The sequence below is a fragment of the Kineococcus sp. AC630 genome (assembly GCF_979255925.1).
Map to the genome: position 1 here is coordinate 286,163 of NZ_CEEDMJ010000001.1, position 56,689 is coordinate 342,851.

At 73.1% G+C, this 56,689-nt stretch carries 58 protein-coding genes (2 of these 58 cut by a window edge); 22 read left to right on the forward strand and 36 right to left on the reverse strand.

Features of this window, described 5'->3' with window-relative positions; all coding sequences use genetic code 11:
• The 3 genes in view from AC0I8G_RS01350 to AC0I8G_RS01360 are tightly spaced (each overlapping or abutting the next) and all read right to left on the reverse strand, a layout consistent with a single transcriptional unit that may run on beyond the window.
• Positions 1-35 carry the 5' portion of a carbohydrate ABC transporter permease gene (locus AC0I8G_RS01350; RefSeq protein WP_471728357.1) on the reverse strand. Its footprint begins 802 nt before the window's first position, so 35 of the gene's 837 nt are visible here — the first part of the coding sequence; it begins with the start codon at positions 33-35; its stop codon lies beyond the left edge, outside the window.
• Positions 32-967 carry a carbohydrate ABC transporter permease gene (locus AC0I8G_RS01355; protein WP_471728358.1) on the reverse strand — a complete coding sequence of 312 codons (936 nt, stop codon included), beginning with the start codon at positions 965-967 and terminating at the stop codon, positions 32-34. The genes AC0I8G_RS01350 and AC0I8G_RS01355 overlap by 4 nt, the downstream gene beginning before the upstream one ends.
• Positions 964-2,298, reverse strand: a complete 1,335-nt coding sequence (locus tag AC0I8G_RS01360; RefSeq protein WP_471728359.1) for an ABC transporter substrate-binding protein — start codon at positions 2,296-2,298, stop codon at positions 964-966. Before AC0I8G_RS01360 ends, AC0I8G_RS01355 begins: the two co-directional genes overlap by 4 nt.
• A 183-nt stretch (positions 2,299-2,481) precedes the next feature.
• On the opposite strand from AC0I8G_RS01360, the gene AC0I8G_RS01365 reads away from it, so the two are divergent.
• The gene (locus AC0I8G_RS01365; protein ID WP_471728360.1) at positions 2,482-3,237 is read left to right on the forward strand and encodes a DeoR/GlpR family DNA-binding transcription regulator; all 756 of its coding nucleotides are present in this window, start codon (positions 2,482-2,484) and stop codon (positions 3,235-3,237) included.
• An 80-nt stretch (positions 3,238-3,317) separates the two neighbouring features.
• On the opposite strand, the gene rlmB is transcribed toward AC0I8G_RS01365, so the two are convergent.
• Both rlmB and cysS read right to left on the reverse strand, forming a co-directional pair.
• The gene (rlmB, locus tag AC0I8G_RS01370) at positions 3,318-4,283 is read right to left on the reverse strand and encodes a 23S rRNA (guanosine(2251)-2'-O)-methyltransferase RlmB (protein WP_380260905.1); all 966 of its coding nucleotides are present in this window, start codon (positions 4,281-4,283) and stop codon (positions 3,318-3,320) included.
• Positions 4,283-5,698, reverse strand: a complete 1,416-nt coding sequence (cysS, locus tag AC0I8G_RS01375; RefSeq protein ID WP_471728361.1) for a cysteine--tRNA ligase — start codon at positions 5,696-5,698, stop codon at positions 4,283-4,285. Before cysS ends, rlmB begins: the two co-directional genes overlap by 1 nt.
• A 57-nt stretch (positions 5,699-5,755) precedes the next feature.
• Between cysS and AC0I8G_RS01380 the strand changes: the two genes are divergently transcribed.
• The 3 genes from AC0I8G_RS01380 (at position 5,756) to AC0I8G_RS01390 (ending at position 8,806) form a co-directional block, all read left to right on the forward strand.
• Complete coding sequence (locus tag AC0I8G_RS01380) at positions 5,756-6,850, forward strand: S-(hydroxymethyl)mycothiol dehydrogenase (RefSeq protein WP_471728362.1); 1,095 nt, start codon at positions 5,756-5,758, stop codon at positions 6,848-6,850.
• A complete protein-coding gene (locus tag AC0I8G_RS01385; protein ID WP_471728363.1) occupies positions 6,847-7,473 on the forward strand; it encodes an MBL fold metallo-hydrolase in 627 nt (208 codons plus the stop codon). The genes AC0I8G_RS01380 and AC0I8G_RS01385 overlap by 4 nt, the downstream gene beginning before the upstream one ends.
• Positions 7,474-7,567: 94 nt before the next feature.
• A complete protein-coding gene (locus AC0I8G_RS01390) occupies positions 7,568-8,806 on the forward strand; it encodes an AI-2E family transporter (RefSeq protein ID WP_471728364.1) in 1,239 nt (412 codons plus the stop codon).
• On the opposite strand, the gene AC0I8G_RS01395 is transcribed toward AC0I8G_RS01390, so the two are convergent.
• The 8 genes from AC0I8G_RS01395 to AC0I8G_RS01430 form a co-directional block, all read right to left on the reverse strand.
• On the reverse strand, positions 8,803-9,471 hold the full coding sequence (locus AC0I8G_RS01395) for a TetR/AcrR family transcriptional regulator (RefSeq protein ID WP_471728365.1): 669 nt from the start codon (positions 9,469-9,471) through the stop codon (positions 8,803-8,805). The genes AC0I8G_RS01390 and AC0I8G_RS01395 overlap by 4 nt on opposite strands.
• On the reverse strand, positions 9,468-11,153 hold the full coding sequence (locus tag AC0I8G_RS01400; RefSeq protein WP_471728366.1) for an allophanate hydrolase: 1,686 nt from the start codon (positions 11,151-11,153) through the stop codon (positions 9,468-9,470). The genes AC0I8G_RS01395 and AC0I8G_RS01400 overlap by 4 nt, the downstream gene beginning before the upstream one ends.
• Entirely contained in the window at positions 11,150-14,758 is a 3,609-nt protein-coding gene (gene uca / locus AC0I8G_RS01405) for an urea carboxylase (RefSeq protein ID WP_471728367.1), read from the reverse strand. Before uca ends, AC0I8G_RS01400 begins: the two co-directional genes overlap by 4 nt.
• A complete protein-coding gene (locus AC0I8G_RS01410) occupies positions 14,755-15,414 on the reverse strand; it encodes an urea amidolyase associated protein UAAP2 (RefSeq protein ID WP_471728368.1) in 660 nt (219 codons plus the stop codon). Before AC0I8G_RS01410 ends, uca begins: the two co-directional genes overlap by 4 nt.
• Positions 15,411-16,238 (reverse strand): urea amidolyase associated protein UAAP1, encoded by an 828-nt coding sequence (locus tag AC0I8G_RS01415; protein WP_471728369.1) that lies wholly within the window; start codon positions 16,236-16,238, stop codon positions 15,411-15,413. The genes AC0I8G_RS01410 and AC0I8G_RS01415 overlap by 4 nt, the downstream gene beginning before the upstream one ends.
• Positions 16,235-17,827 (reverse strand): APC family permease, encoded by a 1,593-nt coding sequence (locus AC0I8G_RS01420; protein WP_471728370.1) that lies wholly within the window; start codon positions 17,825-17,827, stop codon positions 16,235-16,237. The genes AC0I8G_RS01415 and AC0I8G_RS01420 overlap by 4 nt, the downstream gene beginning before the upstream one ends.
• A gap of 196 nt (positions 17,828-18,023) precedes the next feature.
• Positions 18,024-18,674 carry a GntR family transcriptional regulator gene (locus AC0I8G_RS01425; RefSeq protein WP_471728371.1) on the reverse strand — a complete coding sequence of 217 codons (651 nt, stop codon included), beginning with the start codon at positions 18,672-18,674 and terminating at the stop codon, positions 18,024-18,026.
• Positions 18,671-19,663, reverse strand: coding sequence for an isopenicillin N synthase family dioxygenase (locus tag AC0I8G_RS01430; RefSeq protein ID WP_471728372.1), 993 nt, complete (start codon positions 19,661-19,663; stop codon positions 18,671-18,673). Before AC0I8G_RS01430 ends, AC0I8G_RS01425 begins: the two co-directional genes overlap by 4 nt.
• Before the next feature lie 113 nt (positions 19,664-19,776).
• Here AC0I8G_RS01430 and AC0I8G_RS01435 point away from each other — a divergent pair, with 113 nt between their 5' ends.
• A complete protein-coding gene (locus AC0I8G_RS01435; RefSeq protein ID WP_471728373.1) occupies positions 19,777-21,105 on the forward strand; it encodes an amidohydrolase family protein in 1,329 nt (442 codons plus the stop codon).
• A gap of 76 nt (positions 21,106-21,181) precedes the next feature.
• On the opposite strand, the gene ispF is transcribed toward AC0I8G_RS01435, so the two are convergent.
• From ispF to AC0I8G_RS01450, 3 genes are read right to left on the reverse strand one after another with little or no spacing between them, the layout of a single operon-like run.
• The gene (gene ispF, locus AC0I8G_RS01440; RefSeq protein WP_471728374.1) at positions 21,182-21,661 is read right to left on the reverse strand and encodes a 2-C-methyl-D-erythritol 2,4-cyclodiphosphate synthase; all 480 of its coding nucleotides are present in this window, start codon (positions 21,659-21,661) and stop codon (positions 21,182-21,184) included.
• Positions 21,658-22,338: a 2-C-methyl-D-erythritol 4-phosphate cytidylyltransferase gene (ispD, locus tag AC0I8G_RS01445; protein WP_471728444.1), complete on the reverse strand. Its 681-nt coding sequence runs from the start codon at positions 22,336-22,338 to the stop codon at positions 21,658-21,660. The genes ispF and ispD overlap by 4 nt, the downstream gene beginning before the upstream one ends.
• Positions 22,335-22,817: a CarD family transcriptional regulator gene (locus tag AC0I8G_RS01450; RefSeq protein WP_012084764.1), complete on the reverse strand. Its 483-nt coding sequence runs from the start codon at positions 22,815-22,817 to the stop codon at positions 22,335-22,337. The genes ispD and AC0I8G_RS01450 overlap by 4 nt, the downstream gene beginning before the upstream one ends.
• Before the next feature lie 310 nt (positions 22,818-23,127).
• Here AC0I8G_RS01450 and AC0I8G_RS01455 point away from each other — a divergent pair, with 310 nt between their 5' ends.
• Positions 23,128-23,781, forward strand: coding sequence for a hypothetical protein (locus tag AC0I8G_RS01455; protein ID WP_471728375.1), 654 nt, complete (start codon positions 23,128-23,130; stop codon positions 23,779-23,781).
• 61 nt (positions 23,782-23,842) lie between these two features.
• On the opposite strand, the gene AC0I8G_RS01460 is transcribed toward AC0I8G_RS01455, so the two are convergent.
• Complete coding sequence (locus tag AC0I8G_RS01460) at positions 23,843-24,523, reverse strand: response regulator transcription factor (RefSeq protein WP_328292776.1); 681 nt, start codon at positions 24,521-24,523, stop codon at positions 23,843-23,845.
• Entirely contained in the window at positions 24,520-25,830 is a 1,311-nt protein-coding gene (locus AC0I8G_RS01465; protein WP_471728376.1) for a sensor histidine kinase, read from the reverse strand. Before AC0I8G_RS01465 ends, AC0I8G_RS01460 begins: the two co-directional genes overlap by 4 nt.
• Positions 25,831-26,021: 191 nt before the next feature.
• On the opposite strand from AC0I8G_RS01465, the gene phoU reads away from it, so the two are divergent.
• A complete protein-coding gene (phoU, locus tag AC0I8G_RS01470) occupies positions 26,022-26,687 on the forward strand; it encodes a phosphate signaling complex protein PhoU (protein WP_380260871.1) in 666 nt (221 codons plus the stop codon).
• Positions 26,688-26,761: 74 nt separating this feature from the next.
• The gene (locus AC0I8G_RS01475) at positions 26,762-27,448 is read left to right on the forward strand and encodes a hypothetical protein (RefSeq protein WP_471728377.1); all 687 of its coding nucleotides are present in this window, start codon (positions 26,762-26,764) and stop codon (positions 27,446-27,448) included.
• Here AC0I8G_RS01475 and AC0I8G_RS01480 read toward each other — a convergent pair.
• The 3 genes from AC0I8G_RS01480 to mshA are packed head-to-tail and all read right to left on the reverse strand — an operon-like array spanning position 27,445 to position 30,704.
• Positions 27,445-28,629 carry a glycosyltransferase gene (locus AC0I8G_RS01480; protein WP_471728378.1) on the reverse strand — a complete coding sequence of 395 codons (1,185 nt, stop codon included), beginning with the start codon at positions 28,627-28,629 and terminating at the stop codon, positions 27,445-27,447. The genes AC0I8G_RS01475 and AC0I8G_RS01480 overlap by 4 nt on opposite strands.
• 8 nt (positions 28,630-28,637) lie before the next feature.
• Entirely contained in the window at positions 28,638-29,390 is a 753-nt protein-coding gene (locus AC0I8G_RS01485; protein WP_471728379.1) for a phosphoglyceromutase, read from the reverse strand.
• Between the two features lie 9 nt (positions 29,391-29,399).
• The gene (mshA, locus tag AC0I8G_RS01490; RefSeq protein ID WP_380161051.1) at positions 29,400-30,704 is read right to left on the reverse strand and encodes a D-inositol-3-phosphate glycosyltransferase; all 1,305 of its coding nucleotides are present in this window, start codon (positions 30,702-30,704) and stop codon (positions 29,400-29,402) included.
• A gap of 33 nt (positions 30,705-30,737) precedes the next feature.
• On the opposite strand from mshA, the gene AC0I8G_RS01495 reads away from it, so the two are divergent.
• Together AC0I8G_RS01495 and AC0I8G_RS01500 are read left to right on the forward strand one after the other, a co-directional pair.
• Entirely contained in the window at positions 30,738-31,589 is an 852-nt protein-coding gene (locus AC0I8G_RS01495; protein WP_471728380.1) for a class I SAM-dependent methyltransferase, read from the forward strand.
• Positions 31,590-31,611: 22 nt separating this feature from the next.
• On the forward strand, positions 31,612-32,715 hold the full coding sequence (locus AC0I8G_RS01500) for a LacI family DNA-binding transcriptional regulator (RefSeq protein WP_471728381.1): 1,104 nt from the start codon (positions 31,612-31,614) through the stop codon (positions 32,713-32,715).
• Here AC0I8G_RS01500 and dtd read toward each other — a convergent pair.
• The gene (gene dtd / locus AC0I8G_RS01505) at positions 32,678-33,103 is read right to left on the reverse strand and encodes a D-aminoacyl-tRNA deacylase (protein WP_380260862.1); all 426 of its coding nucleotides are present in this window, start codon (positions 33,101-33,103) and stop codon (positions 32,678-32,680) included. The genes AC0I8G_RS01500 and dtd overlap by 38 nt on opposite strands.
• A gap of 104 nt (positions 33,104-33,207) precedes the next feature.
• Between dtd and AC0I8G_RS01510 the strand changes: the two genes are divergently transcribed.
• Positions 33,208-33,537 (forward strand): hypothetical protein, encoded by a 330-nt coding sequence (locus AC0I8G_RS01510; protein WP_471728382.1) that lies wholly within the window; start codon positions 33,208-33,210, stop codon positions 33,535-33,537.
• A 3-nt stretch (positions 33,538-33,540) separates the two neighbouring features.
• Here AC0I8G_RS01510 and AC0I8G_RS01515 read toward each other — a convergent pair whose 3' ends face one another.
• Positions 33,541-33,882 (reverse strand): DUF2516 family protein, encoded by a 342-nt coding sequence (locus AC0I8G_RS01515; protein WP_471728383.1) that lies wholly within the window; start codon positions 33,880-33,882, stop codon positions 33,541-33,543.
• 19 nt (positions 33,883-33,901) lie between these two features.
• Positions 33,902-35,464: an FUSC family protein gene (locus tag AC0I8G_RS01520; protein ID WP_471728384.1), complete on the reverse strand. Its 1,563-nt coding sequence runs from the start codon at positions 35,462-35,464 to the stop codon at positions 33,902-33,904.
• Positions 35,465-35,520: 56 nt separating this feature from the next.
• Here AC0I8G_RS01520 and AC0I8G_RS01525 point away from each other — a divergent pair, with 56 nt between their 5' ends.
• The gene (locus AC0I8G_RS01525; RefSeq protein ID WP_471728385.1) at positions 35,521-36,033 is read left to right on the forward strand and encodes a MarR family winged helix-turn-helix transcriptional regulator; all 513 of its coding nucleotides are present in this window, start codon (positions 35,521-35,523) and stop codon (positions 36,031-36,033) included.
• Between the two features lie 27 nt (positions 36,034-36,060).
• On the opposite strand, the gene AC0I8G_RS01530 is transcribed toward AC0I8G_RS01525, so the two are convergent.
• The 5 genes from AC0I8G_RS01530 to AC0I8G_RS01550 all read right to left on the reverse strand — a co-directional run bounded on the left by AC0I8G_RS01530 (position 36,061) and on the right by AC0I8G_RS01550 (position 40,050).
• Positions 36,061-36,657, reverse strand: coding sequence for an RsiG family protein (locus tag AC0I8G_RS01530; protein ID WP_380260857.1), 597 nt, complete (start codon positions 36,655-36,657; stop codon positions 36,061-36,063).
• Positions 36,658-36,771: 114 nt separating this feature from the next.
• Entirely contained in the window at positions 36,772-37,854 is a 1,083-nt protein-coding gene (gene ygfZ, locus AC0I8G_RS01535; RefSeq protein ID WP_471728386.1) for a CAF17-like 4Fe-4S cluster assembly/insertion protein YgfZ, read from the reverse strand.
• Positions 37,855-37,864: 10 nt separating this feature from the next.
• Complete coding sequence (locus tag AC0I8G_RS01540) at positions 37,865-38,287, reverse strand: Fur family transcriptional regulator (RefSeq protein ID WP_471728387.1); 423 nt, start codon at positions 38,285-38,287, stop codon at positions 37,865-37,867.
• 27 nt (positions 38,288-38,314) lie between these two features.
• Entirely contained in the window at positions 38,315-38,857 is a 543-nt protein-coding gene (locus tag AC0I8G_RS01545; RefSeq protein WP_380260854.1) for a heme-binding beta-barrel domain-containing protein, read from the reverse strand.
• 401 nt (positions 38,858-39,258) lie between these two features.
• Positions 39,259-40,050, reverse strand: coding sequence for a hypothetical protein (locus AC0I8G_RS01550; RefSeq protein ID WP_471728388.1), 792 nt, complete (start codon positions 40,048-40,050; stop codon positions 39,259-39,261).
• A gap of 167 nt (positions 40,051-40,217) precedes the next feature.
• Here AC0I8G_RS01550 and AC0I8G_RS01555 point away from each other — a divergent pair, with 167 nt between their 5' ends.
• The 8 genes from AC0I8G_RS01555 (at position 40,218) to pstB (ending at position 49,375) form a co-directional block, all read left to right on the forward strand.
• Entirely contained in the window at positions 40,218-41,048 is an 831-nt protein-coding gene (locus AC0I8G_RS01555; protein ID WP_471728389.1) for a winged helix-turn-helix transcriptional regulator, read from the forward strand.
• A 5-nt stretch (positions 41,049-41,053) separates the two neighbouring features.
• On the forward strand, positions 41,054-41,971 hold the full coding sequence (gene mshD / locus AC0I8G_RS01560; protein WP_471728390.1) for a mycothiol synthase: 918 nt from the start codon (positions 41,054-41,056) through the stop codon (positions 41,969-41,971).
• Positions 41,972-42,056: 85 nt separating this feature from the next.
• A complete protein-coding gene (locus tag AC0I8G_RS01565) occupies positions 42,057-44,222 on the forward strand; it encodes an RNA degradosome polyphosphate kinase (protein WP_471728391.1) in 2,166 nt (721 codons plus the stop codon).
• Positions 44,219-45,190: an NUDIX hydrolase gene (locus tag AC0I8G_RS01570; RefSeq protein ID WP_471728392.1), complete on the forward strand. Its 972-nt coding sequence runs from the start codon at positions 44,219-44,221 to the stop codon at positions 45,188-45,190. Before AC0I8G_RS01565 ends, AC0I8G_RS01570 begins: the two co-directional genes overlap by 4 nt.
• 265 nt (positions 45,191-45,455) lie before the next feature.
• On the forward strand, positions 45,456-46,577 hold the full coding sequence (gene pstS / locus AC0I8G_RS01575) for a phosphate ABC transporter substrate-binding protein PstS (protein ID WP_471728393.1): 1,122 nt from the start codon (positions 45,456-45,458) through the stop codon (positions 46,575-46,577).
• 115 nt (positions 46,578-46,692) lie between these two features.
• Complete coding sequence (gene pstC, locus AC0I8G_RS01580; protein ID WP_380260847.1) at positions 46,693-47,679, forward strand: phosphate ABC transporter permease subunit PstC; 987 nt, start codon at positions 46,693-46,695, stop codon at positions 47,677-47,679.
• Positions 47,676-48,587: a phosphate ABC transporter permease PstA gene (gene pstA / locus AC0I8G_RS01585; RefSeq protein WP_471728394.1), complete on the forward strand. Its 912-nt coding sequence runs from the start codon at positions 47,676-47,678 to the stop codon at positions 48,585-48,587. Before pstC ends, pstA begins: the two co-directional genes overlap by 4 nt.
• Positions 48,588-48,598: 11 nt before the next feature.
• Positions 48,599-49,375, forward strand: a complete 777-nt coding sequence (pstB, locus tag AC0I8G_RS01590; RefSeq protein WP_380260846.1) for a phosphate ABC transporter ATP-binding protein PstB — start codon at positions 48,599-48,601, stop codon at positions 49,373-49,375.
• Between the two features lie 76 nt (positions 49,376-49,451).
• Here pstB and AC0I8G_RS01595 read toward each other — a convergent pair whose 3' ends face one another.
• The 7 genes from AC0I8G_RS01595 to AC0I8G_RS01625 all read right to left on the reverse strand — a co-directional run bounded on the left by AC0I8G_RS01595 (position 49,452) and on the right by AC0I8G_RS01625 (position 55,268).
• Positions 49,452-50,444 carry an inorganic phosphate transporter gene (locus tag AC0I8G_RS01595; protein WP_471728395.1) on the reverse strand — a complete coding sequence of 331 codons (993 nt, stop codon included), beginning with the start codon at positions 50,442-50,444 and terminating at the stop codon, positions 49,452-49,454.
• Positions 50,445-50,448: 4 nt separating this feature from the next.
• A complete protein-coding gene (locus AC0I8G_RS01600) occupies positions 50,449-51,069 on the reverse strand; it encodes a DUF47 domain-containing protein (RefSeq protein ID WP_328292804.1) in 621 nt (206 codons plus the stop codon).
• Positions 51,070-51,174: 105 nt separating this feature from the next.
• Entirely contained in the window at positions 51,175-51,402 is a 228-nt protein-coding gene (locus AC0I8G_RS01605; RefSeq protein WP_380260844.1) for a hypothetical protein, read from the reverse strand.
• Between the two features lie 53 nt (positions 51,403-51,455).
• Positions 51,456-53,105, reverse strand: a complete 1,650-nt coding sequence (locus tag AC0I8G_RS01610) for a metallophosphoesterase family protein (protein ID WP_471728396.1) — start codon at positions 53,103-53,105, stop codon at positions 51,456-51,458.
• Between the two features lie 238 nt (positions 53,106-53,343).
• A complete protein-coding gene (locus tag AC0I8G_RS01615; protein ID WP_471728397.1) occupies positions 53,344-54,582 on the reverse strand; it encodes a type II toxin-antitoxin system HipA family toxin in 1,239 nt (412 codons plus the stop codon).
• Positions 54,579-54,827 (reverse strand): helix-turn-helix domain-containing protein, encoded by a 249-nt coding sequence (locus AC0I8G_RS01620; protein WP_328292808.1) that lies wholly within the window; start codon positions 54,825-54,827, stop codon positions 54,579-54,581. Before AC0I8G_RS01620 ends, AC0I8G_RS01615 begins: the two co-directional genes overlap by 4 nt.
• A 63-nt stretch (positions 54,828-54,890) precedes the next feature.
• The gene (locus tag AC0I8G_RS01625) at positions 54,891-55,268 is read right to left on the reverse strand and encodes a winged helix-turn-helix transcriptional regulator (RefSeq protein WP_471728398.1); all 378 of its coding nucleotides are present in this window, start codon (positions 55,266-55,268) and stop codon (positions 54,891-54,893) included.
• Positions 55,269-55,362: 94 nt separating this feature from the next.
• Here AC0I8G_RS01625 and AC0I8G_RS01630 point away from each other — a divergent pair, with 94 nt between their 5' ends.
• Both AC0I8G_RS01630 and AC0I8G_RS01635 read left to right on the forward strand, forming a co-directional pair.
• The gene (locus AC0I8G_RS01630; protein ID WP_471728399.1) at positions 55,363-56,220 is read left to right on the forward strand and encodes an NAD(P)H-binding protein; all 858 of its coding nucleotides are present in this window, start codon (positions 55,363-55,365) and stop codon (positions 56,218-56,220) included.
• 33 nt (positions 56,221-56,253) lie between these two features.
• A protein-coding gene (locus AC0I8G_RS01635) for an oxygenase MpaB family protein (protein ID WP_471728400.1) crosses the window boundary here: on the forward strand, positions 56,254-56,689 show its 5' end (the start). It continues 485 nt past the right edge of the window; the window shows 436 of its 921 coding nt (coding positions 1-436); it begins with the start codon at positions 56,254-56,256; its stop codon lies off the right edge, out of view.

Sequence of the window (56,689 nt, forward strand, 5' to 3'; positions counted from 1 at the left end):
CCGACCCGCCGCAGGGTCGGTGTGCGGCGGTTCACAGGTCCACCCGGCGGTAGACGGTGCGCACGACCACGAACGAGAGCACCAGGGTGATGACGGTGATGAGCAGCGACAACGCGTACCCCTGCCCGAAGTCGAGGTTCTGGAAGCTGGTGAAGTAGGTCTGCATCATCACCGAGGCACCGGTGTCGGCGGCCCCGTTGAGGACGTAGGGCTGGTCGAAGACGTTCAGGGTGGCGATGACGGCCTGGACCATCGCGACCGCGATCCCCGGACGGGCCAGCGGCAGCGTGATCCGCCAGAACGCCGACCACCGCGAGCACCCGTCGATCTGGGCCGCCTCGTAGAGCTCACCCGGGATGAGCTGCAGCGCGGCCAGGATCAGCAGCGCCGACAACGGCGTGATCTGCCAGACCTGGACGAGTTCGATGAGTGCGATGGTCAGCAACCGGTCCTGGCCCAGCAGGATCGCATCCCCGGACCCCAGGTGCAGCGACGTGGCCACGCTGTTGACCAGCCCGGAGCTCGGGTCGAAGATCCCGCTCCAGAGGATCCCCTCGACGACCCCCGGCAACGCCCACGGGAGGATGACGACGGCGATGACGAGGCTGCGTCCACGGAAGGCCTGCTGCAGCACGACCGCGACCGCGACCCCGAAGACCGTCGAGAGGACGACCCCGACGACGACGTAGAACCCGGTGTTCTGCAGGCTGGTGACGACGGCGTCGTTGCGGAGGAGCCGTTCGAAGTTCCCGAGGCCGTCGAACCGGGTCGGCGGGTCCAGCGCGCTGGAGCGGAAGAACGACTGCACGACGGTGAACGCCGCCGGCACCAGGGCCAGGCCGACGACGAACACCGCCACCGGGGCGACGAGCACGTAGGGCAGGAGGTCGAACCGCTTGCGACGCAGCGTCGCGGCCGCCGGGACGTCGGTCCCGTGCGGTCGGTGCGGCGCGGACGTGGAGGTCACGAGCCGCTCGCGAGTTCGTCGGCCTTCTCGGCCATGGCCTTCACCGCGGCCTCGACGCTCAGCGAGCCCGTCGCCGCCGCGTGCAGGCTGGTGTAGACGGTGTTGGAGAACTCCGGGTACCAGGTCGGGGCCCCGCCCCCGAAGACCGGTTTCGAACTCTCGAGCATCGGGGTGAGGACATCACCCTGGACCAGGTTGCCGCCGCTGGTCATGGCCTCGACCGCGCTGAGCCGGGACGGGATCGGGTAGGCGCTGTAGGCCTTGTCCGGACCGTTGACGCCGGCGAAGTCGGTCTGCTGCTTCTGGGACGTGAACCACTCGATGAACTTCGCCGCCGCGTCGGGGTACTTGGCCTGCTTCGGGATGCCGACGCCGTCGGGGTTGCTGAGGTTGGCCGTCGGGCCGTCCACCCCGGGGGTCGGGATGTAGCGGACCTTGCCCACGACGGAACTGGAGGCCGGTACGTCGTAGAGGGTCCCGACGGTGCCGGAGTAGTCGGAGAAGGTGCTCGCGACCAGCCCCTGGGCCATCTGGGTCTGCTGCCCCTGCGTGTCGGTGACGTTGATGTTCCCCGGGGCGACGAGGCCGTCCGTCAGGGCGTCGACCATCCACTGCGCGGCCTCGTACCCGCCGGCGTCGGCGAACTGCGGCTTCCCGTCCTCGTCGAGGACGGTCCCCCCGAAGGCGGCGGTGGTCTCGTACCAGTAGGTCGAGAGTCCCTCGGCCGCGGCGAAGGGGATGTTCAGCGGGTGCTCCGCGATGCCCTTGGCCTTGATCTGGCGCAGGGCGTCGGTGTACTCCGCGATCGTCGTCGGAGCCGGGTTCGCCCCTGCAGCGGTGAACATCTCGGTGTTGATCGTCGTCACCATGAAGGAGGCGTCGTAGGGGATGCCGACGACGTGGCCGTCGGTGGTGAAGGAGGCCAGCTGGGGGACGTCGGCGGCCATCCCCTTCGTGTCCAGGTAGGACTCCACGGGGTAGAACCAGCCGAGCTTGCCGAGCTGCCCCACCCGGGACCAGTCGACGTTCGTCGCGTCGGCGAAGTAGGTCTTCGCGGTCGCTGCGGCCGAGATCTTCGTCTGCAGGCTGTCCCAGTCGAGGTTCACCCACTTCACGGTGATCCCGGTCTCGCTCCGGAACGCGTCGAGCGCAGCCTGCGGCAACGTTTCACCGGCCAGCGCGACGGTGATGGTGACCCCGCTGGTCTGGGTGGAACCACCCCCGCTGGACCCGCTGCCGCCGCCGCACCCGGCGCCCAGGAGGCCGACCCCCGCGACGGCGGTGACGAAGCTGCGCCGGGACCAGGAACCCGGAACTGTCGACCGTGGCATGGCGCCTCCTCATTCACGAACGGCACGGAGAACGCTCACCACGCCGTGAGCAGTTCTGCGCATTTGTCGAAGTGAACACTAGGAGTCGCGTCCGCCTGCGTCAACGGGTTCCCGCACACGCTCGACCCGCGGTCACATGGATGGGCGAACGCGCAGAAGTGCTCAGCGAGTTAGGCTGTCCCCGTGCGGAAGGTAGAACGGCTCAGCGCGATCCTGGACCGCGTCTCGGACAGCGGGAACGTCGACGTCGTCGAACTCGCGGAGGTCCTCGGGGTCTCCGGCGCCACCGTCCGGCGCGACCTGCAGTCCCTCAGCACGAGCGGTCTGCTGGTGCGAACGCACGGCGGAGCCGTCGCCAACGACGTCGGCGACGAGCTCCCGGTGCGGATGAAGGCGGCGCGACGTCAGAGCGAGAAGCGACGCATCGGCGTGGCCGCGGCGGCGATGATCCCCGAGGGCGCCGTCGTCGGGATGACGGGCGGGACCACCGCCCTCGAACTCGCCCGCGAGCTGCGGGCCCGGCGCGGCATCACGGTGGTCACCAACGCCCTCGACATCGCGGTGGAACTCGCCGGCCACAGCGGCATCCGCCTCGTCGTCATCGGCGGGATCGTGCGGCACTCCCTGGAACTCGTCGGGCCGGCCGCGGAGTCGATGCTCTCGAACTACCACCTGGACATCGCGTTCATCGGCGTCGACGGGCTCACCGTCGAGGACGGCTGCAGCACCTACGACGAGATGGAGGCGCAGACCGACCTCGCCTTCCTGCGCCGCGCCCGGCGCAACGTCGTCATCGCCGACAGCTCCAAGATCGGGAAGGTGACGTTCGCCCGGATCGCCGGCCTCGACGAGGTCGGTGAGCTCGTCACCGACCGCGGCGCCGACCCCGCCCAGCTCGACGCCCTGCGCGCGGCGGGCGTCATCGTCCTCACCGTCTGACTCCCCCGCGGAAACAACACTTTCCGCCCTCCCGGTGGCCCGTGAGAGGGCGGAAAGTGTCGTTTCCGCGGGGGTGGGGGTCAGCGGTGGCGCGCGACCTCGTAGAGGGCGATCCCGGCGGCGACGCCGGCGTTGAGCGACTCGAAGGCGCCGGCCATCGGGATGCTGACGACCTGGTCGCACTTCTCGCGCACGAGGCGCGACAACCCGGCGCCCTCGGCGCCGACGACGAGGACGATCGGGCCGTCGGCCAGCTTCAGCTGGGGCAGCAGGACGTCACCCTCGGCGTCGAGACCGACGACGAACAGGCCGGCCTTCTGGTACTCCTCGATCGCGCGGACGAGGTTCGTCGCCCGCGCCACGGGGGTGCGGGCCGCGGCACCGGCCGACGTCTTCCACGCCGAGGCGGTCATGCCGGCCGCACGACGTTCGGGGACGACGACACCGTGACCGCCGAACGCGGCGACGGAGCGGACGACGGCCCCGAGGTTGCGGGGGTCGGTCACGCCGTCGAGCGCGACGATCAGCGCCGGGCGTCCCGAGTGCGAGGCCCGGTCCAGCAGGTCCATCGGGTGCTTGTAGTTGTACGGCGGGACCGTGGCCGCGACGCCCTGGTGGACGGCGTTCTCGGTGTGGCGGTCGAGTTCCTGACGCGACGCCTCGAGCAGGGGGATGCCCTTGTTCCCGGCGGTGGAGAGGATCTCCTTGATCCGCTCGTCCGACTCGACCCCGGACGCCACGTAGATGCCGGTGATCGGCAGCTCCGCGCGCAGCGCCTCGACGATGGAGTTCCGGCCCGCGATCCACTCCGTCTCACCGGCGGGTTTGCGCCGCGTCGGCGGACGACCGCCGGGACGGGCGTTCGTCGTCGCCGCCCGGTGGGCCGCCTTGCCGGCCGCCTTCGCCGCCGGGTGGTAGGGACGCTCGGTCGCCTTCGGCGTCGGCCCCCTCCCCTCGAGGCTTCGGCGGTTCTTGCCCCCGGAGCCTCCAGTCGGACCCTTCTTGCCCTTGCTGACAGCGCCGCGACGCTGAGAGTTCCCTGCCACTAGTGCTCACCCTCCAGAACCCACCGAGCCCCGGTGGGGGTGTCCTCGATCACGATGCCCGCATCCTTCAGGGAATCGCGCACCGCGTCGGCGGTGGCGAAGTCCCGTGCGGCACGGGCGGTTGCCCGGTCGTCGAGCCGTGCGCGCACCAGCACGTCCAGTGCGGTGCGCGCGGTGTCCGTGCCGCCTGCCTGCGAGGCCCACGGTTCCGCGAACGGGTCCAGGCCCAGCACGTCCAGGCCGGCCCGGACCTGTTCGTAGGCGCTCTCCAGCGCCGCGTCGTCGCCCGCCGCGAGGGCGGAGTTGCCCGCCCGCGCCGTGTCGTGCAGGACCGCGAGCGCCGCGGGGGTCGCCATGTCGTCGTCCATCGCCGCGGCGAACTCGGCGGAGACGTTCGCGACGGCGGTCCGGCCGAGGCGTTCGGCGGCCCGGCGCACGAAACCCTCCAGCCGCGAGTACGCGGCCTCGGCCTCCACGAGGGAGTTCTCGGAGTACTCCAGGTGCGTGCGGTAGTGCCCGGCGACGAGGTAGTAGCGCAGCACGACCGCGCGGTGGGTCTGCAGCAGGTGCGGGACGCCGAGGACGTTGCCGAGCGACTTGCTCATCTTCTCGCCGGACATCGTGACGAAGTAGTTGTGCAGCCAGTAGTTCGCGAACCCGTCACCGGCGGCGCGCGACTGGGCCTGCTCGTTCTCGTGGTGCGGGAAGCGCAGGTCGAGGCCGCCGCCGTGGATGTCGAAGCGGGGGCCGAGGTAGCGCCCGGCCATGGCCGAGCACTCCAGGTGCCAGCCGGGCCGGCCCGGGCCCCACGGCGTCGGCCAGGACGCCGTCGCGGGTTCGCCGTCCTTGCGTCCCTTCCAGAGGGCGAAGTCGCGGGCGTCGCGCTTGCCGCGGGGGTCGGCGTCGGTGGCCGGTTCCATGTCGTCGAGCTTCTGGTGGGTGAGCTCGCCGTAGTGGGGCCAGGAGCGCACGTCGAAGTAGACGTCGCCCGACCCGTCGCCCGCGGCGTAGGCGTGACCGCGCTCGATCAGGCGCCCGATCAGCTCGACCATCTCGGTGACGTGGCCGGTGGCGCGGGGCTCGACCGTGGCGGGCAGGACGCCGAGGGCGTCGTAGGCGGCGCCGAACTCGCGCTCGAAGCGGTAGGCGTGGGCCCACCACTCCGTCCCGGCCTCGGCGGCCCGGGTGAGGATCTTGTCGTCGATGTCGGTGACGTTGCGGACCATCGTCACGGCGTAGCCGCTGCGGGTCAGCCACCGGCGCAGGACGTCGAAGGCGACCTGGGCGCGGACGTGGCCGAGGTGGGGTGACCCCTGCGGCGTCGCACCGCAGACGTAGATGCCGACCTGCCCGGGGACGAGCGGCGCGAACTCGCGCACCGCGCCGGCGGCGCTGTCGTGCAGGTGGAGGGTCACGGACTCCAGGATACCGGGGCTCGCGCTGTCTCCGAGCCCGTCGTTAGTGTCCTTCCCATGGCTTGGACCGTTCCCGGAGTGATCTCGCGCGCCAAGGGCGCCCCCGTCGAGACCGTCGACATCGTGGTACCCGACCCGATCGCCGGTGAGGTCGTCGTCGACGTCGCGGCGTGCGGGGTCTGCCACACCGACCTGCACTACCGCGAGGGCGGGATCAACGACGACTACCCGTTCCTGCTGGGCCACGAGGCCGCCGGCACCGTCTCCGCGATCGGCGAGGGCGTCACCAACGTCACGATCGGCGACACCGTCGTCCTCAACTGGCGCGCGGTGTGCGGGCAGTGCCGCGCCTGCAAGCGGGGCCGGCCGCAGTACTGCTTCGCCACCCACAACGCGACGCAGAAGATGACGCTGACCGACGGGACCCCGCTCTCCCCCGCGCTGGGGATCGGCGCCTTCACCCCCAAGACCCTCGTCGCGGCCGGTCAGGCCACCAAGGTCGACGCGGGGATCGACCCCGCCGTCGCGGGGCTGCTGGGCTGCGGGGTCATGGCCGGGATCGGCGCGGCGGTCAACACCGCCCCCGTCCAGCGCGGCGACACCGTCGCCGTCATCGGCTGCGGCGGGGTGGGGTGCGCGGCGATCGCGGGCGCCGTCCTGGCCGGGGCCCGTCGGGTCATCGCCGTCGACATCGACGACAAGAAGCTCGGGTGGGCGAAGCAGCTCGGGGCGACGCACACCGTGAACTCGCGAGGGCTCTCCGAGGACGAGGTCGTCACGGCCGTGCAGGACCTCACCGACTCCTTCGGCGCCGACGTCGTCATCGACGCCGTGGGCCGTCCGGAGACGTGGCGGCAGGCGTTCTACGCCCGTGACCTCGCCGGCACCGTCGTGCTCGTGGGTGTGCCGACGCCGGAGATGCAGCTCGAGGTGCCGCTGCTGGACGTGTTCGGTCGCGGCGGGGCGCTGAAGTCGTCCTGGTACGGCGACTGCCTGCCCGAGCGGGACTTCCCGCAGCTGCTGGAACTGCACGCGAACGGCCGGCTGCCGCTGGACGCGTTCGTGTCCGAGCGGATCGGGCTCGGCGACGTCGAGGAGGCCTTCGCGACCATGAAGTCCGGTGACGTGCTCCGGTCGGTCGTGATCCTGTGAGCGCGCGGATCGAGCACATCGTCACGTCCGGGACGTTCTCCCTCGACGGGCAGACCTTCGACGTCGACAACAACGTGTGGATCCTCGGCGACGACCACGAGGTCGTCGTGCTGGACGCCCCCCACGACCCGGACGCCATCGCGGCCGCCGTGGGCGAGCGGACCGTCCTCGCGGTGCTGTGCACGCACGCTCACGACGACCACGTGCGCCAGGCTCCGGCCCTCGCCGCGAGGTTCGGTGCTCCGATCCTGCTGCACCCCGCCGACCGCGAGGTCTGGGAACTGACCCACCCGGGCGTTCCCACGACCGACCTGTCCCACGGGGAGATCGTCACCGTGGCCGGGACGGAGCTGCACGTCCTGCACACCCCCGGCCACACCCCGGGCGCGGTGAGCGTCTACGCGCCGGAGCTGTCCACGGTCTTCACGGGCGACACCCTCTTCGCGGGCGGTCCGGGGGCGACCGGCCGGTCGTTCTCGAGCTTCGCGACGATCGTCGACTCGATCCGCGACGTGCTCTTCGAACTCCCCGCCGACACCCGCGTCCACACCGGTCACGGGGACGACACGACCATCGGCGACGAGTCCCCGCACCTGCAGGAGTGGATCGCCCGCGGCCACTGACCTCTCCGGCCTGCGATCGTGCCGGGGACCCGGCACGATCGCAGGGCGGGAGGTGCGGGGTGCCCGACCGTGCTTCTCCTGAGAGCATCCCCGGGTGAGTGATCAGCAGGACAGCCCGCCCACCGCCTCCTCGCGCGGTCCGCGGGAGCGCCCGACCCGAGTCGTCGAACGAGGGATCAACGAGGCGTCGCGCTGGGCGTTGCGCCTGCTGATCCTGGGCGTCGGGTTCGCCGGCCTGATCTGGCTGCTCGGCAAGGGGTGGTCGCTGCTGCTGCCGCTGCTGCTCGCGATCCTGCTCAGCGCGATCCTGTGGCCGCTGGCCCAGGTGCTGCGCGCGGTGATGCCGCGCTCGCTGGCCGCTCTCGTCTCGATCGTGCTGCTCATCGCCGTCGTCGTCGGGATCTTCGCCGCGCTCATCCCCAACGTCGCCGGTCAGGCCGGGGACGTCGCGGACTCCGCGGTGGCCGGGTTGGACAAGGTGCAGGTCTGGGTCACCGGGCCCCCGCTGAACCTGGGTGACGACCAGATCGGCAACCTCATCGACCAGGGCATCACCGAGCTGCAGACCAACGCGCAGAGCATCGCGCTCAGCGTCGTCGGCGGTGTCGGCACCGTCGGGGCGAGCGTCGGTTCCGGGCTGGTGACGTTCCTGCTCGTCCTCGTGCTCTCCTTCTTCTGCCTCTCCGACGGCGACCGGCTGCTGCCGTGGTCGCGTCGGTGGCTGAGCGAGGGCGCGCACCGCCACGTCACCGCGCTGGGCGGGCGGGTGTGGGCGGCGATCCGCGGCTACATCCTGTCCCAGGCGGCCGTGGCCCTCGTGGACGCCGTGTTCATCGGGGTCGGGATGGCCATCGTCGGGGTCCCGTTCGCGCTGCCGCTGGCCGTCGCGATCTTCTTCGCCGCGTTCATCCCCATCGTCGGCGCCGTCGCGACGGGCGTGCTGGCCGTGCTCGTCGCCCTGGTCACCCTCGGCTGGGTGCAGGCGCTGATCGTCCTCGGGATCGTGCTGCTGGTCCAGCAGCTGGAGGGCAACGTCCTGCAGCCGCTGCTGGTCGGCCGCTCGCTCGCGCTGCACCCGGCGGTGGTCATCGGCTCGGTGACCGTCGGCGGGACCCTGTTCAGCATCACGGGGGCCTTCCTCGCCGTACCGGTCGCGGCCATCGTGACCGTGGTCCTGCGCTACGTGCACCACGAGCTCGTCCCCGACGAGCCGGAGAACCCGAACGTCCACGAGGGCTCGAAGAAGCGACGACGTCGCGTCCCGTCGCCGGACGACGCACCGGCACCCACGAACAGCTCCACCGCCCCCGGGGCGGAGTCCGACCCGGCCTAGCGCAACGACCCGGCCAGCCCCGAACGCGCCCGGTCGCCGCCCCGAGCGGCGGCCGCGGCGCGTTCGCCGTGCAGGCCCAGAGCGCCGAGGCAGGTGAGCGCGACCTGCTCCGCGAGACCCGGAGTCGGGGGCAGCGTCGCCACCATCTCCACCAGGTGCAGGCAGGCGTGGCCGGCCACCTCCGCCGACACCGGGTGGTCGGCGGGCAGGAGCTCCCGCGCCAGGTCGCAGTAGACCGCCAGCAGCTGCCGGCGGTGCTCGCGGAACTCCTCGAACCGGGGCTGCTGCACCTCCGGCGCGACGTAGAGCGCCGCGATCCCCAACGGTCCCGCCAGCAACGTCGCGACGTCGACGACGACGAGGGCGTGCAGCGCCGCCGCCGGGTCCGGGGCCGCCGAACGCAACGCGTCGACGACGTCCAGGGTCGGGCGGACCGAGGCCTCCAGCAGTTCCAGCAGGATCTCGTCCTTGCCGGCGAAGTGGTAGTACAGCGACGCCTGCCGGATCCCCACCCGGTCGGCGATCGCCCGCGTCGACGTCGCCGCGTACCCGGACTCGCCGAACAACGCCGCCGCCGCGTCGAGGATCTCCTGACGCGCCGAGCGGCCGGAACCGTCCCCGGCGCGGGTGCGCGGACGACCCACCCGACCCGCACCGCTGCTCACGGCGCCGATGCTGCCACCACCGCCCGCGACGCCGGGCCCCGGGCGTGCTGCGCCGCGGGCCAGGACCCGAACCCGGTGATCTCCTCCGCGCCCACGAGCGCCGCGGGTTCGGCCAGGAACCCGCGCACGGTCGAGCCGTCCTCGAGGGTCACCGTACCGATCGTCATCGGTTGCGGCAGCCCCGCCACGAACGTCCCGAACCCGACCGCGGGCAGGCGCCACACCTCCCCCGCGATCGGGGCCCCGTCGGCGTCACGGACCATGCCCGGCTTCGGCGGGACGGTGTCGAGGGCGAAGAGCCGGTACCCCGGGGCCGTCCGCACGGTGCGGACCAGGCTGGCGCCCGCGGCGACGAGCTGGTGGTTCAGCGGGTGCCCCGCCAGGTGCGCCCCGACCACCAGCAGGTCCACCGACGGGTTCGCCCACCGCGCCGCCAGGACCGCGAGCGAGCGGTCGCTGAACGCCGGACCGGTGAGCATGACCCCGAACGGCAGCCCGTCCACGGTCCCCGCCGGGACGGCGAGGGAGGCCAGGTCGAGCAGGTTCGCGAAGTTCGTGAACCGCCCCATCCGGGAGTTCGCCCCCACCGGGTCGGCCGCCACCTCCGCCAGGGTGGGGTGCCACGTCGTCGTCGGGGTGAGCAGGGCGTCGAACCCCGCCAGCAGCTCCCGGGAACGGGCCGCGAGGACGTCGAGGCGCTCGCGGTCGCGGAAGACCTCGACGGCGCTCACCGACTCCCCGGCCGCCACGATCGCCGCGACGGTGGGGTCGAGGTCGGTGCCGACGAGTTCGGGGTGGGCCGCGACGTGCGCGCCCACGGCCGCCGTCCGCTCGGCGACGAACGCACCGCCGTAGAGCAGGCCCGCGACCTCGAGCAGCGGGGCGATGTCCAGTTCCACGACCTCGGCACCGCTCGCGCGGACCCCCGCGACGAAGGTCGCGAACGCCTCGGCCCACCCGTCGGTCAGACCCGCCAGGTGCTCCGGGGTCGGGACGGCGATCCGCGGTCGTGCGGGTGGGGCGGGCAGCGGTTCGTCCACCCGGGCCAGGGGGTCGAGGCCGTCGGGACCCGTGAGGAGTTCCGCCGTGCGCCGGGCCAGGTCGAGGTCACGGGCGAAGACGGTGACGCAGTCGATGCTCCGGCAGGCCGGGACCACCCCGGTCGTCGGGACCAGACCGCGGGTCGGTTTCACCCCGACGATCCCGTGCAACGCGGCGGGAACCCGTCCCGAACCCGCGGTGTCGGTGCCCAGGGCGACGTCGACCAGCCCCAGGGCGACGGCCACGGCGGACCCGGAACTCGACCCGCCGGAGATCCGGTCCGGGGCGAAGGCGTGCCGGACCGCCCCGTGCGGGCTGCGGGTCCCCACCAGGCCGGTCGCGAACTGGTCGAGGTTGGTCTTGCCCAGGACGAGCGCCCCGGCGGCCCGCAGCCGGGCGACGGCCGTGGCGTCGCCCGACGGCGCGTAGGCGAACGACGGGGCTCCCGCGGTGGTCGGCAGGCCCGCGACGTCGATGTTGTCCTTCACCGCGACGAGGACGCCGGCCAGCGGCGCGTCCGGGTCGACGCCGGCGGCCTCCGCGAGCACGTCCTCGAGCGGGCGCAGGCTGATCCAGACCTCCGGCCGGTCCACGGCGGCGATGCGGGCGTAGGCGTCACGCACCTTCTGCTCGAGGTTCACGCGGCGACCTCCTGGGCGGGACGGACGGCGAAGAGGACCTGGCCGGCGGTGACGGCCTCCCCGGGTCTCACGTACACCTCGAGCAGTTCCCCGTCGGCGGGTGCGGTCACGGCGGTCTCCATCTTCATGGCCTCCAGGGCGAGGACGCGGTCCCCGTCGGTGAGGGTCGCGCCGGGTTCGGCGGACACCTGCCAGACGGTCGCGGCGAACGGGGCCGGCACCCCCACCGCACCGGTGGGGAGGTCGATCGGCCCGGCCGCGACGGCGGGGGCGGGTTCGGGGCGGACGTCGAACTCGCCCGAGGCGCGCCAGCGTTCCTTCTCGGCCGCGAACGCGGCGGCCTGCTGGGCGCGGAAGACCTCGATCTCGCCCGCGTTCTCGGCGAGGAAGCGTTCGTGCTCGGCGAGGGAGAACTCGCCCTCCTCCGTCTCGAACTCCCCCCGGCCGGCGTCGGTCTCCGCCCGCAGTTCGAGCAGTTCCTCGGCGGACACCGGGTACCACTCGATGCGGTCGAAGAACCGCAGCGCCCAGGGGGCGTCCTGGAACAACCCACCCCGCCGGAACCGGTTCCAGACCTGGACCGTGCGGCCCACGAACTGGTAACCGCCGGGCCCCTCCATGCCGTAGACGCAGAGGTAGGCCCCGCCGATGCCGACGGAGTTCTCCGCCGTCCACGTCCGCGCGGGGTTGTACTTGGTCGTGACGAGGCGGTGCCGCGGGTCGAGCGGGGTCGCCACCGGGGCGCCGAGGTAGACGTCCCCCAGGCCGAGCACCAGGTACTGCGCGTCGAAGACCGTCCGGAAGACGTCGTCGACGGAGCCGAGACCGTTCATCCGGGCGATGAACTCGAGGTTCGACGGGGTCCACGGGGCGTCGTCGCGGACCCCCGTCATGTACCGCTCGATCGCGAGCTTCGTCGCGGGGTCGTCCCAGGACAACGGCAGCCGGACCCGGCGCGAGGGGACGACGAGGTCGTGGGTCGCGGGGAGGGCGTCGTCGAGTTCCCGCAGCAGCCCGACGAGCTGCGAGGCCCGCAGCACCGAGGCGTCGGTGTGGACCTGCAGCGAGCGGATCCCCGGGGTCACGTCGAGGATCCCCGCGGGGCGGTGGTCGTCGAAGGCCCGCATGAGCGCGTGCACCCGCATCCGCAACCCGAGGTCGAGCACCTGCTCGCCGTACTCCACGAGCAGGTTGTCGTCGCCGTCGCGGCGGTAGGTCACCGCGGGACGCCCGGGGGCGGCCGGAACCCGGGCCAGGACACCGTCGTCCCCGTCGCCCGCGAGGTCACGCAGGTCGTTGCGCTGCAGCCGTGGCCGGGCGGCGTCCACCTCGCGGACGGGGTGGAAGCGCACGCGGTCCCCCGGTCGCAGTTGCCCCAGCTTCCACAGGTCCCCCGAGGCCACGACGGCGGGACAGACGAAACCCCCCAGCGAGGGTCCGTCGGGGCCGAGCAGGATCGGGGTGTCCCCGGTGAAGTCGACGGCGCCGACGGCGTAGGGGGTGTCGTGGATGTTGGAGGGGTGCAGCCCCGCCTCACCGCCGTCGCTGCGGGCCCAGCGCGGGCGCGGCCCGATGAGCCGGACCCCGGTGCGCGCGGAGTTCAGGTGCACCTCGTAGTCGGTGGCGTAGAACTCGTCGAGGTCGGCGCGGGTGAAGAACTCCGGGGCGGCGTGCGGACCCTCGGTGACCGCGATCCGCCATTCTCCCGTGTACTCGGGGCGGCGCTCGAGCGGGACCGGACCGGCGATCCGGGAGAACCCGGTCCCCTCGGGAACCCCGGGACGCAGGACGTCGCCGGCCTGCAGCGCACGACCACCGTGACCACCGAAACCCCCGAGCGTGAACGTCGAGGAACTGCCCAGGTACTGCGGCACGTCGAGACCGCCCCGGACGGCCAGGGCCAGGCGCAACCCCGGCCCCGCCGCCGTGCCGACGCTCAGCACCGAACCGGCGGCCACCTCGAGGGGTTCCCACATCGCGACCTCGACGCCGTCGACGCTCACCGGCGCGGGAGCCCCGGTCACGCACACGACCGACGCGGTGGAGAACCGCAACGTCGGGCCGGTGGCGGTGATCTCGAGACCGGGTGCACCCACGGGGTTCCCGACCGCGAGGTTCGCCTCGCGCAGCGAGAGCGGGTCCATGGGCCCCGACGGCGGGACCCCGACCTGCCAGTGCCCGAGCCGGCCCGGCAGGTCCTGGACCGTGGTCATGGCCCCGGGGGCGAGGACGTCGATGCGCGGGTCCGGGTCCTCGGTGACGTCGAGGGTCGAGGTGGAGTGCGTGGCGCAGCGCAGGGGCAACTCGTCCACGAGGTGACGCAGCAGGCCGAGGTTGGTGACGACCCCGTCGATCCGGCTGCCCTGCAACGCCTCACCGAGCAGGTCGAGGGCCGCGTCGCGACCGGGGGCGGAGGCGATCACCTTCGCCAGCATCGGGTCGTAGAACGGGGTCACCTCCAGCCCGGTCTCGATCCAGCCGTCGACGCGCACCCCGGACAGTTCCGGGAACTCCGCCCGCGTCACCAGACCCGGGCTGGGGGCGTTCTGCTTCGCCGGGTCCTCGGCGTAGACGCGGGCCTCGACCGCGACGCCCCGCGGTTCCCACTCGCGCTCGAACACGTCGGTGACGGCGGGGTCGGTGTGACCGTCGCGGGCGAGGCGGAGCATGAGGTCGACGAGGTCGACGCCGTAGGCGAGTTCGGTCACGGGGTGCTCGACCTGCAGCCGGGTGTTCACCTCGAGGAACGCCGCCTCCTCGCGCACCGGGTCGTAGACGAACTCGACCGTCCCGGCGGAGCGGTAGCGCACCGAGGCCATGAGCTCGGCGGCCGTGGTGGCGATCTCGGCGCGGACCGCGGCGGGCAGCGCGGGGGCGGGAGCCTCCTCGATCACCTTCTGGTTGCGACGCTGCAGCGAGCAGTCGCGGTCGCCGATGACGGCGATCCGGCCCTGACCGTCGCCGAACACCTGGACCTCGACGTGGCGGGCCGGGCGGACCAGGCGTTCGAGGAACACCCCGGCCGAGCCGAAGCTGGCGGTCGCCTGCCGGACGACGCGGTCGTAGGCGTCGCGCACCTCCTCGACGGTGGCGCAGGCCTGCATGCCGATCCCGCCGCCACCCCCGGTGGCCTTGAGCATGACCGGCAGGCCGACGGTCTCGGCCGCGGCGACGGCCTCCTCGACGGAGGACAGCAGCCCCGTCCCGGCGAGCAGCGGGACCCCGGCGGCCGCGGCGAGTTCCCGGGCGGTGTGCTTGCTGCCGAACTTCGTGATCTGGTCCGGGGTGGGGCCGACGAACGCCAGCCCCGCGTCCTCGCAGGCCCGGGCGAACCCGACGTTCTCGGAGAGGAACCCGTACCCGGGGTGGACGGCGCCGGCTCCGGTGTCGAGGGCGGCCTGCAGGATCGCGTCGGTGCGCAGGTAGGACTCCCGCGCCGGCGCGGGCCCGAGGCGGACGGCCGTGTCGGCCTCGCGGACGTGCGGCGCGGCCCGGTCGGCGTCGGAGAACACCGCGACGGTGCACAGCCCGAGGGCGTGGGCGGAGCGCTGGATCCGGCGGGCGATCTCGCCGCGGTTGGCGATCAGCAGGGTGTCGAAGCTCACGAGGGAACCGTCACGATCATGCGCAGGGGCGTGGGGTCGAAGTCGTTGCAGGGGTTGTTGACCTGGGGGCAGTTGGACACCACGACGAGGACGTCGACCTCGGCCCGCACGGCGACGCGCTTGCCCGGAGCGGAGATCCCGTCGACGATCCCGAGGGAACCGTCGGCCTCGACCGGGACGTTCATGAACCAGTTGAGGTTCGACACCAGGTCCCGCGCGTCGAGGCCGTTGCGGGCGCCCTCGGCGAGGAAGTTCTCCCGGCACCCGTGCTGGTGGGCCGTGTGGTGGCCGTAGCGCAGGGTGTTGGACTCCTTGCCGCAGGCGCCGCCGATGGTGTCCTGGCGTTCCACCTCGTTGCCGACGACCGTCATCAGCGGGTTCCCGTACTGGCTGCGCAGCACGGTGCCGGTGCGGACGTAGGCGTTGCCCTGCCAGGCCAGGGTGTCGGGCACGCTGTAGCGCTCGGACCGGTCGGCGTCGGCGAAGACCAGGCAGTCGGCGGACTGGTTGCCACCGACGTCGACGATCGTGAGCACGTGCCCGGCGCGCACGACGGCCGACCACGGGGCACGGGCCGCGACCCGGTCGTCGCGGACGACCTCGCCCGCCACCAGCGGGGAACCCCAGTCCCGACGGGTCCGCGTCGTGACGGTCATCGTGCCTCCACGTGGTCCAGGGTGTTCAGGTACGCGCGGTGCAGTTCCGGCGTCGCGGTGAACCGCGCGTCGGCCGGGCCGGTGGGGGTGCTGCGCCAGGCGTGCACCCGCAGCGGGCCCACGGTGAACTCCGGGCGCGGGTCCAGCGGGTGCGCGGTGTTCGCGACGAGGACGGTGAGCGGCATCTCGGCCAGCAGGTCGAGGGAGGTCCCCGGGCCGGCGGAACCCAGCCAGCGGAAGCTCCCGTCCTCCTCAACCCGCACGCCCTGGAAGAACGACACCGACGGGGGCAGGTCGCGCGGGCCGAGGCCCTGCTTGCTCGCGGCCAGGGTGAGCAGACCGCGGCCGGAGGGGCTCGGTCCCTCCGGGGCCGCGTCGCCGTACTTCCGCACGTTCCACGCGTCGGAGGTGGTGCCGCAGAAGGCGTCGTGCCGGCCGGCGGAGTCGGCGACGACGGTCGCGAGGACGCGTCCGTCGCCGGAGAGCAACGGGTGCCCGGCACCGAGGTAGGCCTGCCACGGGATCTTCTGGGTGTCGGCGACGTTCAGCCGCTCCCACGGGGAGAGCGCGGAGAGCAGCACGACGTTCGCGCACGCGTCGCCGGTGACGTCGGTGAGACGGATCCGGGTCCCGCGGGCCAGCACCTTGGAGGTGTAGCCGCCCGGCGCGACGGTCTCGGCCCACGTCAGGTCCGCGGGGTCGACGTCGTCGGGGGCGAACGGAGAACTCGAGGCGGGCAGGTAGGGCATCCACTCGGCGGTGGCGCCGGCCTGGGCGCGCGCGTCACCGCGGGCGGCCAGCACGGTCGAGGTGTCGCGGGTCACGCGGGTTCCTCCACGGGGTGGGGGCGGGCGCCGGCGACCTGCCGCGCGCCCAGGACGATGGGCCCCTGGTGGCGGACCCGGTTGCGACGGTGGACGAAGAACCCGACCACCAGGGTGGTGGCGATGAAGAGCAGCGCGCTGTACTGCAGCCACCAGGTGCCGTCGGTGAGGTCGTAGACGGCGGCGCGCGGCCAGGCGAGGTTCACGACCATGACCACCTGGTAGGCGACGGCCAGGACGTTCACGACGATCCCGAACCGGCCGAGGGAGAACAGCGGCCGGCCGAACTCGTCGACCCCGTCGGGCAGACCGCCCCGGAACCGGCGCACCAGCAGCGGCACGGTCACCCCGAGGTAGGCGAGGTAGAGCATCGCGATGCAGAGGCTGGCGAGAGCGGTGAAGACGGCGCTCTGGTGCCAGTTCACGGCCAGTGCGATCGCCGCCCCGGCCCCGACGAGCACCGAGGCCCCGATGGGGGTCCCGGTGCGCGGCGACACACGACCCAGCACGGTCGCGAACGGGAACGCCCGCTCCCTCGCCATCGAGTAGACCATCCGCGACCCGGAGGTCTGGACGGCCAGCGTGCAGACCGCGACGGCGATCGCGACGCAGACGAGGAGGAGCCGGCCGCCGACGTCACCGAGGCGGGAGGTGAGGACGTAGGCGAGGCCCTGCGAGGCGAGGGTGCCGTCGGTGAGGCTGGGGGCGGCGACGAGTCCGGCGATCAGCAGCAGCGCCCCACCGACGCCGGAGACGACCAGGGCCCGCACGATCGTCCGGGGCGTCGTGGCCCGCGGGGCGTGGGTCTCCTCGGAGAGTTCCCCGGCGGAGTCGAAACCGACCATGACGTAGGCGGCCATGAGGGAACTCGCGAGCCACATCGAGAGGTAGGGGCCGTCCGCCGCACCCGTCGTGGTGGCGACGACCGCCGGGCCGCGTTCGGCGTGGGCGAAGAGCGCGATGACCAGGGCGATGACGCCGACGATCTCGATGGCGACGCCGGCGGAGGTGATGACGGCCATCAGCCGGACGCCGATGACGTTGATCGCGGTGGTGACGACCAGGAGCAGGAGGCCGAGGACGACCGCGTTCTGCGCCCCCGTCGCGGACGTCGGCGCGGAGTCCGCACCGGGACCGCCGACGAGCTGGAACCCGGACCAGACGCTCGGGAGGACGGCCTGCAGCGCGATGGCGGCGGTGGCCACCGTGAGGACCTGGCCGACGACCATGACCCACCCGGTGAACCAGCCGAAGTCGGTGCCCGCCAACCGGCTCGACCACTGGAACACCGCACCCGAGATCGGGTACCGCGCGGCGAGTTCCGCGAAGCAGAGGGCGACGAGCAGTTGCCCGGCGAAGACCGTGGGCCAGGTCCAGAAGAAACCCGCCCCGCCGAAGCTGAAACCGAGGCCGAACAGCTGGAACACCGTCGTGAGGATGGACACGAAGGAGAACCCGGCGGCGAACGAGGCGAACGGTCCGACGCTGCGGTGCAGCTGCTGGCCGTAGCCGAACCGGCCGAGGTCACCGGTCTCGGAACCCCGACCGTCGCCGGCGCCGGGGTGCGTGCGTGGTGCGGGAACGGTCATCAGTCGGGCCTTCCGCTCGGTGACTCACCACCTCTACCTGTCGGGTGACAGGTATGGGGACGAGTCTGGCCGGAGCCGTGTTTCGAGCGTGTTTCCCCGTCGTGAAACCTGTGTTGCGGCTCCCCCCGAACCAACTTCTGGGGACTTCTCCACCCTTCCCTGGCTCGGGAAGGGTGGAGAAGCCCCCAGAAGTTGGTCAGGCGAGGGTGAGTTGGGCGCGGCGGAGGCGCACGCCGATGGCGGCGACGTGGGCAGCGGCGGCGAGGCGGGCCGCCGCCACGTCGCCGGCCTCCACCGCGGCGAGGATGCGACGGTGCTCGGCGACGGCGAGTTCGCGGTGGCGCTGCTCGGCCCACAGCCCGGCTCCGGACAGGTGGGCGCGGACCTCCAGGCGGCGCAGGGCGTCGGCGAGGGTCGCGTTGCCGGAGAGTTCACGCACGACGGCGTGGAACTCGAGGTCCAGTCCGGCGTCGCGCGCCGGTTCCGGGGTCCAGGTCAGGGCGGCCTCCTCGGCGTCGACGAGGGCCGCGAGCCGGGCCAGCCCGTCCCGGTCCACGCGCTCCGTCGCCTCCGCCGCGGCCAGCCCGTCGAGGACCTCGCGGACGCGGAACACCTCGGACAGGTCCTCGGCCGTCACCGTCGCGACCTTCGCCCCCGCGTGCGGGGCGGACACCGCGATCCCCTCGGCGACCAGTCGCTGCACCGAGTCGCGCACGGGACTCCGGCTCACACCGAGTTCCGCCGCGAGCGCGGGAACGCTGAGCGGGGTCCCCGGGGGCAGGCGGCCGTCGAGGATGCGGGCGAGCAGCGCGGTGTGGACGGTGTCGCCCAGCAGTTCGACGCTCACGCCGCGGGGGTGCCGTAGTTCGCGCGGATCCGCTCGGCGATGTAGTCGGCGGCGGTGATCGGCGGGTAGGTGCCACCGGGGGTCTCGATGAGGACCTCGCGGTTGGCCTGGGCGAAGAACGGCATGCTGTAGCGCGCTCCGGTGTACTCCCCCGCCCCGGGCATCCGCACGCGGTGGAAGGTGGACCGCAGCTGGTCGTCGCTCCACCGCATCAGCATGTCCCCGATGTTGCAGGTGATGGCCTCGTCGGAGGGCACGACCGACGTCCACTCCGGCGCGTCGAGGTCCCGGCCCGGGCAGACCTGCAGTCCACCCTGACCGGTGCGCTGGAACAGCAACGTGAGGCAGTCGAAGTCGGTGTGCGCTCCGGCCCGCCAGACCCCGGGTTCCACCGCGACGTCGCCGGGGAGTTCCGGGTAGTGCAGGATCCGCAGGGTCGACTGGTAGGTGTCGGCGGACGGGTCGTGGGCGCCGGTGAAGAACTCGCGCTCGAAGCCGAGCTTCTCCGCGAAGCAGGACAGCACCCGCATCGCGAGCTCCCAGCACCGCGTCTCGAACCCGAGCATGAACTCGCGGAACTCCGGGAGTTGCGCGTCGGAGGGGAAGAGCGGGCCCATGTGCGGACGGGTGATCTGGTAGGACTCCTTGCGGTCCGGGGTCCCCACCGAGGGACGGACCTGGGTCCCCGACTCCCAGCCGGAGTTCCTGGGCCGGTCGAGGGGGTACTGCTGCTTCACCTCGACGGGGAGGTCGAAGAACGCCTCCGCCATCGCGAACGCACGGTCGACGGCGGCCGCCTCGATGCCGTGGTTCACGATCTGGAAGAAGCCGACCTCGGTCGCCGCGGACCACAGCTGCTCGGTGATCTCGCCGCGGCGGGCCTCGAAGTCGGAGAGGTCGATCTGCGGGATGGCCCGGTCGCGTTCCGTCCCGAGGTCGCCCATGCGGGACTCGCGGTCGAGCTCGGTCATCTGCTGGGGAGCGGTCATGACCCCACCGTGTCGGTTGCATGCAATCTGACGCAAGAGCCGCCGTGTGAACATCGTGTTGCATGTGATCCGGAGGTCTTCCGCCGGCCACGCTCCTCGGTCAGAGTTCGGGGGTGAACCTCACGACGAACGCCCCCCGCACGTTCCCCACCGCCGTCACCGACGTCACCGTCTGGGACGGCGGGACCTGGCGGGAGCACCAGGACGTGCTCCTGCGCGACGGAGCGGTCGCGGCGATCCGCCCGCACGAGAACGGCACCGAGGGTCTCGACGGCACCGGTGCCCACCTGCTCCCGGGGTTCGTCAACACCCACACGCACCTCCAGCAGGCGACGTGCCGCGGGGTCGGCGAGGGGCAACCGCTGCTGTCCTGGCTGCTGGCCGTCGGGCAGCACATGGCCGCCGTCACCCCCGAGTCGGCCTACCTCGCCGCCGTCGCCGGCGCCCTCGACGGTCTGCGCAGCGGGTCCACCACCCTGGTCGAGCACATGTGGCCGCACCCCTCGGAGGAGGTCCACGCCGCCGTGCTGCAGGCCCTGGAGGACGTCGGGGTGCGGGCCCTGCTCGGCCGCGGCGTCGCCGACCGCCCCGACCCCAGCCGGAAGTGGGGTTTCGACCCCCGGCTCATGCAGCCCCTGGACACCGCCCTCGACCACGTGGAGCGGTTGGCGGGCGCCACCCGGGGAACGCGGGTCACCCCGGCCCTCGCGGCGCCGAACCCGCGCAGCCTCACCCCCGAGGGTCTGCGCACGGTCCACGAGTTCGCGCTCGAACGCGACCTGCGGATCTCGATCCACCTGCTGGAGACGAGCACCGACGAGGACATGTGCCGCGAACACGCCGGAGTCGGTGCGCTGCAGTACCTCTCGGACGCCGGGTTCCTCAGCGACCGGCTCCTCGCCGTGCACGGCGTCGCCCTCACCGCGCACGACGTCGCGGCGCTGGCGGCGGCGGGGTGCGCGGTCTCGCACAACCCGGTCTCGAACATGAGGCTGGGATCCGGGGTCGCCCCCGTCCCCGACCTGCTCGCCGCGGGTGTCGCGGTGGGCTTGGGCGTCGACGGTGCGGCCTCCAACGACCGGCAGGACATGCTGGAGACGATGCGCACCGCCGCCTACCTGCAGCGGGCCACCCACCGCCGCGCGGACCTGCTGGGCTTCGCCGACGTGGTCGCCCTCGCGGTCGACGGGGCCTCCTCGGTGCTGGGCCTGGCGCAGCGGCCCGGCGGGGGCGTCACCGTGGGCACCCCGGCGGACCTCACCCTGGTGCGCTTCGACCGCGACTTCGGGTGCCTGCCCGTCCTGGACCCGGGGGCCGGCCTGCTCACCACGGGAACCCCGCGGATCGTCGACACCGTCCTGGTGGACGGGGAGGTCGTGGTCTCCGACGGTCGCAGCACCCGCATCGACGAGGAGGAGCTCGTCGCGGCCCTGCTGGCGTGAGGTCGGTCAGCGCAGGCCGGTCAGCGCAGGCCGGTCAGCGCAGGCCGGTCAGCGCAGGCCGGTCAGCGCAGGCCGGTCAGCGCAGGGCGACGAGGGCGGTGGCGATCGCCGCGATGCCCTCGCCCCGACCGGTCAGGCCGAGGGCGTCCGTCGTCGTCCCGGCGACGGAGACGGGTGCGCCGCAGGCGGCACCGAGCGCGGCCTCGGCCTCGGGGCGGCGACGGCCGATCTTCGGCCGGTTGCCGATCACCTGGACCGAGACGTTGCCGATCTCGAAACCGGCCGCCCGCACGAGGCGGGCGGCCTCCGCCAGCAACCGCGCCCCGGAGGCACCGGCGAACTCGGGACGGGCGGTCCCGAAGTGGGCGCCGAGGTCGCCGAGACCGGCCGCCGCGAACAACGCGTCGCAGCAGGCGTGCGCGGCGACGTCGCCGTCGGAGTGGCCCTCCGGGCCGACCTCCTCGCCCTCCCAGAGCACACCGGCGATCCAGCACGGGCGACCGGCGACCAGCTGGTGCACGTCGACGCCGGTCCCGACGCGGGGCAGGGTGGTCACGGGGCCTCCTGGGCCAGCAGCGCGTGGGCGAGGACGAGGTCGACCGGGCGGGTGACCTTGAACGCGTGCTCGTGGCCGGGCACCGTCCGCACGGGGTGACCCAGTGATTCGAGCATCCCGGCGTCGTCGGTCGCGGCGGCACCGGGGACGGCGGCGGCGTGCGCCGCTCGCAGGGGGCCGGCCGCGAAGCCCTGCGGGGTCTGCACGGCGACGAGCTCGCTGCGGTCGACGGTCTCGACCACGAGGTGGCCCGCGACCCGCTTGATCGTGTCCGACACCGGGAGCACCGGGATCACCGCGGGCGCGCCGGCGCGCACGGCCTCGACGACGGCCGTGAAGACGTGGGGAGGGGTGAGGCAGCGGGCCGCGTCGTGGACCAGGACGACGTCGACGTCGTCGGCGAGCGCTTCGAGGCCCAGCCTGACCGAGTCCTGCCGCTCGGCCCCGCCGGCGACGACGATGACGTCGCCGTGCAGGGGGGCGAGCAGGGACATGACCTCGTCGCACGCGTCGGCGGGCGCGACTGCGACCACGACGTCGATGACGCCGGAGGCCGCAGCGCGCCGCACCGCGTGCACGAGCAGCGGTTCACCCGCCAGTGGAACGAGAGCCTTGGGACGTGAGGCCCCGAGGCGGTCGCCCCGGCCTGCGGCCGGGACGACGAGCGCGGATCTCAGGAGGCCAGGACCTCGTCGAGCAGCGACTCGGCCTTGTCCTCGTTGGTGTTCTCCGCCAACGCGAGTTCGGAGACCAGGATCTGCCGCGCCTTCGCCAGCATGCGCTTCTCCCCGGCGGAGAGACCGCGGTCCTGGTCACGTCGCCAGAGGTCGCGCACGACCTCCGCCACCTTGACCACGTCACCGGACGCGAGCTTCTCGAGGTTCGCCTTGTAGCGGCGGGACCAGTTGGTGGGTTCCTCCGCGTACGGCGTGCGCAGGACCGAGAACACCCGGTCCAGCCCCTCGCGACCCACGACGTCACGAACGCCGACGAGGTCGACGTTGTCCGCAGGAACTTCGATGGTGAGATCGCCCTGGGCCACCTTCAGCACGAGGTAGAGCTTGTCCTCGCCCTTGATGGTCCGGGTCTTGATCTCTTCGATCAGTGCCGCCCCGTGGTGGGGGTAGACAACCGTTTCGCCGACCGTGAAAGCCATAGAAATTGACCCCTTTCCCTGGTTCCAGATTACCACGGCGATCGGGTTGTGGACAGTCTCGATCGGAGCGTTTGCGCAGGTCAGAGGCTCACGGTCGGCGGTCGGGGGCTTGACAGACCCCGCATCGCATGCTTCGCGCACCGGATCACCCCTCGCCCAGGGTGATCGTCGAGACACTCTCGGCACGTCCGCCGCGGGCCCCACGTCGTGACGGGAGCGTGATCGGCACGTGACCGGATCGCACCCCGTCGTCGGGGTCGACGCCCCGCTCCGCTGCGAACACAGCTACGACTGCCGGTAGTCTGAACGCGTGAAGCTCCGCCTGCGCCGAACCTCCTCGCGCCGCCTCGTGGCCCAGCGCTCCGCCTTCGCGGTCGTGACCCTCGCCGCCACGATGGGTGTGGCCGGCTGTGCGGTCTTCTCGCCCGCCACAGTGCTCAAGCCGTACGAGCCCAGCGACGGGACGGGCACGACCGTGGGCGGCGTGACCGTCCGCAACACCCTCGTCGTCTCCTCCGGGGTCGACGAACCGGGCGTGCTGTCCGTCGTGCTGGTGAACCCCGGTCCGGACCCCGCCACCGTCTCGGTGTCGGTCGACGTCGACGCCGGCGCACCCGCGGCGCAGTCGTTCTTCCTCGCGGCCGGTTCGTCCCTGCACCTGGGTGACCCCTCCGCCGTGGCGGACGACGCCGCCGCGACCGACGACGACTCGGGCACGCAGTCCCAGGTCGGCTGGGTCCAGGTCCCGCAGGTCCCCGTCACCCCGGGCGAGACCGTCCCCGTCACCTTCCGCGTGGACGGGCAGGCGCAGGCCGTCCAGGCGCCGGTCGTGCTCCCCTGCTTCGAGTACGCGCCGATCACGCCGACCGCACCCTCGGACACCGCCAGCGCCTCGGCGACGCCCTCACCGTCCGTCACCTGCGGCCCGGCCGTGGGCGAGGAGCCGTCGGCCGCCGAAGGCTGACCTCTGCGTCACGCGCGAGAGGGGGTGGCCCGGTGGGCCACCCCCTCTCGTGCGTCCGGGCTCAGCCCTCGAACTTGTAGCCCAGCCCGCGCACCGTCACCAGGTGCCGGGGGTTCGCAGGGTCTGGTTCGATCTTCGCCCGCAGCCGTTTCACGTGGACGTCGAGGGTCTTGGTGTCCCCCACGTAGTCCGAACCCCAGACGCGGTCGATGAGCTGCACCCGCGTCAGGACCCGCCCGGCGTTGCGCAGCAGCAGCTCCAGCAGCTCGAACTCCTTGAGCGGCAACGGGACCCGCTCGCCGCGCACGGTCACGACGTGGCGGTCGACGTCCATCCGGACGCCACCGGCCTCGACCGTCGTCTGCACGAGGTCCTCGGGTTCGGCGCCACGACGCAGCACGGCGCGCACCCGGGCCAGCAGCTCCCGCGAGGAGTACGGCTTGGTGACGTAGTCGTCGGCACCGATCTCCAGGCCCACCACCTTGTCGATCTCGGAGTCCTTCGCGGTCAGCATGATGACCGGGACGCTGGAGCGCGTCCGCAACTGGCGGCAGACCTCGGTCCCGGGCAGGCCGGGCAGCATGAGGTCGAGCAGCACGAGGTCGGCACCGGCCTTGTCGAACTCCTCGAGCGCGTCGTTGCCGTTCTCGGTGACGGCCACGTCGTAGCCCTCCCGCCGCAGCAGGTAGGACAGCGGGTCGGAGAAGGACTCCTCGTCCTCCACCACCAGGATGCGCGTCACGGTCGGACCTCCAGTTGCGAGTGCGGCGAGGGGTTCTGCGCCGTGTGTTGCTGCGGGTGCGGTTGCGGGTGCGTCTTCGGGGCGTGCGGTGCGGCGTCCCCGACGGCACCGGCCGTCGTGGTCGTGGGGCCGGCGTCGGCGGTCTCCGGCGGGGGTCCCGGCAGTCGCAGCGTGAAGGTCGACCCCTCCCCCTCGGCGCTCCAGACCTTGACCTCGCCACCGTGGTTGCCGGCCACGTGCTTGACGATCGACAACCCGAGTCCGGTGCCGCCCGTCGAGCGCGAACGGGCGGGGTCGACGCGGTAGAACCGTTCGAAGATGCGGTCGAGGTCGGCAGCGCTGATCCCGACCCCGCGGTCGGAGACCGCGATGTCCACCGTCGAGAGCTGCTGTCCCGCGAGCTTCCCGGCGATCCCCCCGGAACCCCTGCGCACCTCGACGACCACCCGGCTGCGTTCCGGGGAGTACGCCAGGGCGTTGTGCACGAGGTTGCGCAGCGCCGTGACGAGCAGTTCGCGGTCACCCCGCAGCTGCAGCCCGCGGACGCCGGCGACGACGACCTCCGACCCGCGCCCCTGGGCCAGGGTGCCCACCCGGTCCACGGCCTCGGCGACGAGGCCGTCGACGTCCATGACCTCCGGCTGCACCACGTTCTCGGCGGCCTGCAGGCGCGAGAGGTCGATGATCTCCTGCACCAGGGCCGTCAGGCGCTTGGCCTCGCGGCGCATCCGGCGGGAGAAGTGCCGCACGGCGTCCGGGTCGTCGGCGGCGTCCTCGACGGCCTCCGACAACAGCATCAACGCACCCACCGGGGTCTTCAGCTCGTGGCTGACGTTGGCGACGAAGTCCCTCCGCACGGCCTCGATGCGCCGCGACTCCGTGCGGTCCTCGAGCAGCAGGAGGACGTGGTGCGGGCCCAACGGCGTGACCCGGGCCAGCACGACCGCGGGCGGGCGCCCCAGCCCCGCGCCCAGGTCCGTCTCGACCTCGCGGACCCGGCCGTCACGTCGACAGGCGCGCACCATGTCGCGCAACTGCGCGTCGGTGAGCTCGTTGCCGCTCACGACACCCGTGGCGTAGGAGGCGGCACTGGCCTTCACCACCTGGTCGTCGGCGGAGAGGACCACGGCGGAGGAACGCAACGCCATCAGGACGTCGCTGACCCCCGCGGGCAGCCCGCTCGCCGGCGGGGCGGGGGGCACGGACGGGTGCTGGAGGCGTTCGGAGACGCGGAAGGCCAGCACCCCGGCCGCGCCGGTCAGCACACCGACCACCGCGGCGATCGACACGGAGACATCGCCCAGCACCCCGCAAGCCTACGGTGACCGGGGGACCACCCCGAGCCGTCGACGCCCGGACGCGGCCCGGCCACGCAGATGTTCACCCACGGGGAGCCGCTCGTTCACCGGGCCCTGCGAGCCTGCCCGGGTCACCATTGACCGAGGCGTCTCAAGAGCACGGGACGTCCGGCCGTCACGAAACCCCGGAGGACCTTGCCGTGCGCAACGTGTACCACGACGAGCTGGCAGGTCTCGTCGAGACGCTCGTCGAGATGACCCAGCTCGCCGAATCAGCCATGACCCGCGCGACCAGCGCCCTGCTGGACGCCGACCGCGAACTCGCCGAGACGGTGATCTCCGCCGACAAGCGCATCGACCAGCTCCAGCGCGACCTCGAGGAGCGGGCCGTCGACGTCCTCGCCCGCCAGTCCCCCGTCGCGACCGACCTGCGCGTCGTCGTGACCGCGCTGCGGATGAGCTCCAGCCTCGAGCGGATGGGCGACCTCGCCCGCCACGTCGCCAAGCTGGCCCGGCTGCGTCACCCGGAGCCCGTCGTCCCGCCGGAACTGCGGGCCACCGTCCTCGAGATGGGTCAGGTCGCCGAGCGGATCGTCGCGAAGGCCGGCAGCGTCATCGCCACCCGCGACGTCGCCATGGCCGCCGAGATGGAGGTCGACGACGACGAGATGGACCGCCTGCACCGCCAGGTCTTCGAGCAGTTGCTCTCCCGCACCTGGGACCACCCCACCGAGGTGGCCGTCGACCTCACGCTGTGCAGCCGCTACTACGAGCGCTTCGCCGACCACGCCGTCTCCGTGGCCAAGTCGGTGCTGTTCATGGTGACCGGCACGCGCGAGGAGGACGTTGCGCCGCAGACGGTCTGACCGTCCCAGCCCGCCGCGACGCCGCGGCGGGCTCGGACGCGCCCACGACCGGGCCGGGGTGTAGCGTCGATGGCGTGATCACGCGGCGGGGCGCACGGCGGTCCCTGCTGGGGCTGGTCTGCGGTGTCCTCTCCAGCGGCGCGGTCCTGGCCGGTTGCGGAGGTGGCGACAGCCCCGATCCGGCGCCCACCACCACGACGCGGAGCCCGACCGAGACGACGACGTCCCCCTCCAGCGCCGCGACGGAGAGCCCCACCAGCAGCGGCCCGACCTTCGACTGCGCCTCCGTCGACGCGGCCCAGAAGACCCTCGACGACGCCTACGCGGCCGAGCTGAGCCGACTCGGCATCCGCCGCGGCGATTCCCAGGCGCAGTCCGTGCTCACCCTGGTCACGACGACCGAGGGACCGGGCTACTACGCCGCCGTCCTGGCGGCCTCCCCGCCGGAGGAGTCGCCGGACGCTCAGCTCGTCCTGGACTACTACCAGCGCCTCGCCACCCAGGCGGGTGACCTCACCGCGGGCAGCGGATCGGCGGAGGACCTAGCCACGGCCATGGACCGCCTCGACGACGCGACCCTGGCGGTGAGCCCCGACGCGAACTCCGCCGCCCAGGTCGTGTCCGCCCAGGAACGGTTGCAGGCCGCCGTCGAGGCCGCCTGCTCGGGCGGCTCGAACGCCGACCCGTCGAACCCGTCGGGCTCGCCGAGTCCCTCGGGACCCACGAGCCCGACGAGTTCTGCGAGTCCTACGAGCGGCTAGCGCCGGACGAGTCCGGCGAGGATGGTCGCGACCTCCAGCGCCGCGGCGTCCTGGTCGAAGTCCCACGCCCGGCTCACCGCACCGGAGGCCTTGCGACGCAACGGCTCCGGGTCACGGACGAAGGCCGACAGCGCGTCCGCGAGGGCGGCGACGTCCTCGGTCGGCACCAGGTCGCCGAGTTCCCCGCCCCGCAGGACGTAGCGGGGTCCCGTGGGGCAGTCGGTGGCGATCACCGGACGGCCGTGGGCCAGGGCCTCGAGCAGGACCAGGCTCCCGTTGCCCTCGTAGCGCGAGGACAGGACGAACGCGTCGGCGCCGGCGAGACGGGCCTGGAGGTCCCCGACGTGGCCGGCGAACTCCACCCGGTCCCCGAGACCGAGCAGTTCGGCCTGCGCCCTCAGGTCGGCGTCGAGCTCCCCCGCGCCGACGATCTCCAGCTCGACGTCGTCCCCCGCGGCGACGACCCGGGCCAACGCCTCGAGCAGGACGTCGAAACCCTTCTGCTGCGCGAGCCGGCCCGCGGCGACGAACCGGGTGCGGCCCGACGTCGGACGACGCGGACCGCCCTGGTCGAGCGCGGCCTGCCGGGTGGCGGCCACGTCGATGCCGATGTCGGCGACGTGGATGCGCTCGGCCGGCAACCCGACCTCCACGACGTCGTCGACGAGGCCCGGCGAGACGCAGACCGCCGCGTCGACCCGTTGGTGCACCGACGTCAGCAGGGGGCGCAGCCGCGCCGGGGTCCAGGCCGCCACCGCGCGCGGCAGCGAGCTCTGCACCAGCACGACGAACGGCTTCCCGGCGATCTTCGCCGCGGCCCAACCGATCAGCAGGCCGTAGCCGACCTCGCTGCCGGACACGACGACGTCGGCCCGGCGGACGTGGCGCACCGTGGTGGCGACGATCCGCGGGAACGCGCTGCGGAAGCGGCGCACCTGCGCACTGCCCCAGCGGGTGTCGAGCCCGGGATCGGGCTGGAGCATGGGCCCGTCCGGCTCGACGTTCTCGAGGACCAGGAACCGGACGCGGGCCCCCATGGCCTGCCAGCGGCGGGCCAGGTCGAGGGAGACCCGGAGACCGCCGTTGTCCCGCAGCGCACCCTCGATCAGCAGGACCCGCGGACCGGGCCCCGCGGTCCCCGACGTCGGCGAGGTCGGCGAGGTCGGCGAGGTCTCCGTCACCGGGCGGCTCAGCGACCCTGGTTCGCGACCGCGGCGACGGCCGCGGCCGCGGCGGCCGGGTCGAGGTACTCCCCGCCCGGGACGAGCGGCTTCAGGTCCGCGTCGAGGCGGTAGACCAGCGGGATGCCGGTGGGGATGTTCAGCCCGGCGATGTCGGTGTCGGAGATGCCGTCGAGGTGCTTCACGAGCGCGCGCAGCGAGTTGCCGTGGGCCGCGAGCAGGACGGTCTTGCCGGCCTGCAGGTCCGGGACGACCTGCTCGCTCCAGTAGGGCAGCATCCGCGCGACGACGTCGGCCAGGCACTCGGTGAGCGGCGCGTCGGCGCCGAGGTCGGCGTAGCGCGGGTCGGCGTCCTGGGAGAACTCCGAGCCGGCCTCGATGGCCGGCGGCGGGGTGTCGTAGGACCGGCGCCAGAGCATGAACTGCTCCTCACCGAACTCGGCCAGCGTCTGCTTCTTGTCCTTGCCCTGCAGCGCACCGTAGTGGCGCTCGTTGAGGCGCCAGGAACGCTTCGTCTCGATCCAGTGCCGGTCGGCCGCGTCGAGGGCGAGGAACGCCGTCGTGATCGCCCGGCGCAGCAGCGAAGTGTGCACGACGTCGGGCAGGACGTCGTTCTCGACGAGCATCCGCCCGCCCGCGGCGGCCTCGGCCCGCCCCTTCTCCGAGAGGGCCACGTCGACCCAGCCGGTGAAGAGGTTCAGGGCGTTCCACTCGCTCTCGCCGTGCCGCAGGAGGACGAGGGTGTGCGCCGCTTCAGTCATGGGACGAGCCTACCGAGCGCCGCGGGCCCGTTCGAGCGCCCTCTCCTGCGCGGCCCGCCGGTACACCTCGAGCGTCGCCTCCGCGGTGGCGCCCCAGCCGAACCCCTGGGCCCGGCGCGCGGCCCGTTCGCCCATGGCCGTGCGTCGGGCCGGGTCCTCCAGCAGCGTCCGCAGGGCGTGCGCCCACGTGCGCGGGTCGTGGTCGGGCACGAGCAGCCCCGTGCCCCGGCCCTCGTCCTCGCCCCGGTCGTCGCGCACCGCCGTGCGCAGCCCGCCGACGGCCGCGGCGACGACGGGGGTCGCGCAGGCCTGGGCCTCCAGGGCGACCAGGCCGAAGGACTCGTTGTAGGACGGCACCGTGACGACGTCGGCGGCCCGGTAGTGGTCGGCCAGTTCCCCCGGGGGCACCGGCGCGGCGAGGCGGACGACGTCCTCCAGCCCGAGGGAGCGCACGAGTTCGGCGAGGGAGTCGGGGTGCGCCGTCCCCGAACCGCTCGGGCCACCCAGGACGACGACCTTCAGCCGCGAGCGCCGCCAGGGCTGTTCGCGCAGCAGCTCGGCGCTCGCCCGCACGAGCAGGTCCGGGGCCTTCAGCGGCTGGATGCGGCCGACGAAGAGCAGCACCTCGGCGTCCTCGGGCAGCCCCAGGCGACGACGCGCGGCAGCGCGGCCGGGCTGCGCCGTGAACGTCGTGAGGTCGACCCCCGGCGGGACGACGACGACCTTCGCGGGGTCGGCTCCGTAGAGGTCGAGCAGGTCCTGGCGTTCGGCGTCGGTGTTGGCGACGAGGCGGTCGGCGGCGTCGACGACCTGCTGCTCGCCGATGACCCGGCCGGCCGGTTCGGGGGTGTCCCCCTCGGCGAGCGCGGCGTTCTTGACCTTGGCCATGGTGTGCATGGAGTGGACGAGCGGGACGTCCCAGCGGTCGGCGGTGAGCCAGCCGACCTGGCCGGAGAGCCAGTAGTGGGAGTGCACGAGGTCGTAGTGGTGCTCGGCGTGGCGGGCCTCGGCGTGCAGCATCCCGGCGGTGAAGGCGCAGAGCTGGCCGGGGAGGTCGGCCTTGTCGAGCCCTTCGTAGGGACCGGCGTCGACGTGGCGGCAGCGCAGGCCGTCGGCCAGTTCGACGACGGGCGGCTGGTCGGAGGAGGTGCGACGGGTGAAGACGTCGACCTCGATCCCGCGCCGGGCGAGCTGGCGGGCGACCTCGACGACGTAGACGTTCATGCCCCCGGCGTCACCGGTGCCGGGCTGGGCGAGCGGGGAGGTGTGCACGGACACGAGGGCGACCCGCTGGACCTGCGACGTGGCACGCACCCGTGGTCCTCCCGGCTGAAATAGTCTTCCGACGTGCCCCGGCAGTCTGCCTCCCGCGTCCGCGTGGACGCCTCCGGGGTGCACCCCGCCGGCTCCCCCGTCGGTGCGGTGACGCGCGGGACCACCGGCCCGGACCGGCTGCGCCGCGTGGAGCGCTGGCTCGCGCAGACCCAGGACGGGCGGTTGCGCCGGGCGCGGACGCCCCTGGTCGTGGACCTCGGGTACGGGGCGTCGCCGGTCACCGTGACCGACCTGCAGCGCTGGTTGCGCCGGGTCCGCCCCGACGTGCGGGTGGTGGGCCTGGAGATCTCCCCCGAACGCGTCGAGTTCGCGCGGGCGGGGACCGCGGGGGTCGCCGGGGCACCCGAGTTCGCGGTCGGCGGCTTCGAGCTCGGCGTCCCCGGGGGTGGTGCACCGGTGCTGGTGCGGGCCTTCAACGTGTTGCGGCAGTACGAGACCGCGGAGGTCCTGGCCACCTGGGACCTGATGCGCTCGCGGTTGGCGCCGGGCGGTCTCGCCGTCGACGGGACCTGCGACGAGCTGGGGCGGCGGGCCTGCTGGGTGGCCCTGGACCGCGACGCCGGTCCGGTGTCGCTGACGATCTCGGTGCGCCTCGCGGGTCTCCCGCAGCCCTCGGCGGTCGCCGAACGCCTGCCGAAGGTGCTCATCCACCGCAACGTCGCGGGTGAGGGCGTCCACGACCTGCTGCGGGCGGCGGACGCGGCGTGGGCCCGGGCGGCCCCGGCGGGGACGTTCGGGGTGCGTCAGCGCTGGATCGCGACGTGCCGCGACCTGGCGCGGGACTGGCCCGTCCTCGACTCCGTCGCGCGCTGGCGCCTGGGCGAGCTGAGCGTGGCGTGGGAGTGCGTCGTGCCGCGTGGGTGAGGCGTCGGGGGAGGATGCCGTCGTGACGGGACCGGTGGAGCCGCCCGCGGGGGTCCCCGCCCGCCCCACGATCAACGACATCGCCCGGCTCGCGGGCGTCTCCAAGGCCTCGGTCTCCTACGCCCTCAACGACCTGCCGGGGGTCTCGGAGCAGACCCGGGAACGCATCCGGGCCGCGGCCGGCCGGCTCGGCTGGCGTCCCAGCGCCGCGGCGCGGTCGCTCTCCAACGCGCGGGCGGGGGCCATCGGTCTGGCCATCGCGCGCGACGTGCGGCTCTTCGAGGAGGAGCCGTACTACATGCGGCTGCTCGCGGGGATCGAGAGCGTCCTGGCCCGGGAGGGGTTCTCGCTGCTGCTGAGCGTCGTCCCGGACGCCGCGACGGCCGTGGAGGTGCTGCGCGACTGGTGGGCCGAACGCCGGGTGGACGGGGTGATCCTCACCGACCTGCTCGTCGACGACCCCCGCCTCGCGCTGGTCACCGCCCTCGGGATCCCCTGCGCGTTCCGCGGCGGAATCGACGACCGGTTGCCGACGGGCGGGCACCTGGCGTTGACGCTGGAAGCCGAACGCGAGGCGTTCTCCGCGGTGGTCGCCCACCTGGCCGAGCAGGGCCACCGCGACGTCGCCCGGGTCAGCGGGCCGCGGGAGTTCCTGCACACCCGTCGTCGCGACGTCGTCTGGGGCGAGGTGACGACGGCCGTCTTCGGTGCGCCGCAACCGGTCCTGGTCTCGGACTACACCTCCCAGGGCGGGTTGGCGCGCACCCGGGAACTGCTGGCGCGCGCGGTCCCGCCGACGGCGGTGGTCTACGACAACGACGTCATGGCCGCGGCCGTCGTCGCCGAGCGGCGCGCGCTGGGCCTGCGGATCCCGGAGGACCTCGCCGTCGTCGCCGGTGAGGACTCGATGCTGTGCCGGCTCGCGAGCCCGGCGATCACGTCGTTGCAGCGCGACGTCGTGGCCGACGGGGCCCGGAGCGCGCGGTTGCTGCTGGACGTCCTGGGCGGCCACCCGTCGACGGCGACGGTCGGTGAACCCCGGCGGCTCGTGGTGCGCGCCAGTTCCCAGGGCTCCGGGGAAACGGGTCTCACGCCTCCAGGAGGATCGTCGTCGGCCCGTCGTTGACGAGTTCGACCGCCATGTCGGCGCCGAACCGGCCGGTCTCGACCTGCAGCCCGTGCCCCCGCAGGGCCTGCGCGACGGCGTCGACGAGGGGCTCGGCGACCGGTCCCGGAGCCGCGGCGTTCCAGGTGGGACGGCGGCCCTTGCGGGTGTCGGCGTAGAGGGTGAACTGGCTGACGAGGAGCACCGGGGCGCCGACGTCCGCGGCGGCCTGCTCACCGCGCAGGATGCGCAGCTGCGCGACCTTGCGCGCGACGAGCTCGACCTGGGCCGGTCCGTCGTCGTGGGTCACGCCGAGCAGGACGAGCAGACCGGGCCGGTCGAGGGCGCCGACGACCTCGCCGTCGACGGTGACGCTGGCGCGGGTGACCCGCTGGACGACTGCCCGCACGGGCTGCTCCTCGGTTGCTCCGTCCGGGTGGACGGATGGTGACGATCCGGTGGACCCGGGCCGAACCTCACCCGACGTGAAGGTTGCGAGCTTACGATCGGCGGGTGCTCCAGACCCTCGTCGACGGCCCCGTGGTCATCCCCGTGACCCTGTTGGCGCTGGGGGTCTGCGCCCTGGGGGCCCTGATCCGCCCGCGGGTCGACGTCGCGCTCGTGCTGGGCCTGCTGGCCGCGATCTGGAGCCGGGTCAACACGCCCGTGGAGGGGCGGGTCCTGCACACCTGGACCGCCGACCGCGGTTTCACCGAGGCGGACCTGCTCTCGGTCGCGGCGCTGCTCGTCGCGGGGATCACGCTGCTGCGCTGCGGGTACCGGCTGGTGCGCCGTTCCACCCGCCGCCGCGACGCCGACGGCGCGGTCGTCGCGGCGCGCTGAACGTCACCAGGGGCCGTAGGGCCCCTGGTTGCGCCCGCCCTGGCCGCCGCCCCGCGGACCGCCGCCGTACTGGCGCACGGCGGGACGGACGTCGGCGAGGTAGACCGCGGCACCGACGACGGCGATGACCCCGAAGATGCCGAGGACCGAGAAGATCGAGACGAACCCGACCGCGGCGGCCACGACCACGATCACCGTCCAGAACGTCTTCGTCCGCTTGCCCGCGGCGACGAACGCGCCCGCCGGCCGGCGCAGCACGTCGATCAGCGCCCAGAGCTCGAGGGCGAAGGCCGCGATCCCGAGGATCAGCAGCACGCCGTTCTGCAGGGTGTTCAGCGTCTCCACACTTGAACTCTACGTGTGATCACGTCGAGAGGTTCCGGCCTTCACCGGAGCGCCGCAGGAGGTCCCCCAACCGGCGGTAGCCGACCTCCTCCGCCTCGTCGAGGGCCGCGCGCGGCGCGGGGAGGCGCCAGTCGTCCTCGCAGAGCCGCGTCCGCGCCTCCCGCAGGCCGAGCAGGTCACGGCGCAGCGCCTGCGGGTCGTGCCCGGCGCTGGAGCGGTGGAGTGCCCCGGCGGCGTCCTCGAGCGCCGCGCCGGCGTGCCGGTTGCGCACCAGGACGGCGACCAGGACCCCCAGGAGGACACCGACGCCGGTGTCGGCGACCCGGTCCGCGATGAGCGTGGAGACCCCCGTCCCGTTCGTCCCCAGCCGGGTCAGCAGCAGTGAGAGGGCCGTGATGGAGACCGAGCCGAGGGCGTAGTTGCGGGGCATGCAGAACTCGACGCCGAACATGCAGACGACGGTGAGCAGCCACAGCCGGACGTCGTCGGTGGCGAGCGGGACGAGGACGGCGGCCACGCCGACCCCGAGCAGCGTCCCGGCCGAGCGTTGCAGGGCGCGCTGGGCGGTGTTGCGGCTCGACTGCGACTGCAGGGCCGCGGCCGCACCCACGGCGGCCCAGTAGGTGTGCCCGAGGCCGAGGGCCGAGGCCACGACGACGGCCGCGGTGCAGGCGATCCCGACGCGCAGCGCGGGGACGACCAGCACGCGCTCGGCGCGCACCGCCCGGACGGCCCGCCAGCGCGGCAGGGCGCTCTCCCGACCCAGCAGCTCCGCCCGGACGCCCCGGGTCAGCGGCGCCGACGGGAGGCTCCCCCGACCCTCCAGTGCGCTCAGCGCGGCCGAGAGCGGACGGGGGTCGGCCCCCGCGTCGAGCGCCCGCTCGGCGTGGGCGAGCCAGCCCCCGTGCCGACCTGCGCAGCCGAGGGCGCTGAGCGAGAGCACACCCCAGGCGGCGTGCAGGTCCGCGGAGGCGCGCGGTCGCAGCCGCGGGTCGGCGAGGGCCGCCAGCACCGAGCGCAGCGCCCGGGCCACGGCGTTGCGTTCCGGGCCGTCCGGGCGCAGCAACCCGGCCGCGCAGCTCAGGGCGACCGCGAGCGCCGCGCAGGTCAGGGTGACGACGGCGACCAGCGGCAGGTCGCGGAAGCCCAGCGGTTCGACGGTGAGGGTGCCGGCGGCGAAGACGGGGATGAGCCCGCCGGGCGGGCCGGTGCGCACGGCGTCGGTGACGAACTTGGCGACCACGGCGACGACCGCGACGGCCAGGGCGGGGACGAGGACGTCGAGCCAGCCCGTGAGCGGCAGGGCGGCGGCGACGCCGCCGAGGAGCACGGCCCCCGTCAGCCCGAGACCGGTCCAGGCCTGGGTCCGCCAGCGGCGGGCGTAGGGCTCGGTGCGGCCGTAGAGGTTGGCGAGGGCCCCGAAGGTGGCGGGCGCGGCGAGCAGGGGCTGCCCGGCGGCGAGGGTGACGGCGAGCGGGACACCGAGGGCCGCGGTCGCCACACCGGCGGCCCACCACGGGTGCGGTCCGGGGGCGATGCGCTGCCACCCGTGGACGGAGGAGCCGAGGTGTCGGAGGAGCACCCGGAAGACGTTAGCAGGTGTTTCACTCACGAAGCAGTTGGGACTACGCTGTCCCCGTGAGCACCCGCCGGGACGAGCCGACCGACGCCATCGACGCCATCGATGTGGCCCGACAGGAGTGGGCCCGGGTCCACCCCGACCTCGACACCACCCCGATGGACGTCTCCGGACGGCTGCGCATGGTCGCGGCGGCCCTGGCCCGCGCCACCGAACCGACCGTGCGGGCCGAGGGCCTGACCCGCCCCGAGTTCGACGTGCTGAGCGCCGTGCGCCGCGGACGCGTCCCGCTGACCCCCACCGGCATCGCCGCCGCGACCCTGTCCTCGGGGGCGGCGACGACCAAGCGTCTCGACCACCTGACGGGCGTCGGTTACCTGCAACGGACCCCGGACGAGCGCGACGGCCGGGTGACCCGGCTGTCCCTGACCCCCGCGGGGGCCGAGCTCATCGACCGCCTGCTGCCGCAGGTCCTCGCCGCCGAGCACCGGTTCGCCGCCGACCTCGACGAGGACCGGCAGCGGGACCTCGCGTCCGGGCTGCGCATCCTGCTGCGTAGCAACGGCTTCTGAGCGGCGAAGCGCCAGGCGACGCCCCGTTCAGCGCGTCGCGCGCAGGGCGTCGTCGATGGTGACCACGCCGTCGCGGTAGCGGCGGGTGATCTCCTCGGTGCACGCGTCCATGGCGACCTGCACGCGGTGGCGGTCGGCCGACAGTTCCTGCTCGAGGTCCTCGAGCCGCCCGCGCGCCGCGGCGAGCTGGTCGTCGTCCATGGCGGTGAGGTTCGACATCGTCGGGTCGGCGACGGCGAGCTCCGCGCGACGACGGTGCTCCCCCACCCGGCTCGGCTCGACGGAGGTGTAGCGACCCATGCCGTGGTCGGTGCGTCGCGGGTCGGCCAGCACGTCGGTCAACGAGGCGACGAGCTCGGCGTCGGTGCGGACGCGGGTGACCGCCGCGGGGGCACCGTCGGCACCGACCCGGCGGGCCTCCTCGGCCCCGAGCAGGTCCAGGCGCCCCTGCAGCAGACGTCGTGCGTAGGAGAGGTCGGCCTCCTCCTGCTCCGCGACGGTGCGGTGTTCGCGCAGCGTCGGCAGGTCCATCCCCTGCAGGTCGTCGAGGAAGTCGGGCGCGAGCACCCGGTCCAGGGCCCGTCGGCCCCCCGCCTGGTACCCGCTGACGTTGTCCCCCGTCATGACCGTCTCCCCCTCGATCGGAACCGCTTCAACACCCTGCGCAACACCTGCACCACAGAGCGTGCTGAACCCGAGTATGACCCACCGGGCGCGGGAGCGGGAGGGGAAGGCGCCTCAGGGCGCGACGACGACCTCCTGGGCCGCAGCCAGCGGACGGCTCTCACCCTTCGCGGACCCGGCCACGGCGAACAGCTCGGCGTCGACGGGCAGCGAACGCTTCAGCACCGCCAGCGCCACCGGACCCAGCTCGTGGTGGCGGGCGGCCGTCGTGACGACCCCGACCTTCTTCTCCCCCAGCACCACGTCGTCGCCGTGGGCCGGCAGGTCGTGGGAGGAACCGTCCAGGTGCAGCAGGGCCAACCGGCGCGGCGGCCGGCCCAGGTTGTGGACCTTCGCGACGGTCTCCTGCCCGCGGTAGCAGCCCTTGTGCAGGTGGACCGCCGTGCGCAACCAGTCCAGCTCGTGCGGGAGGGAGCGCTCGTCGGTGTCCAGACCCAACCGCGGACGCCACGCCTCCACGCGCAACGCCTCGCTCGCCCAGGTCCCGGCGAGCCGTCGACCCCCGACCGCGGCGAGCAGGTCCGCCCGCGGCACGAGGACCTCGCGCCAGGGACGCTCAGCGCCGGGGTGCTCGAGCGTGGAGACCGCGGAGTAGCTCGCCGTGTCCGCGCTGCCGCCCTCGTTGGCGGGGGTCGCACCGGGCCACGGGTCGACCCACACCGTGCCGAGCGGGGAGTCCGCGTCCCGGCTCGGCTCGCCGAGCACGGCGACGTCCGCGCTGACGTCGGCGATCTCGACCCGCAGCATGAAGCGCATCCGCTCCAGCCACGTCCGCAGCGCGTCGACCTGACCCGGCTCCACGGTGATCCAGAGGGCCTCGCCGTCGTCGACGAGGTGCAGCGAGTGCTCGATGCGGCCCTGCGGGCTCAGGACGAGCGTCTCCGTCGAGACCCCCGGGGCCAACCCCGTCAGCGCCTGGGTGGTGATGGAGTGCAGCCAGCTCAACCGGTCCGGCCCCGACAACCGCAGGACCCCGCGGTGGGAGAGGTCGGCCACGGCCTCCCCGCGCACCAGGGCCCGCTGCTCGCCGTGCGGGTCGCCGTAGTGCCAGGCGACACCGGCGTCGGGCCCCTCCGCGGCGACCGCCCCGGGGGTGTCCAACAGCGGCGACCGGCGCGCCTGCGTGACTGCGCTCACGGGGTTCCTCCTACTGCTCGCGACACGCGGCGCACCGCCCGCGGAGGGCGAGGTGACCGGTGTCGACGGCGAAGTCGTTGCGGGACAGGATGTCCGCGGCCAGGGACGCGGCGAGCACCGAGGGAGCCTCACTCACCTGCCCACACCCCTCGCAGACCAGGTGCAGGTGCCCACCGTGCTCCACGGCGTGGAACGAGGGACCCCTGCGGTCCAACTGGGTGCGGGCCAGCAGCCCGACCTCCTCGAGGACCGCGAGCGCCCGGTAGACGGTCGACGGGTCCACCAGTGACGAACCCGGTTCGCGGGCCAGGTGTTCCGCGACGTCGTCGGCCCCCGCGTGCCCCAGGGCCCGGACGGCGTCCAGGACCCGACGGCGCTGCGGGGTGAGCCGCAGCCCGCGAGCGTGCAGCGCGGACCCCAGGTCGGCGCTCACCCGTGGCTCACCGGGGACCCGTCCGGCTCAGGAGACGCGCTTGAGCCGGGCCGAGGCGTAGCTGCGCATCGGGTGCCCCTCGAGCGTGACGTCCAGCGCCCACAGCAGGTCGCCCTCGACCATCCCGTACATGCGCCTGCCCGCGGTGTACTCGTGCGCCGTCGTCGTGCGTGCCACCACGTCGGTGGAGAGGTCGATGCGCGGACCGCGCGCGGTGCCGACGAGCACCTCGACGACGCCGGTCGGGTGCGCCAGCAGCACCTCGAGCTCCACGGGACGCGGCCCCTCGGCCGGCGCGGGGCTGTCCAGGTCGACGGCCTGCGGGCGCCAGTAGCCCGTCTCCACGTCGAGGGGTTCGGTGGTGTTCCCCTCCTCGTCCAGGGCCCACGTCGTCGAGGAGTAGGTCAGGAAGTCGCGACCGTCGTGGCCGAACTCGACGACCTGCCCGAAGCGGGTGTCGGCCTCACCGACGGCCGGGTGGCCGAGGACACCGGCCCCCTCCCAGCGGCCGAGCAGCCAGGAGAGCGGGACGAGGGCGAGCGGGGTGTCGGTGCGCAGGGGAAGGACCACGGGTCAGCGCTGACCCTGGAAGAGGCGGTACACCACGTACCCGGCGAACCACATGATCACGATCGAGACGACGATCAGCAGGACGAGGAAGAAGACTTCGAGACCATGCACGGGTCGAGCCTACCTGCGCCCTGCGTGCCTGGACGGTCGACGTGTGGGGGGTCACGCTCTCGGGCTGGGTCGCGTGCCGGGTGCTGCTGAGGTGGGGTCTCCGGATACTCCGTTCGCGCGAGGGGCCGCGCACGTCACGGGGGCGTGGAGGCGCTCACTTCGGACATCCGGTGACCCCACCTCAGCAGCACCCTTCAGCATCACCTCGGGCGTGGCCCCCGCGCGTCGACCGTCCGGGTGCGCAGGGCGCGGGTGGGCTGGACGCGGCAGTGGTCCTCAGCAGGGGCGGGTCAGAGCAGGACGAGGCGGCCGACGAGGTAGGCGGCGGCGCCGGAGGCGGCGACGGGGACGGCGGCGACGGCGAGGGCGGCGGGGAGGGAGTGGACGCCGGGGAGGCGGGTGGTGAGGGCGCGCCAGGCCGAGACGAGCAGGCCGACCCCGAGGCCGGCGACGATCCCGGCGACGGCCCAGCGGAGCTCGCTCACGACCCCGCGACCGCCCAGCAGGACCGTCACCGCACCGGCGAGGTAGCCGGTCGCGGCGCCCACCAGCAGGTTCACCGGCCCGACGACGCGCAGCGGCCACGTGGTGGCCGACACCGCACTGGTGGCGACGACGGCCGCGAGGACGACGGGGGCGAGCTGGGCGCCGGCGTAGGTCGTGGGGACGGCCACCCACGCCGCGGCGAGCACGACGACGGCCTGTCCGGCCACCACCGCGGTGACCGACTCCACGAGTCGCGGACGCCCGTCGCGGCGCAGCAGCTGGTGCACGAAGGCCAGCAGCAGCGCCAGCGCGGCCACCACGGGCAGCTGCCCGAGGACCCCCGCGACCTGCGTGCCCAGGTCCCGCGCGTCGAGGACGGCGGCGGCGGCCACGACCACCGCGACGAGCGCCGCGACCACCACGACGGCGGTGCTCCCACGCCGCGTCGGCAGGTCCAGCAGGTCCGGCCAGCCGACCGCGACGAACGCGCCCACGAACAGCACGGCGAGCCCCAGGACCCACGTCGGCCCGAAGGAGGCGAGACCCACCAGACCCGCCAGAGCGAGGGTGGTCGTCGCGGTCGCCGAGGAACTCACCGGGTGATCCTCGCAGAGGCGCACCACCGCGGCGGGGGCGCTCTCCGTCGCTTCGGCGACACGCGTAGGCTTCGCCCCGTTATCCTGCACACCTCGTGGGATGCGCCCGCCCGTGCGGCGACGCGCTACCCGCGGTTCCTGACTGGAGACGGAGGGCAGGACGCCGAGTGGCCCAGATCCTCGTGCTCACCAACGCGCTCGCCCCTTCGACGGAGGTCCTCCCCGCCCTCGGACTGCTGCCGCACAGCGTCCGCGTCCTGCCGGCGGAAGCCTCCGTCCTCGTCGACGAACCGACGTCGGACGCCGTGCTCGTCGACGGTCGTCGCGAACTCGCCGCCGCCCGTTCCCTGTGCCGGCTCCTGCGCACGACCGGTCTCTCGCAGCCGTTGCTGCTCGTCGTCACCGAGGGCGGGATGGCCGCGGTCGCCGCCGACTGGGGTGCCGACGACATCCTGCTCGACACCTGCGGCCCGGCGGAGCTGGACGCCCGCCTGCGCCTCGCCGCGGGCCGCGTGCGGCGACCGGCCGAGGACCCCGAGGGCGGCACCCCGAACGAGATCCGCGCCGGGGACGTCGTCATCGACGAGGCCGCCTACTCCGCCCGCGTCCGCGGCCGCCAGCTCGATCTGACCTACAAGGAGTTCGAACTCCTCAAGCACCTCGCGCAGCACCCGGGACGCGTCTTCACCCGCGCCCAGCTGCTGCAGGAGGTGTGGGGCTACGACTACTTCGGCGGCACCCGCACCGTCGACGTCCACGTCCGGCGACTGCGCGCCAAGCTCGGCGCGGAGCACGAGAACGCGATCGGCACGGTCCGCAACGTCGGCTACCGCTTCGTCTCCTCCGGTCGCGGCCTCGACGACGACCTCGGGCTCGAGGACGAGATCGCCGAGGACCTGGACGGGGACCTCCCCGCCGTCCCGCGCCCCGAGGCCGGCCTCGACGCGCCGGTGGCGCCGGGTGCCGAGCTGCCCCGCACCGGCTTCCCGCGCCGCTGAGCACCGTGAGCACCCCGCCCAGCGGCACGACCGGCACCAGCACCACGACGACGACCACGTCCGCCCTGCCCGAACGCGACCGGCAGGCCGTCCTCGCCCTGGGCGTCGCGGCCTCGCAGGCGGACGACGCGACCTCGCTGTCCGAGGACGCCGTCCTGCGCCTGCGGGCCGAGGACGGCTCCGTGCGCCACCTCCTGCGGCACGCCGACGGCGCCCTCGTCGGCTACGCCCAGCTCGTCGGTGCGGGGTCGGGCCTCGAGGGCGAACTCCTCGTCGACCCGGCGCACCGGCGCCGGGGTCACGGCGCGGCCCTGCTGCGGGAGGTGAGCGCCCGCGCCGCCGGAGCCGACGTCCGGCTCTGGTCGCACGGCGACACCCCGGGTGCGGCAGCGCTTGCCGCGCGGACCGGCTGGTCGCGCGTCCGGGAACTGCTGCGGCTGGAACGGCCGGGCGCCGGGTTGGCCGAGCTGCCCGTCCCCGCCCTGCCCGCCGACGTGAGCGTGCGCGCCTTCGTCCCCGGCGCCGACGACGAGGCCTGGGTCGCGCTCAACGCCGAGGCCTTCGCCACCCACCCGGAGCAGGGCCGCTGGAGCGTCGAGGACCTGCGCTCCCGGCTCGCCGAGCCGTGGTTCGACGCCTCGCTGCTGCTGCTGGCCGACACCCCGGGGGGCCTGGCGGCGTTCTGCTGGATGAAGGTCGAGGACGACCTCGCCGAGCTCTACGTCCTCGGGGTCGCGCCGGGTCGCGCCGGGGCCGGACTGGGCAAGGCGCTGCTCGTCCGGGGTCTCGCCGCGGTCGCCGGCCGTGCGCGGAGCGTCGACCTCTACGTCGACGGGGACAACGTCCCCGCCGTCCGGCTCTACACCGGTCTCGGCTTCCTCCGCGCCTCGATCGACGTGCAGTACGCCTCGCCCCGCACGTGAGCGTTCACCCGCTGTTGGGCTGAGCGCCACCTCCCCGCCGCCGGGCACACCGGTGGGTACCGGCACCGGTGGCAGACTGACCCACATGACCGCCACGACACGCGCTTCCGCTCCCCTGCCTGCCGTGAGTCCGGTCGAGGAGCCCGCCGAGCTGCCCGAGGACCGCTTCGCCGACCGCGAGGTCTCCTGGCTGGCCTTCAACGAACGCGTCCTGCAGATGGCCGAGGACCCCGACGTCCACCTGCTGGAGCGGGCCCGCTTCCTCTCCATCTTCGCGAACAACCTCGACGAGTTCTTCATGGTCCGCGTCGCGGGCCTGAAGCGCCGCATCGCCACCGGGCTGGCCGTCACCGCCGCCAGCGGCCTCGAACCGCGCGAGGTCCTCGACGCGATCGCCGTGCGCGCCCACGAACTCACCGAACGGCACGCCGCCGCGTTCCTCGGCTCGGTGCGTCCGGCGCTGGCCGAGGCCGGCATCACGATCGTGCGCTGGGACGAACTCGCCCCCGGTGAGCAGGTGCGCCTGCACGGGTTCTTCCGGGACATGGTGTTCCCGGTCCTGACCCCGCTGGCCGTCGACCCGGCCCACCCCTTCCCCTACATCTCGGGTCTCTCCCTGAACCTCGCCGTCGTCGTGCGCAACCCGACGACGGACAAGGAGCACTTCGCCCGGGTGAAGGTGCCGCCGCTGCTGCCGCGGTTCGTCGCGGTGGAACCGGCCGAGGGCGAGGACCCGCGCGCGGCGCGGTTCGTCCCGCTCGAGGACGTCGTCGGCGTCCACCTCGACCAGTTGTTCCCCGGCATGGAGGTCGTGCAGCACCACACCTTCCGGGTCACCCGCAACGAGGACCTCGAGGTCGAGGAGGACGACGCGGAGAACCTGCTGCAGGCCCTGGAGAAGGAGCTCCTGCGCCGCCGGTTCGGGCCCGCCGTCCGCCTCGAGGTCGCCTCCGACATCGACCAGAAGGTCCGCGAACTGCTGGTGCGCGAACTCGGCGTCACCGAGCAAGAGGTCTACGAACTCCCGGAACCCCTCGACCTGCGCGGGCTCGGCGACATCGCCGACATCGACCGCCCGGAGCTGAAGTTCCCGAAGTTCGTGGCCCGCACCCACCGCGACCTCACCGACGGTGCCGAGACGGCGAAACCCTCCGACGTGTTCGCGGCGATCCGCAACCGCGACGTCCTGCTGCACCACCCCTACGACTCGTTCTCCACCAGCGTCCAGGCGTTCCTCGAACAGGCTGCGGCCGACCCGAAGGTCCTGGCCATCAAGCAGACGCTGTACCGCACCTCGGGCGACTCCCCCATCGTCGACGCCCTCATCGACGCCGCCGAGGCGGGCAAGCAGGTCCTCGCGCTGGTCGAGATCAAGGCCCGCTTCGACGAGCAGGCGAACATCACCTGGGCCCGCAAGCTCGAACAGGCGGGGGTGCACGTCGTCTACGGCCTCGTCGGGCTGAAGACCCACGCCAAGCTCAGCCTCGTGGTGCGCCAGGAACAGGGCGGGTTGCGTCGCTACTGCCACATCGGGACGGGGAACTACAACCCCAAGACCGCGCGGATGTACGAGGACATGGGTCTGCTCACCGACGACGCGCAGGTCGGCGAGGACCTGACCCGGTTGTTCAACCAGCTCTCCGGCTACGCCCCGAAGACGGCCTACAAGCGCCTGCTCGTCGCGCCGCGCTCGCTGCGCACCGGCCTGGTCGACCGCGTCGACCGCGAGATCGAGAACCACCGCCAGGGTCAGCCCGCAGGCGTCCGGATCAAGGTGAACTCGATCGTCGACGAGGGGATCATCGACGCCCTCTACCGGGCCTCGAACGCCGGGGTCCCCGTCGACGTCAGCGTCCGCGGGATCTGCGCCCTCAGACCGGGGGTGCCCGGCCTCAGCGAGAACATCCGGGTCCGCAGCATCCTGGGGCGCTTCCTCGAGCACAGCCGGATCTTCTGGTTCGCCTCCGGCGGCGACCCGGTGGCGATGATCGGGAGCGCGGACATGATGCACCGCAACCTGGACCGCCGCGTCGAGGCCGTCGTGCGCCTGAGCGACCCGCGCCACGTGCGGGAGGTCTCGCAACTGCTGGACGAGTGCATGGCCGACACGACGAGTTCCTGGCACCTCGGTCCGGACGGGACGTGGACGCGTCACCACCGCGACGCCGACGGCAACCCGCTCACGGACCTGCAGGAACACATCATCGCCACCCGCCCGGGTCGGCGTCCGAGCACCCGCCGCCGACGGTGACCCCGCCGACCGCGGCCTCCGAACGCGACCCGCAGGTGGACGTCGAGGCCGCGGGGTGCGTCGTCGTGCGCACCGGGGAGCAGGGCGTCGAGGTGCTGCTGGTGCACCGTCCGACCACGGCCGTCCGCGCGGCCGACTGGTCCTGGCCCAAGGGCAAGCTCGAGCCCGGTGAGCACCCCGCCGTCGCGGCGGTCCGCGAGACCGCCGAGGAGAGCGGCGTGCGGGTGCACCTCGGGATCCCGTTGCCCGAGCAGCGCTACGAGGTCGCCGGGGGCCTGCGCAAGCGGGTCCGCTACTGGCTGGCCCGCCCCGCGGCGCCGGCCGACCCGGCCGTGGTCGAGGCCGCCGACCCCGACGAGATCGACGACTCCGCCTGGGTCTCCCCGGCCCGGGCGCGGGACCTGCTGAGCTACCCCGCCGACGTGGAGCTCCTCGACGTGGCCCTGCCCGGGGACGCCCTCCCCACGCCCACGTGGCCGCTCGCCGTGGTCCGGCACGCGCGGGCGGTGAAGCGCACCGACTGGGACGGCTCCGAGGACGAACGCCCGTTGCTGGACCGCGGGCACGCCCAGTCCCGTGACCTCGCCCCGCTGCTCGCCTGCTTCGACCTGCGCCACCTCGTCACCTCGCCGTGGGCCCGCTGCGTGCAGACCCTGCTGCCGTCGGCGGAACTGCTCGGCCTCCCCCTCACCGAGGAGGACGCGATCACCGAGGACGGTCACGACCTCGACCCGGAGGGCGCGCGGAAGCTCGTCGGCGAACTCCTCGCCGAGGGTTCCGGGGTCGCGCTCTGCTCGCACGGGCCGGTCCTGCCGACGCTGCAGTCGGTCGTCGGCGAGCACGCCGGGGACCCCGCTCTGCGGGAGCGGGTCGAGGAGCGGCTGGGCAAGGGTGACGTCGTGATCGCCCACCTGGTCCAGCGCGGTTCGACCGCCCGGGTGGTCGCCGTCGAGCGTCACGGGGTCTGAACGGGGCGGACCGGCCGGCAACCCCGTGACGGGGCTGTGACCTGCAGCAACGGTCTCCCCCCGTTCGGGGCGGTTCACCGGCCGGACGCCCGTCCGTCGAAGATCGTCCGGCGACCGGACGGGTGCGGTTCACCGTCCGTTCACCTGCACCGAGCAACCCCGTCACCTGCCCTGCCTACCGTCCGGAACGAACCGGGGCGCGATCCGCCACGGTCAACCGTGGCCGGGGGTACCGGCCGTGACGATCCTCGAAAGGGACCGGACTGTGACGTTCTGGAAGACCTCCCGCCTCTTCGGCATCGCTGCTGTTGGTGTTCTCGCCCTCGCCGGATGCGGCTCCGACGACAACACCACCAACACCGGCTCGCCGGCAGCCGGCGCCAGCTCTTCGTCGGCCTCCGCCGCCGCCATCGACTGCAAGCCCGGCACCCTGAACGGTGAGGGTTCGAGCGCGCAGAAGAACGCCATCGACCAGGTCATCCAGGCCGGCTACCAGTCGCAGTGCACCGACGCGACCATCAACTACAACGCGACCGGTTCCGGCGCCGGCCGCAAGCAGTTCACCTCCGGCCAGGTCGACTGGGCCGGTTCCGACGCCGCCCTCAAGCCCGAGGAGCAGACCGCGGCCACCGCGCGCTGCCAGAACAACCCGGCGTGGGACCTGCCCATGGTCGCCGGCCCCATCGCGATCGCCTACAACGTCGAGGGCGTCAAGGACCTGGTCCTCAACGCCGAGGTGTCCGCCAAGATCTTCTCCGGCGCCATCACCACCTGGAACGACCCGGCCATCGCCGCGCTGAACCCGAAGGCCACCCTGCCGAGCACCGCCATCAGCGTGTTCTTCCGCACCGGCACCTCGGGCACCACCGAGAACTTCACCAAGTACCTGCACGCCGCCGCCCCCGACGCGTGGACCGCGGAGGGCAACCAGGAGTGGTCCGGCAAGGGCGAGGGCCGCGAGGGCTCCGCCGGTGTCGCGCAGGCCGTCGCCGGCGCCCCCGGTGCCATCACCTACGTCGAGTGGTCCTTCGCGCAGGACAACAAGCTCTCCGTCGCCCAGATCGACAACGGCTCGGGCGCCGTCGAGCTGTCCGGCGAATCGGCCGGCAAGACCGTCGCCACCGCCACCCAGGTCGGCACCGGCAACGACCTGTCGCTGAAGATCGACTACGCGACCAAGGAAGCCGGCGCGTACCCGATCGTCCTCGTCACCTACGAGATCGTCTGCTCCAAGGGTCTGACCGCGGACAAGACCGCTCTGCTGAAGTCCTTCCTCACGTACTACGCCGAGGACGACACCCAGGCCGGCCTCGCCGACATCGGCTACGCGCCGCTCCCGGCCGAGGTCTCCGCCAAGGTCCGCACCGCGATCGCGGCCATCGCCTGACCTGCTGATCGAACGGGGGCGGACACCAGCACGAACGGTGTCCGCCCCCGCCCGTACGACCGACTCGCACCACCGATCCTCACGACACATCCCCTTCGCACAGTGCAGGAGCACGATGTCCTCGATCACCGGCCGTTCGGCCGTCGAGCAGGGCCCAGGCCCCTCGGGTGACGCAGCTCGGGGCCGGCGACGCCTCGGTGACACCCTCTTCGGCGGCGGAGCCGGTCTGGCCGGCATCATCGTCATCGCCATCGTCGCCTTCACCGGGATCTTCCTGGCCATCAGCGCCGTCCCGTCCGTGCTGGACGACAAGGTCAACTTCCTGACCTCCACCGAGTGGTCGGCCGAGGCGGGGAACCTGCGCTTCGGCATCCTGCAGATCCTCTGGACGACGGTCTCGATCTCCGTCATCGCGATGATCATCGCCGTCCCGCTGGGTGTCGCGAACGCGCTCTTCCTGACCCAGTACGCGCCGAAGTGGCTGGCCCGCCCCGCGGCGAGCGTCATCGACCTGCTGGCCGCGATCCCTTCGATCGTCTACGGCCTCTGGGGCATCCAGATCTTCGCCCCGCACGTGACGGGTCTGCAGACCTTCCTCAACGACGCCCTCGGCTGGTTCCCGCTCTTCGGCGGACCGGTCAGCACCGGCACGGTCTTCATCGCCGGCATCGTCCTGGCCGTCATGGTCCTGCCGATCATCACCGCGATGTCCCGCGAGGTGTTCGCGCAGACCCCGGCCGCGAACAAGGAGGGCGCGCTCGCCCTCGGCGCCACGAAGTGGGAGATGATCCGGACCTCCGTGCTGCCCTTCGGCCGCGCCGGTGTCATCTCGGCCTCGATGCTGGGTCTGGGCCGCGCGCTGGGCGAGACGATCGCCATCACGATCATCGTCTCCAGCGTCTCCCCCGGTACCGACTTCTTCGGCTCCTGGCTCCAGGGTGGTGAGACCTTCGCCTCGAAGATCGCCAACAACGCCGCGGAGTTCAACAACCCCGAGTCGACGGGCGCCTACATCGCCGCCGGCCTGGTCCTCTTCATCCTGACCTTCGTGGTCAACGCCATCGCCCGCGTGATCATCAACCGCCGGAAGGCCTTCGTATGAGCGCCGTCGACACCGCCCCGGCCCAGGAGCTCCCGGCCGCGCTGGAGGACTCCCGCGGTCAGACCGGGCGCAAGGTCCGCAACGCCCTGGCGACGACGGTCATGGTGCTGGCCTTCGTCATCGCCGTCATCCCACTGGTCTGGATCCTCTGGACCGTCATCCAGAAGGGCGCCGGGCTGCTGCCCGACTCCTCCTGGTGGCTCAACTCCCAGCGCGGCATCACCCCGCGCGTCGTCGGTGGTGGCGCCTACCACGCGATCGTCGGCACCCTGCTCGAAGCGCTGGCCACGGCGGTCATCGCCGTGCCGCTCGGCATCATGGCCGCGATCCTGCTGGTCGAGTACGGCGCGAGCCGCATCGCCCGCGTCGTGAGCTTCACCGTCGACATCCTCTCGGGGTTGCCCTCGATCGTCGCGGCGCTCTTCATCTACGCCTTCTGGATCACCACCCTGGGCTTCTCGCGCTCCGGTTTCGCGGTGTCGCTGGCCCTGGTGCTGCTCATGGTTCCGGTCGTGGTCCGCTCGACCGAGGAGATGCTGAAGCTCGTCCCCAACGAGCTCCGCGAGGCCTCCTACGCCCTGGGTGTGCCGAAGTGGAAGACCATCGTGCGGATCGTCCTGCCGACGGCCTTCTCGGGGATCCTCACCGGCGTCCTGCTCGGTCTGGCCCGCGTCATGGGTGAGACCGCTCCGCTGCTGATCCTGGTCGGCTACTCGCAGTCGATCAACACCAACCTCTTCAGCGGCAACATGGCGGCCCTCCCGCTCATGATCAACAACGACCGTCAGCAGGCGCTGGCTCCCGCGGTGGAGCGGGTCTGGGCGGCTGCCCTCACACTGGTGCTCATCGTGCTGGTGCTCAACATCGCCGGTCGGGCCATCGCCCGCTTCAGCTCGCTCAAGAAGTAGGAGAACCCGTCATGGCCAAGCGCATCGACGTCAAGGACCTCAACGTCTACTACGGCAACTTCAAGGCCGTCGAGGACGTCTCGATGACCGTGGAGCCCCGCTCCGTGACGGCCTTCATCGGCCCCTCCGGCTGCGGGAAGTCGACCTTCCTCCGCACGCTCAACCGCATGCACGAGGTCATCCCCGGCGGTCGCGTCGAGGGCAGCGTCATGCTCGACGACGACGACCTCTACGGCTCCAAGATCGACCCGGTGAACGTCCGCCGCACCGTCGGCATGGTCTTCCAGCGTCCCAACCCGTTCCCGACGATGTCGATCTTCGACAACGTCGCGGCCGGCATGCGCCTCAACGGCGTCCGCAGCAAGAAGGTCCTCACCGAGGCCGTCGAGACCTCGCTGCGCGGGGCGAACCTGTGGAACGAGGTCAAGGACCGCCTCGACAAGCCCGGCGCCGGCCTCTCCGGTGGCCAGCAGCAGCGCCTCTGCATCGCCCGCGCCATCGCGGTGAAGCCGCAGGTGCTGCTGATGGACGAGCCGTGCTCCGCGCTCGACCCGATCTCGACGCTCGCCATCGAGGACCTGATCGGTGAGCTGAAGAGCTCCTTCACCATCGTCATCGTCACGCACAACATGCAGCAGGCGGCCCGCGTCAGCGACAAGACGGCGTTCTTCAACCTCGCCGCCACGGGCAAGCCCGGCCGTCTGATCGAGATCGACGACACCGCGACGATCTTCAGCAACCCGACGCAGAAGGCGACCGAGGACTACATCTCGGGCCGCTTCGGCTGAGCCCCCGCCACCCAACTTCTGGGGAGTTCTCCACCCTTCCGCCCGTCGGGAAGGGTGGAGAGCTCCCCAGAAGTCGTCAGAGGAAGAGGTGCAGGACGAAGTAGAGGGCCGCGGCGAAGAGACCGGCGGCCGGCAGGGTCAGCACCCAGGCGGCGACCATCGACCGCGCCACGCCCCAGCGCACGGCGGAGAGCCGCTTCGTGGCCCCCACGCCCATGATCGCGGACGAGATGGTGTGGGTGGTGGAGACGGGGGCGTGGAACTGCAGGGCCGCGACGTAGAGCACCACGGCCGACACCGCCTCGGCGGCGAACCCGCGAGCGGGGTCGAGGTGGATGATCCGGCGCCCCAGCGTCCGCATGATCCGCCACCCGCCCGAGTAGGTGCCGGCGCTGATCGCGAGCGCCGCGCAGAGCTTCACCCAGACGGGGATGCTCGTCCCGGTGTGGAAGCCGCCCGCGACCAGGGCCAGGACGATGACGCCCATGGTCTTCTGCGCGTCCTGCAGCCCGTGACCGAGGGACATGGCGGCAGCCGAGACGGTCTGGGCGATGCGGAAGCGCCGGTGGGTCGGGGCGGGCGCCTTGTGCCGCACGATCCACAGGATCGCCACCATGACGAGGTAGCCGAGGACGAACCCGGACAGCGGTGAGACCACCATCGGGACGACGACCTTGTCGAGGATGACCCTCCACTCGATGGTCGAGCTGGACGCGATCCCCGCCCCGGCGAGGGCACCGATGAGGGCGTGCGAGCTCGAGGACGGCAGCCCGAGGCGCCAGGTGATGAGGTTCCAGGCGATGGCACCGAGCAGGGCAGCCAGGACCACGGTCATGCCGTGGATGCCGAGGTCCACCTTCACGATGTTCGAGCCGATCGTCTCGGCGACGCCGGTGCCCAGGAAGGCCCCGATGAGGTTGAAGACCGCGGCCATCCCCAGCGCGATGCGGGGGGTGAGCGCCCGGGTGGAGACGGACGTCGCGATCGCGTTGGCGGCGTCGTGGAAGCCGTTGGTGAAGTCGAAGCTGAGGGCGACGACGATCACGACGAGGACGAGGGCGAGCTCCACCGGTTCAGGATTCCTTGACGGCGATCGTCTCGACCGTGTGCGCGACGTGCTCGAACGCGTCCGCGGCCTCCTCGAGCGTCTCGATGATCTCCTTGTGCTTCATGATCGCGATGGCGTCGTAGCCGCCGTCGAAGAGCGTCGCGACGAGGCGGCGGTGGATCTGGTCCGCCTGGTTCTCGAGGCGGTTGATCTCGACCCAGTAGTCGGAGAGGTCCGAGAGCGAGCGCAGCCGGGGCATCGCCTCGGCGGTCAGCTCGGCCTGGCGGGTGAGGACCTGGACGATCTCGCTCACGCCGGGGAGCATCTCGCCGACCTTGTAGAGCACCATCAGGTCGACGGCGGCCTGCATGAGGTCGAGGCAGTCGTCCAGGCGCGAGGTCAGCTGGTAGATGTCCTCGCGGTCGAAGGGGGTGACGAACGAGGAGTTCACCCGCCGCAGGACCGCGTGGGCCGATTCGTCGCCGCGGTGCTCGATCTCCTCCATGAGGGCGCCGAGCTCGACGCGACGGGCCTGGTCGCTGCCGATCGCCTCGGTGAGGACGGTGGTGGCCTCGACGAGGATCTTGCCGGTACCGGCGAACAGCTCGAAGAACGAGTTGTCCTGGGGGGTCAGTCGGAAACGCACGTCCATGCTCCGGGAAGGCTCGGTTCGTCGGGGGAGGTGTCTCCCGACCCGATCCGCGACTCTAGGCGAGGCGGGTGGCGGGGGCCGACAGCACCCGCTCACTCACTACCCGGCGGAGCCGCCCTCGACACCCAGGACGCGGTCCAGCTCGACCTCGGGCAGCGGCCCGTCGCTCTCGGACGCGGCGACGACGACGTCGGTGTAGAGCTCGATCTCCTCGGCCAGCACGACGTCGGCGAGGGGGGCGCTGGGGCCACCAGGACCAACCCCGGGGACCTGGTCTGGTGACGAGTCGAAGTCGTCACCCGGCTGCGGATCGAGCGAGTGCGTCATGGTGAGGCCACCGTACGCCGACTGGCACCCCGACGGGGGGCAGTCGGGAAGCATCACCCCGACGACGACGACGGCGTCGCCGAGCCCGAGGACGAGGACGAGCCGGAGGCGGTGGGGGTCGGGACGCTCAGGGCGGGGCGGTCCTCGTCGCTCAGCACGGTCCGCTGCAGGTTGACCTCGGCCAGGCCCAGCCCGCCGACGGTCACCTCGTCGTAGGCGAGCAGCCTGCCCGCGTCCGGCCCGGTCCTGCCGAAGTAGAGCAGCGTGGCCGACAGCGGCAGCGGCGCGCCGTCGGCGAGGCGGTTCAGGCCGGCGGAGGTGACCCCGGCCCCGCCGGTGGTCCCCTCGACCATGATCCGGGTGCCGGAGGAGTCCAGCGTCACCGACCGCTTGTGCAGGTGTCCTGCGAGGACGAGCGGGACCCGGCCGTAGAGCGGCTGCAGACCGCTGGGGTCGTGGACGAGGGCGATGTCGACGGGGTCGTCGGCGTGGGCGTCGTCCCAGGTCTCGATGCCCGCCGCGAGGGTCTCGTTGGCGCTCTCCTGGACCTGCTCGGCGCTGCCGGTGGCGGCCGCCCCCTCGCCGTCGGGGGTGAAGACGGGGTCCCCCTGGCCCGCGAGGACCAGCCCGGCGACCTCCGTCGTCGCGCCCTGGTCGAGGACGATCGCGCCCTGGGCGGCGACCTGGGCCTGGGTGTCGGTGGAGTCGTGGTTGCCGCGCACCCAGACGTAGGGGACGCCGATGCCGCCGATGCGGCCCAGGAAGCTCGCCTCCGCCCCGGTGCCCCAGGTGGTGGTGTCGCCGGTGTCGACGACGGCGTCGACCCCGAACTGCTTCACGAGGTTGTCGGTGAGGTCGTAGCCGAGGGGGTTGAGGTGCAGGTCGGAGATGTGCAGGACGGTGGTGACGTCCTCCCCCAGCCCCGTGGACCCGCTCTGCTCGTCGCCGAGGACCGGCAGGTTGGCCGCCGCGGCGTAGAGCGTGGAGACGCTGCGGACGATGTCGGACAGACCGCTGCGGTAGCTCTCGAGGCGGTCCAGGGCGTTCTGCGTGCTCGAGACGACGTAGGGCGCGCGGGAGAGCAGACCGGTGAACCGGGGCTGGCGCAACGCTCCGGCGTCGAAGGTGAGGGCGGTCCCCGCGCCGGCGGCGACGACGACGACGAGCAGGGCCGCGCCGGTCTGCAGGGTCCGACGTCGGCCGCGGTAGACCACGACGGCGGCCAGCACCGCTCCCCCGAACCCGCAGGCGAGGCTGTAGGCGGCGGCCCGGACCACCGCGGAGCGCACGGTGTCGGCGGCGGTGAGCTCGAGCGCGAGCAGCTGCTGGGGTGAGCGGACGAGGCGGGCGGCGGCGTCGACGTCGACGCTCTCGATGTTGGCGGTGACGATGATCGGCGCCCGGTGGGTGTCGAAGGTGACCTTCCCGACGGGCGGCAGGTCGACCTCGACGCCCGGGCTGAGGCTGGGCCGCACGCGGACCTCGGTCTGCAGCGGGCCGACGTAGGTGCTGGAGCCGGGGGCGAGGGCGAAACCGATCGCGGCCCCCACGCCCGCGACGACGAGGATGCCGAACCAGGGGAGGACGTGCCGGCGCGCGAAGCGAGGTGCCCGACGGGCCCAGAAGCCGCGCCAGGCCGCGCCCCACCGCTCGGGCAGGTGCGGGACGAGGGGACGCGGGGGTCGGCGGATCCTGGGAGACATCACGTCGATCTTCGCGCAGCGCCGGCGTGCACGCCGCCTCGGCAGCGTGGCCGGTCCCCGGCGGGACCCCCGGGAGACGGGGCGGGCGACGGATGCCGTTGCGTCGCAGCTGCTCCGGGAGCCCGCGACCCAGGGTCCAGACCGGCGTGGCGGCCACCGCGATCCGAGCTGACGCAGGGTGACCGCGGTCTCGTGCACCGACGACGAGACGGTGGGGTCGTGGGCGCGGCCGCGACGGTCAGGCGTGCGTTCCCGTCGGCCGCCGGCCGTCGAGCGAGGTGCGCACCCACGCGATCGCCGGTTCCGAGAGCGGGTCCACGTCGACGAGGTCCCGCACCCACGTGTCGAGGCGTTCCCGGACGTCGTGCACCACCGAGCGCGCCGTGCGCGCGGTCAGCCGCCAGGAGCGACCCTCGGCGACGAGGTCCTCCAGCCCGACCGCGGGCAGTTCGAACTCGCCGTTGACGCTCAACGCCAGGCGGGTCCGCCCGTACTGGGCGTGCGGGGAGACGTCGTAGCTGGGCGCGAGCCCCACCCGACCGTCGGTGGAGTGCACGAGCGAGATGTTCTTCGCGTGCGCGTCGGTGTTGCCGAGCAGGACGTTGAGCGTGGTCAGCCTCAGGAGCTCGCTCGCGTCCCCACCGTTGTCGAGGAGCGACGACCCGATGGAGCGGAGGTTCGCCGCGGGCCGGTGCCACCCGAACTTCGCCTCGATGTCGTCGCTGCTGAGGCCGAGCACCTGGGCGGTGTCCTCCTGGTGCACCCGGGTCACGACACCGGGATCGGCTGCGTCCACCGACCGGTCGAACCGGGGGACGACGAGCGCGGCCGACCCGTCGAAGTGCTCCACGTGGGAGACCGCCGAGCGGAGCCCGACCGCCCGGGCCGCGAGGGAACCGAGCGCCTCGTCGTGGACGAGGGCGGGACGCTCCGGCAGCTGGGGTTTGAGGATGTGGGTGCTCGGCGCCCCGGCTCGGGGCACGAACCAGCGCCCGGCCACCAGGGTGAGCGCCGCCTTCGGTTGGACGCCGGGCAGGGAGGAGTCACCCACCCCCACGTGGTCGTCGCTGCGGGTGCGCTCCAGGTGTTCCCGGACGGCCCCCGGGTCCGGCAGGAGGTCGAGACGCCCCTCTCCCGGCGGGTGCCCCGCGAGGGTGAAGGTGGCCGCTCCCGGAACGTCCCCGCCTGCGCTCGCCAGGAGGGCCAGGACGTCGGCGCTGTTCGCACCGGCGCGCCGGGCCAGCCGAGATCGGGAGCTCGTCCCGACCTCCGGGAGGAGACCCCCGAGCCAGGCCCGGACGAGAGCCGCGGGCGGGTGCACCGTCGGCGGTTGGGCGTCGAGCCGGACCGAGAGCACGGGTGCGCCGAGCGGTCGACGGTCGAGGAGGTCCGCCGACCAGGTGAGCCGCAGTCGAGCGCCGGCGTCGTCGACCCGGGCGACGAGGTCGCCGTGCAACCGGACGTCAAGGATCGTCACCGCGGCGCGTGACCGCTGAGGGAGGCGCCCAGGGCAGAGGCCACGAGGAACAGGCGGGACAGCGTCACGTTCGTCCGACCCCGTTCGAGTTCGGAGATGTAGCGCTGGGAGACACCGGTCCGCTCCGAGAGCTGGTCCTGGGTCAACCCGGCCTGCAGACGCAGCCCGCGCAACCACCGGCCCACCTGGGCGCCCGTGGTGAAGGTGACCCCGTCGGCCCCCGGGGACGGCACGGCGTCGGTCATGCGCACGACCCTTCATGACACTGGTGGATATCCGCAGTCATCCGCCAGGGTAATGCACGGCGGTCAGCGGGCGTCGTACTCCGCCTGGGCGACGCCGACCCGGGGCGCCGAGGCCTCGAGCAGGTCGGCGAGCGCGCGCAGCTTCCCGGCCACCTGCGCACCCAGCGGGGTGAGTTCGTACTCGACGCGCGGCGGGATCGCGGTGACGACCTCGCGGGTCACCATCCCGTCGCGTTCCAGCGTCTGCAGGGTCTGCGCCAGCATCTTCTCGCTGACCCCGTCCACCTTGCGGCGCAACGCGTTGAAGCGGAAGGACCCCTCCCCCAGGGCGATCAGGACGAGCGAGGGCCAGCGGCCGGTGACGTCCTCGAAGGCCGCGCGCGACGTGCACCCGCGGGCGAACACGTCGACGACGAACTCCTGGGTGGGCCCTGCGCTCATGGTCCGAGGATACGCCCGGCACCGCGGGAATGCCTGGCACTGTGGAATAGTTAGTGCCATCGACAACGCAGTGCCCCATCCGGAGGAGAACCCCATGTCCACGACCTACGCAGTCACCGCCGCCAGCGGCAAGCTCGGCCGCCTCGCCGTCGAGGCGCTGCTCGCGCAGGGTGTCCCCGCCGGCGACGTCGTCGCGGTCGTCCGCACCCCCACGAAGGTCGCCGACCTCGCCGCCCGTGGTGTCGTCGTCCGCGCCGGCGACTACGCCGACCGCGCCTCCCTGGACGCCGCGTTCGTCGGCGTCGACCGCCTGCTGTTCGTCTCCGGCAGCGAACCCGGCGCGCGGATCGCCCAGCACACCAACGTCGTCGAGGCCGCGAAGACCGCCGGCGTGAGCCGGATCGCCTACACCTCGATCCTGCGCGCCGACACCTCCACGAGCCCGCTGGCCCCCGACCACCGGGCCACCGAGGACCTGCTGTCGGGCGCCGGTGTCCCCTTCACGGTGCTGCGCAACTCCTGGTACCTCGAGAACTACACCGAGCAGCTCGGTCAGTACCTCGCCGCCGGGGCCGTGCTCGGCTCCACCCACGGTGGACGGGTCAGCGCCGCCGCCCGCGTCGACTACGCCGAGGCCGCCGTCGCCGCCCTCCTGGCCGAGGACCCCGCACAGGTCTACGAGCTCGCCGGGGACAGCTTCGACTTCGCCGAACTGGCCGCCACGATCACCGAGGTCACCGGCACCACGGTCGTCTCCACCGACGTCTCCACGGAGGAGCACGTCGCCGCCCTGCAGGGCTTCGGCCTCGACGCCGGCACCGCCGGGTTCGTCGCTGCGCTCGACACCTCCATCGCGCAGGGCCAGCTCGCCACCGACCGCACCGACCTGGTGGAACTCACCGGGCGCCCGGCCACCGCGCTGGCCGAGGCCGTCCGGGCCGCTCGGGCCTGAGCCCGGGGCGGCAGTCGTGGCAGCATCACGGGCGTGCCCCGGCTCCCGCGACTGCCCCTGACCGCGGTCCTCCCACCGCCCCCGTCCGCGGGGGTGGTGGGCGACCCCGGGGTCTGCGTACCCGGCGGTGAGTTCCAGCGGGTCAGCGCCGAACGGGCCGTCGTCCTCGGCGGACCGGCCGCGATCCTGCTCCAGGTCGCACACCCCCTCGTCGCCGAAGGCGTCGCGGTGCACAGCGACTACACCTCCGGTCCGGCGCACCGGCTGCTGGGCACGTTGCAGGCCGCGCTGACCATCGCCTTCGGGGACACCGAGCAGGCGCACGCGATCGCCCGCCACGTCGGCGCGCAGCACGCCCGGGTCCGCGGGACCACCCGCACCGACGTCCCCGGCACCCCGGCCGGGACCCCCTACCGCGCCAACGACCCCGACCTCGCGCTCTGGGTCCACGCGACGCTGGTGTGGACCG

Bases quoted from the DNA above. Each gene is read 5' to 3' on its own strand.
- AC0I8G_RS01530 (WP_380260857.1), bottom strand. From the start codon at position 36,657: ATGACGGGGGACAACGTCAGCGGGTACCAGGCGGGGGGCCGACGGGCC.
- pstC (WP_380260847.1), top strand. From the start codon at position 46,693: ATGTCCTCGATCACCGGCCGTTCGGCCGTCGAGCAGGGCCCAGGCCCC.
- pstA (WP_471728394.1), top strand. From the start codon at position 47,676: ATGAGCGCCGTCGACACCGCCCCGGCCCAGGAGCTCCCGGCCGCGCTG.
- AC0I8G_RS01410 (WP_471728368.1), bottom strand. From the start codon at position 15,414: ATGACCGTCACGACGCGGACCCGTCGGGACTGGGGTTCCCCGCTGGTG.
- AC0I8G_RS01630 (WP_471728399.1), top strand. From the start codon at position 55,363: ATGTCCACGACCTACGCAGTCACCGCCGCCAGCGGCAAGCTCGGCCGC.
- AC0I8G_RS01565 (WP_471728391.1), top strand. From the start codon at position 42,057: ATGACCGCCACGACACGCGCTTCCGCTCCCCTGCCTGCCGTGAGTCCG.
- AC0I8G_RS01430 (WP_471728372.1), bottom strand. From the start codon at position 19,663: ATGACCGCTCCCCAGCAGATGACCGAGCTCGACCGCGAGTCCCGCATG.
- AC0I8G_RS01420 (WP_471728370.1), bottom strand. From the start codon at position 17,827: ATGACCGTTCCCGCACCACGCACGCACCCCGGCGCCGGCGACGGTCGG.
- AC0I8G_RS01450 (WP_012084764.1), bottom strand. From the start codon at position 22,817: ATGGCTTTCACGGTCGGCGAAACGGTTGTCTACCCCCACCACGGGGCG.
- AC0I8G_RS01380 (WP_471728362.1), top strand. From the start codon at position 5,756: ATGGCTTGGACCGTTCCCGGAGTGATCTCGCGCGCCAAGGGCGCCCCC.
- AC0I8G_RS01610 (WP_471728396.1), bottom strand. From the start codon at position 53,105: ATGTCTCCCAGGATCCGCCGACCCCCGCGTCCCCTCGTCCCGCACCTG.
- AC0I8G_RS01360 (WP_471728359.1), bottom strand. From the start codon at position 2,298: ATGCCACGGTCGACAGTTCCGGGTTCCTGGTCCCGGCGCAGCTTCGTC.
- AC0I8G_RS01485 (WP_471728379.1), bottom strand. From the start codon at position 29,390: ATGACTGAAGCGGCGCACACCCTCGTCCTCCTGCGGCACGGCGAGAGC.
- AC0I8G_RS01625 (WP_471728398.1), bottom strand. From the start codon at position 55,268: ATGAGCGCAGGGCCCACCCAGGAGTTCGTCGTCGACGTGTTCGCCCGC.
- AC0I8G_RS01605 (WP_380260844.1), bottom strand. From the start codon at position 51,402: ATGACGCACTCGCTCGATCCGCAGCCGGGTGACGACTTCGACTCGTCA.
- pstB (WP_380260846.1), top strand. From the start codon at position 48,599: ATGGCCAAGCGCATCGACGTCAAGGACCTCAACGTCTACTACGGCAAC.
- AC0I8G_RS01620 (WP_328292808.1), bottom strand. From the start codon at position 54,827: ATGACCGACGCCGTGCCGTCCCCGGGGGCCGACGGGGTCACCTTCACC.